Here is a 51070-nt window from a genome sequence, read left to right on the forward strand (position 1 = left end):
GGATTATCATGTATCTCATCAGGAGTATAAATTTGATGCTGGTAATGAGGTCTTATTGAATTATAATCCCGAACAAAAAACTCAATCACTTTGTGAAACTCATTGGAATGAATATCACCATAATTTCGGAGGAACTTCTTTAATATTTTGAAGTGCCCTTCGATGATGGAATTAGAAAATACGACGTCTTTGAGCGCAATCTTTTTGTGAATGGTTATCTGGCAGTGACGAATGAAATTCCGGATTCTGAAGTTGTTGTTTTCAGAACCTCCATCTACGATAAGATCCAGATCGGTAGGGGAGAGAACTTTTCCAAATTGAATTATTATAGCTTCTTTCAAACTGATTAATCTTGTTTTAGCCGTTTTATCACGGGAAACGGTGTAAGCAATAATTTTCCTTGAGAAATTATCCAAAACAGAGTGTACGTAAAATTTGACATTATCAGAGGTTACAAATTCAGTTACATCTGCATGCCAGATTTCATTGGGACGCGAAGCTTTTACCGAACCTTTTTTGCATTCTTTCTTTCTTTCTTTCTTTCTTTCTTTCTGGGCTTTCGCTTTTTTGTAACGCCCAATTGAATACAGTAACGATACCATGAAGTTCTGGACATTGAAATATGTTTTTTCTTAACAGCATATCCCCAAATTGAGGCAATACTCCACGACTGAAACCTTTTTCGTGACATTATGCTCTTCAAAATGTTTAGTTCTTTTTGAGAGATCTGATGAGGGAACCTTTTACTGCAATACCCGGGAGTATTTGTTCATGAATATCTAAAGCATAAGAAGTCTTAATGGTGGAGTGGTATCTTTTGTATTTTTTCATCAAAAGCAAAAATACTAAAAAACAACCTTCATTTTAAAAATCAAAACATCAAAAAAAGTCTAATAAACCTATAAAATACCTGTGACGAAAATTCGTCAGTCCATCACACAAAAGAAAATGGTTCGAGACCCATAAAGGGTTGTGTGTCAATGTAATCATTTGATAATCAAAGGCAAGCGGTTCGAGGTTTGACCTGCCATCCACCCGCGGTTCGAGGTGTGACCTGCCATCCACCCGTTCTGGACATAGAAAAATGGTTTTTCCTGACGGCATATCCCCAAATTGAAGCGATGCTCCAGGACTTCCTCCCATCAAGAAAATAAATAAAATTTATCAAAATATAAACATGAAAAAAGCATCTTTTTTCAGATGCTTGTGTTTTTAAGATATTGTTTTGGCTTAAACCTCGTCGTCAGAATCTATTGTGTAAGATTTGCTTTTGAAGTCTTTGTCATGCTTTTCTGATATTACATCCTCACCTTTTTCGTTAATGATGAAATCTGTGGATTCATTAAACATCTCCTGAAAACTTTTAAAATCCTCTTTGTAAAGATAAATTTTGTGTTTCTCGAATGTAGCCTCTCCATTCTCTCCGAAGTTCTTTTTACTTTCGGTAATCGTAAGATAATAATCTCCTGCTTTCGTCTCGCGCACATCAAAGAAATAAGTTCTTCTTCCTGCTTTTAACACCTTCGTGAAAATTTCATTTTCATGGCGTTCCTTGTATTCACTCATTGTTAGATATTTTTTAATCTTGTTAAGAACAAATATAAAAGTTTTCTTTTAATCACAAAATTTTTTTTATGATTTATTTAACAATTCCGAATGAAATGGCTAAGCGGTTAAAGAATTGGTAATTTCGGTAAGATTAATAATTTTATCCGCTCTCTGAGCGCTAGACTCTCTGTGTGTGATAATTATGGACGTAGCATTATGAATTTTTGATTCAATATTTTCTAAGATATTCTGCTCGGTTTCAGTATCCAAAGCAGACAGTGAATCATCAAAAATAATGATGTTTGGGTCTTTAATTAAGGCTCTTGCGATGCAAATTCTCTGTTTCTGACCTCCCGAAAGCATGACGCCACGCTCACCAACAAGTGTTTTATATTGATCTTTGAAGTCGATGATGTTTTTATCAACATCTGCTATCTTGGCATATTCAACCACTTTATCATGGGAAGGATTGTCAATTGCAAACCCAATATTAGTCTCGATAGAATCTGAAAACAGGTAACTTTCCTGTGGAATATATCCTATAAAATTTCTGTAATTATCGAGGTTGTGGTCTTTAAGATTTTTGCCGTCAATTAAAATTTCACCTTCTGTAGGATCAATCAATCGGCAAAGAAGTAAGGCAATGGTAGATTTTCCACTTCCTGTTTTACCCATGATCGCCAGAGATTGTCCGGCATCAATTTTAAAACTTAAATTATCTAACGCTTTGATTCCTGTATTTGGATAAACGTAAGAAACATTTCTGAACTCAATATCTCCTTTAATTGGATAGTTTTCGAAGTTTGTATTAACAACCTCAGATTTTTTATCTAAAAATTCATTGATTCTCTGCATAGATGCTTCCGCTCTTTGGTTCACGGAAGTTACCCAGCCGACCATTGAGAAAGGAAATATTAACGTGTTGATGTACATGAAGAAATCAGCAATTTTACCGATACTTAATTGTCCGTCAATATATTTCTGTCCGCCAATTAAAATAATGGCAACGTTTAACAAACCGATTACAAATAAAATAATAGTAAAGAAATATGCTTCAGTTTTGGCTAAATCCAAAGCTTTGTCTTGATAATCAGTAACTTTTACACTGTAATTTTTCTTGATGTAATTCTCTTTCGCAAAAAACTTCACCACACGAATTCCAGAGAAACTATCCTGAACAAAAGTTGAAATCGCAGACTGACTTTTCTGCATGATCTTAGACTTTTTATTAATAATCGAGCTTACCTTGAAAATAGCAAATGATAAAATCGGGAGAGGCAACAATGTCCATAAAGTCATTGATACATCTGTTTTCAGCATATAAATACTTGTGATAATTAATAGGATAATTAAATTCACAACATACATCACACCAGGCCCCAAATACATTCTTACAGCCACAACATCTTCACTTAAACGGTTCATTAAGTCTCCGATCGTCGTTTGTTTGTAATCTGTTAAGGATAATTCCTGATAATGTCTGTAGATTTTATTTTTCAGTTCATATTCGATTCTTCTTGAGGCAACAATGATAGTCTGTCTCATCATAAAGGTGAAAAATCCGGTAAGAAGTGAGCATCCGACGATAATGGCAACATAAATTAATATCTGCTTATTGAAGCCGAAATTTCCGTTTTTTGTAAGTTCATCCACCGATTTTCCTACAAACTGTACTTTGTATATGTTGAAAAAATTACTGGTGATGATAAACAGCGACCCCCAAAACAATAATATTTTATGTTTCCAAAAATAAGGGTTTAGAGTTTTTAAAGCTTTCATAAAGTTTTGCAAAATTACAAAAATAGAAGCAGACTACGAATTTCATAAATTTTAAATTTCGTATCTTTGCACCCATAAAAAGCTCTTTGAATGTTAGGACGACGACAAATCCGTGAAAAAGTAGTAGAAAGTGTGTATTCTTACTACCAAAATCCAATAAAATTTGATGTTTTAGAGAAAAACATGTTCTCTGGAATAGAAAAAATCTATTATCTGTATATCTATGAACTCAACTTTTTGGTGGCGTTGAAAGATCTTGCAGAACATCAGATCGAAATCGGTAAGAATAAATACATCAAAACCGATGCTAATACCAATCCTAATCAAAAATTCATCAGCAACCAGGTATTAATTAAGATTGAAGAAAATCCTGAGAGATTATTTTTTACTGGTCAGCATAAACAATTGAAGTGGGATCTTCATGATGATTTATTGGTAAGAACTTTCCAAAGAATTACTGCAGGAAAGCGTTATCAGGATTTCATGAAAGAAGATGGGTATTCTTTTGAGGAAGATCAAAAATTTATTGGAAAATTATTTTTAAGATATATCGCTGAAAATGAAGATTTTCATGAATATCTTGGGGATAAGGAATTAACTTGGTATGATGATATTCATATTGCTAATTCAATGGTTCAAAAAACGATTGGTTTTCTAAAGGAAGATGAAGACAGCAGAACTTTGATCAAAATGGTGAAAGATGATGAAGACAGAGATTTCGCAGGTAAATTGTTGAGAGACACACTGAACAACTGGGAAAGCAACGAGAAAAAGTTAGGTGAAAGATTGGATAACTGGGATTTGGATAGAGTTTCTTTAATGGACAAAGTTATTTTAACAACAGCCATTTCTGAGCTTGATAATTTTGCCTTCACCCCTTCAAGAGTAATTATTAATGAATATATAGAGATCGCTAAAGTATTTGCTACAGACAGATCAAATATCTTCATCAACGGAATTTTAGATAAATATTGTAAAGATCAAAATAGAATTTAATAAAATGAAAAAGACGTTATCAATTATCGCTTTGTCTATTATAGGCTTTGGTTTAGTTTCTTGTAAAAAAGAAAACAAAGAAATTCAGGGATCAGATGCTGTAGCAGTGGATTCTAGCGCTGCAAACAATTTGCCACCAACTGATTCTTCAGCAGCTCATGTACAGGAAGGTGCAGCAACGGCTACTCCGGCAGTAGCAGCAACTCCGGCTCCATCTAACCAGCCATTAACAACACTTGCTCTTTCTGAAAACAGCTTCGATTTCGGGAAAATCAAAAAAGGAGATAAAGTAGAGCATGTATATGAAGTTACAAATACAGGAACTAATCCTTTGGTAATTTCTGAAGTAAAGCCAGGATGTGGATGTACAGTTCCTGATTTCACAAAAGAACCAATTATGCCAGGTAAAAAAGGAAAAATCACGTTGCATTTTGACTCTTCAAACTTTGACGGAAACGTAAGTAAGTATGCAGATGTTTTTGCTAACGTAGATAAAGCTCCTATTAAATTAACATTTACAGCTAATATTCAACCATAATATAATGAATACGTTAACAATCTTTTTACAGGCGCCCGCACAAGGAGGAAATTCTTCTATGATGCTTATCATGATGGGGGTAATGTTTGTTGGGTTTTATTTCCTAATGATAAGACCGCAACAAGCGAAACAAAAGAAAGAAAAAACTTTTCAGGAAAACTTAAAAGTTGGGACTAGAGTAGTTCTTACTTCTGGTCTTCACGGAAGAATTGCTCAGGTTCAGGATGATGGTTTCGTTATTGAAACATTATCAGGAAAGTTGAAATTCGAAAAAGCAGCTATTTCAAGAGAATTTACTGAAACTCGTTTTGGAGATAAGGCAGCAAAAACAACTGATAAACCAGCTGAGAAAAAAGAAATTGAAACTACTGAAAATAAGTAATTTTTTAGTTTTAAAATATTACGTTTCGGCGCGGTGAGCTTTGCTCACCGCGCCGATTCTTTTATACGCGTTCTGTCATTCAGAACGAAGCAAAGCGCAGTGAAGAATCTAAACTTAATAATCTTAACGACTTAAATGAATCTTAATGGTTTAGTTTTAAATGTTAATAGATTTCTCCTCCATCGAAGTGACAAGCTTTGTGTTATTCGTGAAAACATTTGTAAAATTTATGTTTAAATTTTAAAATAAAATATCTTTGTCACATGGATCAAAACACAAACAAGACCGTTCTCATTCTGGGTGCCAATTCCGATGTTGCAAAACAATGTATCAAACAATATTTAGCAAAAGGATTTTCCATCATTGCTGCTTCAAGAAATACAAATTCTTTAGAAAATTTTATTAAAGAAAAACATTTAGACCAATCAAAAATCACGGTTTTATATTTTGATGCGGCAGATTTTGATTCACATCAAAAATTTTATAACGAACTTCCAATAAAACCTCATATTGCAGTGTATGCTGCAGGTTTTTTAATTGATAATGAAAAAGCATTGAGAGACTTTAAAGGAACTCAACAAATGATGATTACGAATTACATGGGAGCTGTTTCTATTCTAAATATTATCGCAATGGATGAAAGCAATAAAAATTTAGAAAGAATCATCGGACTGTCCTCACTTTCCGGAGTGAGAGGACGAAAAAGTAATTTCGTTTATGGAAGTACAAAAGCAGCTTTTACAACTTATTTAGCCGGTTTGAGACAAGAATTAGCTTCAAAAAATATTAAAGTCAATGCTTTAGTTATAGGTTATATCAGAACAAAAATTAATGAAGGATTACAATTGAATGAATCCCTAATTATGGAGCCAGATTACGTAGCAAAACATATTGTCAACGCCGGAAATTCTTTCACCATTGTTCCGAATTTTAAATGGAAGATTATTTATTTGATTCTGAAAATGTTGCCGGAGATTTTGGTGGCGGAATTACCTTAATTATTTTTGTTGTTTAGAATGGTTTTGAAGATAATTTAATAAAATATCATAATCAGAATTATTGAATTCAGGCTTAGTAAAAATAAAATTTAAACCGCCTTTCAACATTTGGACGATAAGATGATCATCAACAAATTTATAGCTAGTTTTTTCCCAAATTGAACCAAATGTATTAAAAGTACTTTTAATTTCTAAAGAAGTTTCATTTAAATCAATACGAACAGTTTGATCATTACTGTTGTTAAAATCTTTAATATTTTCTTCGATTATTTTGTCGGTTTTCTTTTTAGAAAGTACATATTGATAAGTCAACAGGAAAATATATCCAATATAAAGAAATCCAATATACTTAAAAATATAAGGTATTGCATTTTGATCAAATCCCTTTAAGGGTAGAAATCCGATAGTTAAAAAAATAACTGAATAAATTATTGCTTTTTTTAATTCGGTAAAATTCTTTCTCCAAACATATTTGAAGAAGAATTTTTGATTTTCCCTTTCTATATTTTCATTGAAAAGAAACTCAATTATTGTATTTTCGTTCATGGTTATTAAAGGCGACGTATTTTAGTTCAAAAATATTGAATTTCCTCAATATTCTGCAATACCTCTAATGTAAGAAATAAAAAAAGCGGAGAAAAATCTCCGCTCTAAATTTATGCTTTTAAATTCAATTGTAATTCCAATTCATCGAGCTGAGCTTCGGCAATTGCAGCAGGAGCGTCGATCATCACATCACGTCCTGAATTATTCTTAGGGAAAGCGATATAATCTCTGATCACTTCGTTTCCATCAAGGATTGCCACTAAACGGTCAAATCCGAAAGCCAAACCACCGTGAGGAGGTGCTCCGTATTTGAAGGCATTCATTAAGAATCCAAACTGAGCTTCTGCTTCTTCTTTTGAGAATCCTAAAAGATCAAACATTTTAGATTGAAGATCTTTATCGAAAATTCTGATAGAACCTCCACCGATTTCGTTGCCGTTCAACACCATATCGTAAGCGTTGGCTCTAGCTTTTCCCGGATCAGTTTCCAATAAATGAATATCTTCTGGCTTTGGAGAGGTGAAAGGGTGGTGCATTGCATGGTAACGTCCGCTTTCTTCGTCGAATTCTAATAATGGGAAGTCAACAACCCAAAGTGGTGCGAATACGTCTCCTTTTCTTAATCCTAAACGGTTTCCAAGCTCCATTCTCAAGGCCGAAAGCTGAGTTCTTACTTTGTGCTCGTTTCCTGAAAGAATTAACATTAAATCTCCTTCTTTTGCTCCGAATTTCTCGATGATTTTCGCTAGATCTTCCTCGTTGTAGAATTTATTTACTGAAGAAGTTTTCACACCATCATTCTGGAATTTAGCCCAAACCATTCCTGAAGCTCCGATTTGAGGTCTTTTAACCCAATCCACAAGCTCGTCAATTTGTTTTCTTGTATAATCTGCGCAACCTTCAACATTGATTCCGACAACCAATTCGGCATCATCAAATATTTTGAAATCTTTTCCTTTTACTAATTCATTTAATTCCACGAATTCCATTCCGAAACGGATGTCCGGTTTGTCGTTTCCGTATTTCTGCATCGCATCTGCGAAAGTCATTCTTGGGAACGCTCCGAATTCCTGACCGGTAATATCTTTGATCAACGTTTTTGTCATTCCTTCAAAAACATTCATCACGTCTTCCTGCTCTACGAAAGCCATTTCGCAGTCGATTTGTGTAAATTCCGGCTGTCTGTCGGCTCTTAAATCTTCATCACGGAAACATTTCACAATTTGGAAATATTTATCCATTCCGCCAACCATCAACAATTGTTTGAAAGTCTGCGGAGACTGTGGTAATGCATAAAATTGTCCCGGATTCATTCTGCTTGGTACAACGAAATCTCTCGCTCCTTCAGGAGTAGATTTGATTAAAACCGGAGTTTCAACCTCGATAAATCCTTCGTCTGAAAGATAATTTCTCACTTTCTGCGCCATTTTGTGACGGAAGATCAATTTATCTCTTACCGGAGCTCTTCTGATATCCAGATATCGGTATTTCATTCTTAATTCTTCGCCGCCGTCCGTTTCATCTTCAATCTTGAAAGGCGGAAGTTGAGATTCATTAAGTACGGTTAATTTTTCAACTAAAATTTCAATTTCCCCTGTTGGAATATTTTTATTTTTATCCTTTCTTTCAATTACTTTACCGGTAACCTGAATAACAAATTCACGATTTAATTTTTTTACATCTTCAAATAATTCATTAGAAGAAATTTCTTGACTAAAATATAATTGAGTAATTCCGTAACGATCTCGAAGATCTATCCAAATCATAAATCCTTTATCACGAATGGTTTGTACCCATCCAGAAAGTGTAACTTCTTCATTAAGATTTTTCAGAGATAATTCTCCGTTTGTGTGCGATCGAAACATAATTATTTGTTTAAAGTTCAATGTTTAAGACCCAAAGTTTTGAGCCTTTAATTTTCGTTTGCAAAGATAAGATTTTTGCAGGTTTTAAAAACAAAAAAACTCCCTTTCGGAAGTTTTTACATTGTATTTTTAATATTTCTATTTTAAAATTTCTGTAAGAGCAGGCTGTTTGTATTCTACAGAATAATCTTTAGCCGTTTGTCCTTTGTCATTTTTCAAAGTCTTTGTTGCTCCTTTTTTCAGCAATGCTTTTGCAAGATCTGCCCTGCCGTATTTTGCTGCGATCATCAGCGGTGTTTGATTATCACATGATTTATTAACATCTACATTGTTGGAAAGTAAATAATTAAAAACATTTTTCTTATCATGTTTTACACTAAAAGAAAGCAGATTGTATGATGTTTCTTTAGCTCCGAAACACTTGTTGTAATCTTCTTTTGCGAAGCTTTTTTTCAGTGTTTCTATATTGTCAGTCTGAAAAGCAACCTTTTGTTCCCTCAAAATCTGTTGTGCAAATAATAGGTTGGCAAATATTGAGATTCCGAATACGAATAAAGTAGAGATTATTTTTTTCATGAAATTTTTATTTTTTATGAATATACAAAGCTAATTCATTTTTTGGTAAAATTATTTATTATGATGTCTAAAAATATATGTTTTTTTCAAAATATTTCTTTTAATAATGTTGAGATTATATTTATATAGTTAGATTGCTAAAATTAATAAAGAAAAAGGCATCATTTTACGGTAAGAGATGAATGCTGAGCTTTTTCAAAGAATATAATCCATTTTCGATTTAAGTTTTCGAAAAACTTTCCATATGCTAATTATTTATCATTTCTGAATCTATACTTTTGACGTAGATTTTACAGCTATGACAAAATATATAGATTTCATCAAAAAAGCATTCAGCAGCGAGAGTGTAGATTATACCAAAATCGGGATTAGAAGCGCGGTTCTTCTTTTAGCGATTCCGATGATGCTGGAAATGGCAATGGAATCCGTTTTTGCCTTGGTCGATTTGTATTTTGTAGGCCATCTTAAAGAAAGCGGATTCGCAATACAAACGGTTGGGCTCACAGAATCTGTGCTTTCAATCATGTACTCTATTGCGATCGGAATGAGTATGGCTGCAACGGCTTTGGTTGCAAGAAGAATTGGCGAGAAAAACCCTGAAAAAGCTTCTCAAAGTGCTGCGCAGGTGATTTTGGTCTCATTTGCCATTACTTTTATTTTAAGTTTAATAGGCGTTATTTATGCGGAAGAAATTTTAATTCTAATGGGATCAAAGCCTGAAGCAGCAGCTTATGGTAAAGATTTTACCAGAATTATGATGGGAAGCAGTGTAATCATCATGCTTTTATTTTTAATCAACGGAATTTTCCGGGGAGCAGGAAATGCAGCCATTGCTATGAAAAGTCTTTGGATCGCCAATATTGCCAATATTATTCTCTGTCCGGTTTTAATTAAAGGTTTGGGGCCTATTCCGGCGATGGGATTAACGGGGGCTGCTCTTGCAACAACAATTGGAAGAAGTATTGGAGTTATTTACCAATTATATCACCTTTTGGTAGCTGATACGGAGATTAGGATAAAATTAAATTATTTTAAACCTGATTTTAAGCTCATCAAATCAACCGTAAAAATTGCAACTCCGGGAATTTTTCAATTTGTGATTGCATCTTGTAGCTGGATCTTTTTAGCAAAATTAGTGGCAACGACCGGAGAAGAAAATGCTTCGGCAGGTTACCAGACAGCACTTAGATTAATGATGTTTTTTATTCTTCCGGCTTGGGGATTGAGCAATGCCGCATCAACTTTGGTCGGTCAAAATATGGGAGCCAATGAAATGTTGAGAGCAGAACAATCTGTCATGAAAACTGTTAAGTATAATGTTATTTTCATGCTCATTGTGAGTTTGCTTTTCTTTCTCTTAGGAGATTTTCTCGTTGGATTTTTCACAAAAGAAATAGAAATTAAAAATTATGCTACAAACGCTTTACACATTATGAGTGTGGGATTTGTTTTCTACGGAATCGGTATGGTGATGATCAATGCTTTTAATGGAGCCGGAGATACATGGACGCCTACTTGGGTTAATTTTTTCGGGTTTTGGATGTTTCAGATTCCGTTGGCATATTTTCTTTCAAAACATTTGGGAATGGGGCCGAAAGGAGTTTTTATTTCTATTCCTACAGCAGAAACTTTAATTACAATCGTTGCTTTTATTTTGTTTAAAAAAGGAAAATGGAAAACGGTGAAAGTCTGATGGTTTAGGCTGGAAGTTAAAATTGAGATGTAAGTTTCATTTTTCAACTTTTAGCTCAAACATTATAAAATTTTTAACAAGTTAATTGATCGGTTTTTAGATACGAATGTTTAAATTCGTACTAATCAACAAAATAATTTACTTATGGGAAAAGGAGACAAAAAATCAAGAAGAGGAAAAATCAATAACGGAAGTTATGGTAAGAGAAGACCTAAAAAGGCTTCAAAACAGATTACACCTTCAGAAGAAAAATCTAAATAATAGTAATTTTTCTTTAAAATAAAAAAGACCAAAGATTTCTCTTCGGTCTTTTTTGTATTCAAATTAAATTATTTATTTTCCGAAAAGGCCGCCAAGGATATCTCCCAATCCGCCGCCACCTTGTTGTTTCTGTTGGTTTCCACCTCCAAGAACGCTGCCTAAAATATCATTTAAAGGGTTTCCTGAAGATTGAGATTGTCCGCCACCAAGAACACTTCCTAAGATATCATTCAATGGATTTGAACCTTCTGCTTGAGCCTGATTAGAGGCATTTCCTAAAATACCACCCAAAAGATCTCCTAAACCTCCTGCGCCAACATTGCTCTGTTGTTTTTCTTTCCCAATGTAGCCCATGATGACAGGAGCCAGCATTGCCAGAATAGGACCGATTTTATCAATCGAAATTCCTGTATTTTGTGATAATTGGTTCTCAACATTTTGCTTATCACCTCCGAAAATGTGACTTAAAATTGAACCGCCTTCTGCCTGTCTGGCTTCAAGCTGTGAAGAATCATTAAGAATACTTCCGTCGTGATCTTTATCTAAAGCATTATTCAATGCTTCCGCTTCTTTAGCATCTTGAGATTTATTTCTAAGATACGAAATAACCAACGGTGCTGCTACAGCCAATAAAGCGATAATTTGGTTCTTGCTGATGCCAAATTTATTCTCAGCCTGTTGTGCAACTTCGTTGCCCGTGTTACCTGTTAGTAGGTCGATTAAACTCATGTTTGTGTTTGTTTTGTTGTTTATGTGAATCAAATTTATTAAAAAATGTGATTGATAATTTTTTTTTAACTATAATTATTGTTAAAGTTTTTTTATTTCTTCAGAAGTGTATCCTTTACGTTTTAATTCTTTAATGTATCCTTCTGCACTTTCGGTCATCCAGGACATGGGTTCAGGGGCTGTTTTTTTATCAACTGTAAACTCTAGAATACCAACGTTATTGTTCATCCATGGTAGCATGTAATAGTTTAATCCACCCTTGTAGCTTTTGAAACTATGAAATTCTTTTCCTCTTGAAGTAGACATCACCATCTTAAAGGAAAGAAAGTAAAATACCGGGATTAAAAGACAAACCCAAGATAGTTTTTTGATCAAAGGATATTTGGTAAATGATAATGAGATACCATATCCTATAGACAGGGCAAAGATAAGATTAAACGGTATAAAGAACACATAGTTATCGGAAACTGCATAGAAAGTAGAAAAGCCATAAACACATAAAGATCCTACGAAAAATACGTAGAACATTTTTCTATTCGTTTTGTAAAGCGAAATAATCCCAATTATACCAAAAACAGTAAATAAGTTAAAATTATAAAGTAAGTATATTACTGATTTTAACAAATCTTGGATACATTGAGTTGGGTTTTTCTTAAATGTATCTTCAATCCAATGTCCTCTGTCTGTTGAGAATGGTGAATTTAGAGGCAATCCGCTTAAAGAATTTAGAATAAACATAGAAGCGAAAATAGCTACAAAGGTAAAAAGAGAAGAATACACCGACTTTTTTTCTGTTTTAAAATAAAAAAGGAAAAGTAGAAATGCAGGTATTAGTAATATATTTTGTATGTGGAGCCAAAGGCTGACTCCTAGAAAAACAGCACTTAAAACAATGTATTTGCTTTCTTTTGATTGAAAAGTTTTAATAATGCAGAAAAAGAACAGACTTATCCATAAGGTATTGTAAGTATAAACTTCTACAATTTCGGTATTCTTCCAGAAAGTAAAACTAAAACCAAAAATAAAAGCGGCCATAATAGAGACCCAATCAGATTTCACAAGAACTTTTACGGTAAGATATACAATGGCTACAGTAGCTGCGGCACAGCAGATTATTAATAGTCTGCTTGCTTCTATAGCATTAAGACCTGTGATATTTTTAATAAATATTACAGTATTAGTATATAAAAAGTGTGTAGTAGCAGTGGCAGTCTGCATATATTTCCCTTTTTCAGCCAGAAGTACAAAGTCTACGGAATCTGCAAAAGGAATTCTGCTAAAACTTCCTATATAATAAATCAAAAAGAAAAGTAAAAATAGAAGAATAGAATAGTAAACTTTCTTAGACATCTATTAATTCTTTAAAATAGGAACATTCGAACATGCTTCCCCAAACATCAAAGATTTTACAAGCGGTTGTAACTGTTCTACCAATTCTATATAAGCATTTTCAGGTATTTCTTTATCAGAACAGCCTTTTACCAAGACTCTTTTACCTCTCATTTCTTCAAAGTCATAAGTCTGAATGGCGTTGTGCATTAAAATAACTTCAAGATCCTCACGGTTTCCAAAAACAATCTTTTTTGCAACACTTGTAAGTTTAGCTGTTAAGACAAAATAAGCCCAAAGCGGAACAATCGCATCCGCCGAATTATAAATGTAAATATAAGAGTCCTTATATTCTTCTGTATTGATAGCTGCAACTTTCTCCCGGAAATCTTTTTCTTTCAGGATCATTTCCATAAAAAGAAAATCTTTCAGGTCAATGCCTTTTCTGGTGCCTTTCGGAACAAGAGTAGCAAGATCAAAATTTATAAGACCGCTCTCTGCAACTTTATTTCTGATTTCAAATTCTTCTGACATTTTTTATCATTATCTTTGAACAAATTTACAAATTAAGATCGTACAAAGCCTTAATTTGTTCTCTATTCTTATCATAGAAACCTCCCATGATGACAAATCATTTAATTAAAAGGAGGTTCTTGATGACCAAGAAAAATAAATAAAAAGGTTTCAGCAAAAATGAAATATTATATCATCGCAGGAGAGGCATCCGGAGATTTACACGGAAGTAATCTAATGAAGTCATTAAAAAAGAAAGATCCCAGTGCAGAATTCCGTTTCTGGGGTGGTGATCTCATGAAAGAGCAGGGCGGAACACTGGTAAAACATTACCGTGATCTCGCATTCATGGGCTTTTTGGAGGTTGCAATGAATCTGAGAACGATCCTGAATAATATTAAAATTTGTAAAGAAGATATTAAAGCTCATCGCCCTGATATTTTAATTTTGGTTGATTATCCGGGTTTTAATTTAAGAATCGCAAAATTTGCAAAAGAACTTGGAATTAAAGTTATCTATTATATTTCGCCACAACTTTGGGCCTGGAAAGAGGGTAGAGTAGAGATCATAAAAAAATATGTTGATGAAATGATGGTGATTCTTCCTTTTGAGGAAGATTTTTATAAAAAACATGGAGTTCATTCTCATTTTGTAGGCCATCCGCTGCTGGATGCAATCTCGAGTTTAAAAGAAATTAAGATTGATGATTTTAAAAAAGAGCATGGCTTAAATGAAAAAGAAATCATTGCACTTTTACCCGGTTCAAGAAAACAGGAAGTTGAGAAAATGCTGGAAATAATGCTTTCTGTGCGACCTCATTTTAAAAATTATCAGTTCGTCATTGCCGGTGCCCCAAGTCTTCCGAAAGAATTTTATCAGAAATATGTTGACGATAATGTTCATTTTGTTTCCAATAAAACGTATGATTTATTAAGATGTTCAAAAGCTGCTTTGGTGACGTCCGGAACGGCGACTTTAGAAACCGCTTTGTTAAATGTCCCTGAAGTGGTTTGTTATCGGGGAAGTAAAATTTCTTACGCGATTGCTAAAAGATTGGTTAAAAATATCAAGTATATTTCTTTGGTTAACCTGATTATGGATCGTGAAGCGGTAAAAGAGTTAATTCAAAATGATCTGAATACTAAAAGTCTTGTCGAGGAACTAAATAAAGTTCTGGCAGGAGAGAAGAGAACTCAACTTTTAAAAGATTACGAATTATTAAGAGAAAAACTTGGCGGAAGCGGAGCGAGTGATCACGCAGCAGACGTGATTTTAAAAGTTTAAAATATTGAATTATTCATATAAATCGTAGAAATTTTTTCTGCGATTTTTCTTTTATAAAACGAATATTGGCTCGTTTGGCAAATTCTCAAATATTGGCGTGTTATTTTTATTTCGAATAAATATTTTTGAGCAGCACAATTTTTTTGATTGAATAAACAGCCTCTTTTGATTCTGGTCATTTGTTTTGTTCTTGGGATTCTTCTTCAAGATCAATTTCCTTTGGATGAAACTTCCGTTTTTTTTATAATAGGTATTTGCTTACTTGCTTTAATTTCTACCTTTTTTAAATCTTATTTTTTATTTAAGCTAAAGCCTTACATATTGGGTTTCATGTTTTTTGGAGTGGGAATTTGTCTGCACTCTTTCAATGTATTTTCTTCGGAAAAGGTTGTTGATTCTCAAAATGAAACCATCATTTTTAAAATTTCTAAAAAACTAAATTCTACTGAAAAATATAAAAAATATGAAGTTGTTGCTCAATCGGGAAAAGAGCATTTTAATTCAATTTTATTTATTTCAAAAATTAATGAAGAGCTTGACTTTAAGCATTATTACAAGGCGAAAGTGTATATATCACAGCCGAAATCCCCACAATATGATTTTCAGTTTGATTATGCGAAATATTTACGACGAAAAAATATTGACCGTCAATGTTATTTATCAGAAGGATTTTCTTCTGCTTTGAGAAATGATTTGAGCTGGAATGAAATGATTCTGCAGAAAAGGCTTGGAGTTCTCCAAAATATTGATCAATCTAAAATGTCACCGCAAAGCCGGGAATTTTTAAAAGGAATTATTTTAGCGGACAGAACTGAAATAGATGCGGAAACGGTGCAGGATTTTAATAAATCCGGATTGGTGCATTTTCTTGCAATCTCAGGAACTCATATTGTCGTAATTTTCGGATTATTCTACTTTTTATGTATGTATTTTTTTCCTGTGAAATTGAAAAATTATATAATTATTTTAAGTTTAATATTTATTTGGTTATTTGCCGCTTTTATTGGATTTGGGAATTCTGTTTTACGCTCCTGTATTATGCTGACGGTATATTTTATCTATGTTTTGCTTCAAAGAAAACCGGATTTATTGCATTCTTTGGCGTTGTCGGCTTTCATTATTTTGATTTTAGATACCCAGCAGATCTTTGATGTAGGATTTCAATTGAGTTTCATTGCCGTTCTCGGGATTTTTTGGTTGAATCAGCCAATTTTAAAATATTTCCCAAAACAGGATAATTACTTAAAAAAAATACTTTTCAATACAATTTCAATTTCTGTTTCGGCGCAATTGGCAACACTTCCGTTGGTGCTGTATTATTTCCACCAGTTTTCGTTTATTTCCATCTTAGCGAATTTTATTATTGTTCCGTTTTCTGAGGTTATTATTGTCTTTTCATTTTTAATGACAGCTTTGATCGCTTTTAAAATTGATTTCAATCTGATCAATATTGTGTATGATTTTACGATTAACATATTGTTGAAAAGTATTCATTGGTTTGCTGATTTTGATTCATTATTTTTTGAAAATATCCCAATGAATTTACTTGAAGTAGTATCACTTTTCGTTATAGTTTATTTGCTGAGGTTGGCCATTTTAAAATTTAATGATAAAAATTCGGTGAGGTTGTTAATGGCGGTTTTTGCATTTTTAATGATACGATTAAGTTGTGATATGATTGAAAATCAAAAGGAAGAGATTTTGCTTCATGATTTTAATAAACATAAATTGTTTTCTGTAAAAAAGGGAAACAGAGTTTGTTTTTGGATTGAAAATAATTCTAATATTGATAAGATTACTAAATATATTATTAATCCATACAAATCTTCGAGGAGATTAGACACTATTGAAGTGAAATTTTTTCCAACTTTAACACAAAAGGTGGTGTACAAGGGTAAAGTTTATAATATAAATTAATTGTTGCCTTTTTTCGTTTTTCCTTTATTTATAATGCTTTATGGGCTTATTTAGAAAGATTACAAACTGACTAATAGTGAGATTTCTCACTTTTGAGTATAGTTAACATTTCTTAATTTTGTAGAAATTCAAATTTAAACTTATATGGCAGGTTTAACGAGTTCTACAATAGGTAGAAAATATGCTATGGCATTATCAGCTATGTTTTTGCTGATTTTTCTTATACTGCATTTAACGACAAACTTATTATCCGTTATCAATCGCGATGCTTTCAATACGGCATCTGATTTCATGGGGTATAATCCTTTTGTTCAGTTCCTCATGCAACCTGTTCTGGGTTTTGCAGTTCTTTTCCATTTTATTCTGGGATTTGTATTAGAGGTTAAGAATAACAAAGCGCGTCCTATAAAATACGCTGCAAACAACGCTTCTGTGAATTCTTCATGGATGTCTAGAAATATGATTATTTCTGGTGCTGTTGTTTTAGCATTTTTAGGGTTGCACTTATATGATTTCTGGTTACATGAAATTAATTACAAGTACGTTGAAGGATTAGCTCCTGATGCAGAACGTTTCTGGCCGGAATTGCACGAAAAGTTTGCTGATATCTGGAGAGTGGCAATCTATGTAATTGCTTTTGTTTTATTGGGATTACACTTGGCTCACGGGTTTCAGTCTTCTTTCCAGTCAATTGGTGCAAGACATCCGAAATACACTCCGGTAATTAAAGCTTTAGGAAAATGGTATTCAATCCTTATTCCTGCAGGATTTATTTTTATTGCGATTTTTCATTTTATAACTCAATAATATCAATATACTAATATGAGTAAATTAGATTCAAGAATTCCAGCTGGTCCTCTAAAGGATAAATGGAAAAATCATAAAGACCATATGAACCTTGTTGCACCAAACAACAGAGATAAGATTGATATTATTGTTGTAGGTACAGGTTTGGCAGGAGGTTCTGCAGCTGCTACTTTGGCAGAGCAGGGATACAATGTGAAAGCATTTTGTTATCAGGATTCTCCAAGAAGAGCGCACTCTATTGCTGCTCAAGGGGGAATTAATGCTGCTAAAAATTATCAGGGTGATGGTGACTCTACTTATAGACTATTCTACGATACAATCAAAGGAGGTGACTATAGAGCAAGAGAAGCAAACGTATACAGATTAGCTGAAGTTTCTGCTAATATTATTGACCAGTGTGTTTCACAAGGGGTGCCTTTTGGAAGAGATTACGGCGGTCAGTTAGATAACCGTTCATTTGGTGGAGTTCAGGTTAAAAGAACTTTCTACGCAAAAGGACAGACAGGTCAGCAGTTATTGTTAGGTGCTTATTCTTCTTTAAGCCGTCAGATCGGAAAAGGGAGAGTGAAAATGTACAACCGTCATGAAATGCTGGATTTAGTAATAGTAGACGGAAAAGCAAGAGGTATCATCGCAAGAAACCTTGTAACTGGTGAAGTTGAAAGACATTCTGCTCACGCAGTAGTTATTGCATCAGGAGGATACGGAAACGTATATTTCCTTTCTACGAATGCGATGGGTTCAAACGTTTCTGCAGCTTGGAAGATCCACAAAAAAGGGGCGTACTTCGCAAACCCTTGTTATGTGCAGATTCACCCGACTTGTATTCCTGTTCATGGAACACAACAGTCTAAACTTACTTTGATGTCTGAATCATTAAGAAACTCTGGAAGAATCTGGGTTCCTAAAAAGATTGAAGATTCAGTAGCGATTAGAGAAGGGAAATTAAGACCTGAAAATATTAAAGAAGAAGATAGAGATTATTATTTAGAAAGAAGATATCCTGCATTCGGAAACTTAGTTCCTCGTGACGTTGCGTCCAGAGCGGGTAAAGAAAGATGTGATGCCGGTTACGGAATCGAAAATAATGATACAAAAGAAGGTGTTTACTTAGATTTCTCTACAGAAATTATTAAAAAAGGTAAAGAAGCTGCTATTGAAAAGCATATTCACAATCCTACAGATCAACAAATATACGACCTAGGAAAAGCTTGGATTGAAGAAAAATACGGTAACCTATTTGTAATGTACGAAAAGATTACTGCTGATGATCCTTACAAAACTCCAATGAAGATCTATCCTGCCGTTCACTACACGATGGGTGGTGTTTGGGTTGATTATAACCTTCAGTCTACAATCCCCGGATGTTTCGTTATTGGTGAAGCCAACTTCTCGGATCACGGAGCAAACAGATTGGGAGCTTCTGCATTGATGCAAGGTCTTGCAGACGGATATTTCGTACTTCCTTACACCATTGCAGATTATCTTTCTGCAGATATCAGAACAGGAGCGATTCCTACGGATTCGGCTGATTTTGCTGAGGCTGAAAAAGGAATTAAAGATAAAATAGATTTCTTCTTAAATAACAAAGGAACTCATTCTGTAGACCACTTCCATAAGCAATTAGGAAACATTATGTGGAACAAAGTAGGAATGGGAAGAACTCCTGAAGGTTTAAGAGAAGCTATTAAAGAAATTGAAGAAGTGAAAAACGATTTCTGGAAGAACGTAAAAGTTCCTGGAGATGCAGAAGGTATGAACACTGAGCTTGAAAAAGCATTCAGAGTAGCAGACTTTATTGAACTTGGCCAATTAATGGCTATCGATGCATTACACAGAAATGAATCTTGTGGTGGGCATTTCAGAGAAGATCATGCTACTCCGGAAGGTGAAGCAGAAAGAGATGATGTCAACTTTAAATATGTAGGAGCTTGGGAATATCAGGGTGATGATATTAAACAGGAAGTTCTGCACAAAGAAGATCTTATCTATGAAAACATCGAAGTTAAAGCGAGAAGTTATAAATAATCTCCAACCTATAAATATAAAATTATGAGTGCAAAAAAAGGCCTTCATCTTACGCTGAAAATTTGGAGACAAAAAAATAGTAAAACTAAAGGTCAGTTTGAGACCTATAAAATATCGGATGTTTCTACAGATTCTTCATTCTTAGAAATGTTGGACATCCTTAATGAGAATATTATTAACGAGGGAAAAGAACCTATCGCTTTCGATCACGACTGTCGTGAAGGAATCTGCGGAATGTGTTCTCTTTACATCAATGGTAGAGCTCACGGTCCGGATACGGGGATCACAACGTGTCAGTTGCACATGAGAATGTTCAAAGACGGTGAAACCATTGTTATCGAACCTTGGAGAAGTGCTGCTTTTCCTGTTATTAAAGACTTAATGGTAGACAGAAGTGCGTTCGACAGAGTAATGGCTGCGGGTGGTTTCATTTCTGTGAATACCTCAGGAAATACATTAGATGCTAATGCTATTCCGGTTCCTAAAGAAGATGCAGACAAAGCAATGGATGCTGCGGCTTGTATCGGATGTGGAGCTTGTGTGGCTACTTGTAAAAACGGATCTGCAATGTTATTCGTTGGAGCTAAAGTTTCTCAGTTTGCTTTATTGCCGCAAGGTAGAGTAGAAGCTAAACGTAGAGTTCTTAGCATGGTTCAGGCAATGGATGAAGAAGGATTCGGGAACTGTTCAAACACAGGAGCGTGTGAAGTAGAGTGTCCTAAAGGAATTTCTCTTGAAAACATCGCTAGAATGAACAGAGAATACATGGCTGCTCTGGTAGACCAAGGATAGAATTGATTTAAATACATAAAAAAGATCGTCTCCTTAGTGGTAGACGATCTTTTTAGTTAAATCTTTCATAAAAAATGCTTTAAAATTGTATTAAGTATATTGAAAAACTTATTTTTGTTAAATTATAAAATTCAAAATGAAAAAATATCTTTTATTGTTTATCATCGCAGTGTTTGTGATGTCTTGCTCTAAAAAAGTTGAAGTAAAAGGGAAAATCACTGGAGGATCTCCATTAGAAAGAATAGAATTTATCGAAGCTTCAGGTGTTGCTACATTGCCGTTAGCAAACATCGGAGTGAAGAATGACGGTACTTTCGAAGGAAACTTTGAAGCTCCTAAGAGCGGAATGTATGTTATTTCTTATGGTGGTAAGCAGAATTTAGTTTACTTAAAAGCTGGTCAGGCTCTTAATATTTCTGGAAACGGACAAACTTTCCCTTCAGAATATGTGATCACTGGTGATGCTAAAAAGAACAATGACTTCTTTACTGCAGCTCAAAAATATCTTACTAATTACGCTCAGACTGTAAATATGAACGAGCTAATGACGAAAGATGAGCCAACTTTCATCAAAGGAATTCAAAAAGTAGAAGCAGATATTAACAAAAATATCGACGAAAACGTTAAAAAATTCAATCCGGATAACGAAGTTGTTAAATGGAAAAAGAATGATATCGCAAGTACTTTGCTTTCTATTATGTCTCAGTATGATCTAAGCCATAAGCAAATGGGTAATCCTTCTTTTAAAGTGTCTAAAGCTTTCACAGATTATGAAAACAAACTTCAGACTAATAAGGATGAAATGGTAAAAGATAATCCTGCTTACAGAAGCTACCTTTTATCTAAAATGAGCCCTGATTTTCAAAAGTATGCAGAAGCAAAAAGCAAAGGAAAAACGGATGTTACTACTTCAGAATTATTCAATCAATATTTGAAAGATAAAAAAGATGTTTCACAAATTACTAAAGATTATCTTTTAGCATTTGTAATGGCTCAGTCTGACATTCACCCGAATACTCCTGAGAAAACATCTGATAAAATCAAAAAAATCATTGATGAAGATATCAAAGATGCTACAATTAAAGCAGATCTGAAGAAAATTCAATTTGCGATCAATGGATTCAAAATTGGTGAAGTTGCTCCTGAAGGAGCTTTGGTAAAACAAGACGGTAAAGCTTACAAACTTTCTGAAAATAAAGGAAAACCATACATGTTAGCATTCTATGCTTCTTGGAATCCTTACATCGGTGAAGCTACTGTTCCTGTATTGAAAGAAGTTGCCAACTTCTACAAATCTAAGATGAATTTCGTATTCGTTAACGTAGATGATACGAAAGATCAGTTTGTAAAAACAAGCAATTCTTTATTAAAAGGAATTACAGGAGTAAATGTATATGCTGACGGAGGATTAAATTCTGATATCGCTAAAAAATATGGTGTATACGGATTCAAATTACCTTGCTTCATCATCATCGATAAAGATGGGAAAATCGCTAGTAAACCATTCTTCAATCTTGGAGATCCGGAATTGGTAACAGTTTTAGATAAGCAGACAGGGCTTTCAGCTCCGAAAGTAAATCCAAACATACAGTTGCAACAAGGTATGGGAGCAAATCCTTCTGCTCAACAGCAGGCCCCACAACCGGCAAATCCGCAACCGGTTCCTACAAAATAGTAAACTTTAACATAGATAGAAACCTTGTCCTTCGGATAAGGTTTTTTTTATTGTATTTTTGCAAATTGAAACCGCGAGGTTTCTTTTCATTATATTAGAAAAAATAGAAAATAGGGAATGAGAAAGAAGAAAGATATTATTCTTGAAAATATTAAACTGTTTGGTGCAGGAGCCAAAGGTATTGCAATAGGGAAAACGGAAGAAGGAAAGACTGTATTGGTTTCCGGTGGGGTACCGGGAGATACTGTTAATGCAAGAGTTAAGAAATCGAAATCAAAATATTATGAAGCCGAAACTGTTCAGGTGGTAGAGAAATCTCCATTTAGAGTAGATGCTAAGTGTATTCATTTCGGAACTTGCGGAGGCTGCAAGTGGCAGAATATGAGCTATGAAAAACAGCTTGATTTTAAACAAGAAGAAGTATACAATAATATAAAAAGAATTGGAGGAATTGATGATTTTGAAACCGTTCCGATTTTAGGTGCTGAAGAGCAATATTTCTACAGAAATAAAATGGAGTTCTCTTTCTCTAATGCGAAATGGCTTACTCAATATGAGATAAGTTCTGAAGAAAATTTCGGAAACAGAGATGCTCTTGGTTTTCATATTCCGGGAATGTGGAGTAAGATTTTAGATTTAAAAGAATGTTTCCTTCAGGAGGATCCTTCAAATGCGATCCGTTTGGCAGTGAAAAATTTCAGTGTTGAAAACGGTCTGGACTTCTTTGATGTCAGAAATCAGGAAGGGTTTTTAAGAACCTTAATGATGAGACAGAACTCTAAAGGTGAATGGATGGTTTTGTTCCAGCTTTATAGAGAAGAGAAGGCGAACAGAGAGAAGCTTTTCCAGTATTTATTAGAGAAATTCCCACAGATCAAGACGTTGGTTTATGCTATTAATCCAAAACAAAACGATTCTATTTATGATTTAAATGTAAATGTTTATTTCGGGGAAGGATTTTTAATGGAAGAAATGGATGGACTGAAATTCAAGATTGGCCCAAAATCATTCTTTCAAACAAACTACAAGCAAGCTTTAGAACTTTACAGAAAAACATTAGAGTTTGCCGATTTAAAAGGTCATGAAGTTGTTTATGACCTATATACAGGAACAGGAACAATTGCTCAGTATGTGGCCAGAAATGCAAAACATGTGATTGGAATTGAATCTGTTCAGGAAGCAATTGATGCAGCCATCGAACACGCTGAATTAAACGGTCTTACCAACACAACATTCTATTGTGGAGATATGAAAAATGTCTTCAACGACGAATTCTTGGAAAATCATCCAAAAGCAGATGTTTTAATTACTGATCCGCCAAGAGATGGGATGCATCAAAAAGTGGTTGAGCAGATATTAAAACTGGCTCCGGAAAAAATAGTCTATGTAAGCTGTAACTCTGCAACTCAGGCTAGAGATTTAGCCTTAATGAAAGATCATTACACTTTGGTTAAAATTTTACCGGTAGATATGTTCCCGCAAACACACCATGTGGAGAATATTGCATTACTGATTAAAAAATAATTTATTTACATTTGAAGATCAAAATATTAATATGAAATGTCAGTTCCATCTGGCAAAATAAAAAAATATAAACGTACAGATGAAATATTTTAAATTTCTCATACTTACCTGTTTTTTAGGTATCCTTTTCTCATGTGGAGGTGATGACGATATCTGCGAGAGTGGTGAAGGTACTCCAAGGATGAAAATTGCTTTTAAGAGTGCAGAATCCGGTAAAGAAGTGACAGTAGATTCATTATATGTAGCGGTGGATTATGGGTCTGGTACTAAGGTTCAATTGGGAAAAACTGCAAATGTGGCATCCAGATTGATCCCGTTGCGTGTTGATGATGCTCCCTACACAGATATTTATGTCAAAACAAGACTGAATGGTACCGAATCCAAAGTTAGGATAAACTACACAACGAAAGCTGTATATGTTTCTCCTGGGTGTGGTATTAAAAAAACGTACGAAAATTTAACGACAGAATTAATTACTTCTACAGTTGTAAAGAAAGTGGAAGTAGACTTAAATCAAATAGAGAATGAAGACAAAACTAATATTTTCCTTCTTTTTTAGTGTACTAAGTTTGTTGAGCTTTGCTCAGGAAAATAAAGAGGTAAAAAAAGAAAAATGGATGTATAAACCCAATTTTATGGTTGGTTTTGATCTTCTAAATGCAGGAAGTTCTTTCTTTTCGGATAGAAAAATGTATCAGGGATTTATATCATCTAAAATTAAAGACGATCTTCACGCTGTTATTGATGCCGGTTTTGATTCTAATGTATATCAGAAAAACGGATATGATGTAAAAGCAAATGGCCCGTTTGTAAAACTTGGGGTTTTCTATATGTTGGCAAAAGATGCAGAGAACGAATTCAACGGATTTTATGCAGGTGGAAAGGCTGCCGGATCATTTTATACACAGGAATATATGGCAATTCCGGTTCGTGGATTTGGTGGCAGCACAGCTTCTGTTGCTTTCCCATCTTCTACACAATCTTCTTATTGGATTGAAGGTATGATTGGCGGAAGAGTTCAGCTATTTGAATCTAATTTTTATATAGATGTAAATCTTCAGCCAAAATACATGGTATTTACAACAAAACAGGACGAAATTCAGCCAATGATTGTTCCCGGTTTTGGAAAAAGCTCATCTAAATTTGCAGTGGGATTTGCCTGGAATATTGCGTATAAATTTTAACGGATATTATTTCTAGGAGGTTTTCTTTGTCCTTTAGAATTAATCATAAGAATACTATATAAATTTTCCAGTTCTTTTGGAGGAACACCTGCATCAAAATCTGATGACAGGTAAGTTTTTCCGTTTGATATTATTGATATTTTTGATGATAAAGCTTTGTCTGAATATCTATTTGTTGTAGGCGATTCTAATAAAGATATTTTTGATAAATCTATCGTTGTGGCTTGTTTCAGAATATTTTGCCATTCAATAGAGGGTAATTCTGTCGTGGTAATATTTCCATTTACAGAAACTATTTTAGAAGTTGGAGTAAATGATATAATTCTATTTGTTCCTCTTGTTTTCTCAATAATTTCTATCTTTTCAATTTTCTCATTTTTTTGTATTATTATTGACTTATTTTCGGAAATAGTTGATTTTTGTTGAGAAGTACAATTAATATTAATTAAACTACAAGAAATTATTAATAATATATATGATTTCATATTGTTATTTTTTTATTATTATAAGGTGTTTTGTGTAAATTATTTTAAAATTATACCAAAAACTAATATATTTGTAAAACTAATTAAAGATTTTGTTATATGAAACGTAAATTTACTTTTAAATTGCCTTTTCTGTTTTTTGTAATGATATTTTGTTCAGTTTTCGCTCAGAAAAATGCTCAGGATAACATTGTTTTTGGCAAAAAATATACATTAGAGGAATTAAGAAAAACAAGTGGGTTCATCAGATGCGCATCATCAGAGTATGAAAAAATGTTGCAGAAAAATGATCCTAAAAGAATGACAGATGCTCAGTTTGAAGCATGGATCGCTCCTTTAATTGCTAATTCTAAAAACAATAAATCTCAAAGTGGTGGTATCATTACAATTCCGGTTGTAGTTCACGTTATTCACAGCGGGCAGGCATTGGGTACTGCTCCAAACATTACAGATAATCAGGTTAAATCACAGATTACGGTGATGAATAATGATTACAGAAAATTAGCAGGATCTCCGGGATATAACACGAACCCTGTTGGTGCAGATGTTTTAATACAATTCGCTTTAGCAAAAGTTGATCCTAAAGGTAATCCTACTGATGGAATTGACCGTGTGAATCTTTGTCAGACTTCTTGGGCTACTTCTGCTATTGACAGTTATGTGAAGCCTTTAACTATTTGGGATCCTACGAAATATATGAATATGTGGAGTGTGAACTTTTCTAACACAGATTTGTTGGGATATGCGCAGTTTCCGTCAAATTCTAACCTGCCAGGCTTAAATCCAAATATGGGCTATGCAGAAACAGATGGAGTTGTAGCAAATTACTCAACTTTTGGAAGCAGTACTTATGATGACGGAACATTCTTTTTGAATGCTCCTTATGATAAAGGGAGAACAATGACTCATGAAGTAGGACATTTCTTAGGATTGAGACATATCTGGGGTGACGATTATTGTGGTGATGACTATTGTGCTGACACGCCAACAGCTCATGATTCTAACGGTGGTTGCCCTACAACAATAGCAAGTTGTGACAATCCTTCTATTTACGAGATGGTACAAAACTATATGGATTATACTAATGATACTTGTATGAATATCTTTACCATTAATCAGAAAGATAGAATTACAGCTGTTATGAATAATTCTCCAAGAAGAATGGAATTAAAAACTTCAACTGCAGATATGGCTATCCCATTATTTGCAAATGATGCGGAATTGAAAGGTGAAAAAAGCTGTAGCCAATCATCTTGTGGTACTGTGTCTCCTGTTACTGTACAATTCTTATTGTATAATAGAGGAACAAGCGCACTTACTTCTGCTGTTATTACTTATACCGTTGATAATGGTGCAGTACAGACTATCAACTGGTCAGGGAATTTAGCACAGAATAAATATGCTATGGTTAGTATTCCTACAGGAGCTTCTTCTGGTACTGTTGCTGCACAAATTGCATCGGTAAACGGAACATCAGATCAGAGACCTGGTAACAATGCTTCTTATGTGTTCATTGGAAATTCAGTTCCTGTGGCAAGCACAAACTTTACACTTGAGCTTCAAGGAGATCCTTATGGATCTGAAATAACATGGACATTAACCAATAGTGCAGGTGCTACATTATATAGTGGAGGGCCATATGCAGATGCAGATCCTAATATGCCTGCTTTATTAACATTTAACTGGGTATTACCTCAAAATGATTGTTATACGTTTACAATAAACGATGTTTATGGAGATGGTATTTATGATTTGGACGGAAGTTATAGAATTAAAAACTCCGCTGGTGTTGTAGTCGTTGCTGGTAATGATTTTACATATCAACAGCAAAGAACATTTAAAGTAGTAAATGCAACATTAGCTACTAATGAAATAACTAAAGAAAAGAATACATTCGGGATATATCCAAACCCTGTAAATGATATTCTTAACGTTACGAATATCTCAGGTGATACCAAATTTGAAATTCATAATACAGTTGGTCAGCTTGTTAAGAGTGGTTTGGTTTCTAATAATCAAATCAGAGTTTCTGAATTGTTAAAAGGAGTTTATATCATTACAATAAAAAATAAAAGTATTTCTGAAAATATTAAGTTCATAAAGAAATAATTTTTTAGACTTTAAATAACACTTAAGCCTCAGAATTTTCTGAGGCTTAAGTGTTGTTAATCATTTTAATTAAAGTGGCAGCTATAATTCATAAGTATTAATGTCTACAGCCTTCCTGTTATGGATAATACTATAGCAGATGAGTGTCAATAAGGATTGTACGTAGGAGTAGAACCCTTATGACAGTGTTGCAAATGCAAATGCCTCATCACCGCCAAGTACTTGGGATACCTCTCTTAGAGATGTATTAGCTGCTAATGTTAGACAAGCTGATTGTATGGATATCGGACACTTCATTCTCTCATACGATACAGGGAAGTTCTGTTCAAATGGAGCAGGGTTCCGGATCTGCAATTATGGGATCTGCTAGTAATAATTATACTCATGGAGAAATTGAAGATTATAATGTTGTTGTAGCTTCTACATTAGGGACAAGTGATATTGCTAATCCTAAAAATGATATTCAAATATATCCGAATCCTGTAAGTGATGTTTTAAATATTACTAATATTTCAGATAAAGCTACTTTCAAAATTTACAGTGCTGCTGGACGGCTTGTACAAAGCAGAAATATTCATAACAAACAGATTAATATGAGTTCTTCAATAAAAGTGCTTATGTTGTTATAATAGAAGATGAAAATATTTCTAAAAATAACAAGTTCATAAAGAAGTAGTAAAAAATATAAAAATATAATTTTTCGTGTGTATAGCAGACTTCAAGGGTGCTTGGAGTTTGTTTTTTTTAACTGTCTCATGAGTTTGTGTGTATTTCTATTGTATAATTCTTTTATTTTTAAGGATAATAAACGGAAAATAGTTATATTTGGCGGAAAATATAATTAAAAATTTATGAAAAAACTACTTACTATTTTATTTTGTAGTTTGGTTGGCGGCTCTGCTTTTGCACAGTGGACGCCGACTACATACAAGAGAGGTACAGAAATTAAGTATGCTCTTGTTAACTACTATAAGCTAGATATTAATGCAATTAAAGAAAAGCTTAAAAATGCTCAGGAATCGGGACCTAATGCAAAGCCTGTAGAAATTTCTTTACCTACTTTGAATGGTAAAATTGAAAAATTTGCAGTATATAGTTCTCCGGTTGTTGTAAAGTCTCTTGCAGACAAATATCAACTAGGATCTTATGTTGGGGTTGGGGTTGACGATCCGTCTAAATACCTAAGATTCTCTTTATCAGGGAATGATTTCCAATCTATGGTAATGAATGATGGAAATTATGAATTCATTGAGCCGCAAAATGCAGATAAAACGGTATATGCTGTTCATCCTAAAACTAGTAAAACAGGAGGAACAGGAAAAGGCTTCTTTTGTAGTACCACAGAAAACCCTGCTGAGGTAGCTCAGATTAATCAGATGCTGGAGCAAGGTAAATCATTTGCAAACCAACCAACTGATTTCTCAAAAATGTCTGATAAAAAATTCAGAACGATGAGATTGGTAATGTCTGTTACTGGTGAGTATACTCAGAAGTTTGGAGGTACTGTTGCTGGTGCTTTGACGCAGATTAATGCGACAATGACAAGAGTAAACGGTGTTTTCGAAAAAGACTTTGCTTTACGTCTTATTCTACAGGATTTTCCAAATGTAATTTATACGAATGGTTCAACAGATCCATATTCGATTCCTTCAGTTGGTACAGCTTCAGCTAATGCAAGTAATGCTAACGGTTGGAATGTTCAGCTTCAACAAACATTGAGTGTGAATGTTGGAAGTGCTAACTATGACATCGGACACCTTTTAGGCGATTCTGGTGGTGGTGGAAATGCGGGATGTATCGGTTGTGTTTGTATTGACCCTACAGGAACTCCTGCTACTTCTCTTTCTAAGCAAAAAGGTTCTGGATTTACGTCTCCTGGAGATGGAGTTCCTCAAGGTGATAACTTTGATATTGACTATGTAGCTCACGAAATGGGTCACCAGTTAGGAGGTAACCACACATTCTCTCACGGTCTTGAATCAGCTGGCGTAAACGTAGAGCCCGGTTCTGGATCTACAATTATGGGATATGCTGGTATTACAGGTTCTACTACTGATGTTCAGCCACATTCTGATGCATATTTTCATAAAGCAAGTATTTCTCAGATTCAGGCTAACTTAATCAGCAAAACTTGTGATATAGAAACTTCTATCTCAAACAATGCACCGGTAATTACTCCTTTAACTGCTTACAGCATTCCAAAAGGAACGGCATTTGTATTAACGGCGGCTGCTACTGATGCAGAAAATAACCCAATGACTTATACATGGGAGGAGGTAGATAATGCAAGTGTTACAATTAATAAAACTAATTTAGGAACTACTACTACTGGAGCTTCATTTAGATCTTTTACGCCTACTGCAAGCCCAACAAGATATTTCCCTAAACTATCTTCTGTATTAGCAGGAGTTTTAGATAACTCAAACAACGGATGGGAGTCTGTTTCTATGGTTCCCAGAACAACTAATTTTACTGTAACCGTAAGAGATAATAACCCTGATCCGGCTCAACAGCAGAGTCAATTTGCGCAGCAGACAATTACTGTAGGTAATGATGGTCCATTTAAGGTTAATACTCAATATGCTAACGTAAACGTTGCAACTCCAATTGAGTGGGATGTGGCAAATACTACAGCTGCACCTTACAATGTTGCGAATGTTAAAATTGATTATACAACAGATAACGGAACAACTTGGACTGTACTTTCTGCTTCAACAGCTAATGACGGATCAGAATCATTTACTTTCCCGTCTTCAATGAGCGGACAAGTAATTAAGCTTAGAGTTTCATCAATCGGAAACGTATTCTATGCTGTGAAATCAGTAACAGTAGTAGCTTTCGCTCCATGTGACGGTACTGCTCCAGTGGGGATCACTACAAGTAACATTACTGCTTACGGAGCTACTGTGAGCTGGACGCCAATTTCAAATGCTACTTATATGATTCGTTATAGAAAAGTAGGTCAGACTGCTTGGGTAGAGACAACGTCTACTTCGCCTACTGTAACGTTAGCTGGTCTTACAGATGCTACATCTTATGAAATTCAGATAGCGGCTGTTTGTTCAGGAACTCCTGGTGCTTATTCAGCTTCAGTGAATTTCACAACTTCATCAATATCTTATTGTGCTGCTTCATCAGTTACTGCTGCGAATCTATTTATCTCAAACGTAACGGTTGCGAATCTTAACAATACTTCAGGTGGAGCTACTTATACAAACTTTACAACAAACCCTGCTCTTCAGGTTAATCTTGTAAAAGGTGTTAGCAATACTATGACTATTACGGCAAATATTCCTGCTTATAACTTAGCAATGGTATTTATCGATTATAACAGAGATGGTACTTTCGATGCTTCTGAAAGAGTAATGAACTTCCCGGTAACTAACGTAGCTTCATTCACAGGATCATTTACTGTTCCTTCTACTGCTATTGAAGGACAGACATTAAGAATGAGAGTTCTTTTTGGTTATGCTGGATCTGGTAATGCCGGATTAAATGGTCCTGCATCATGGGTTTGTGGAGCTGGAACTAATTTCAATGACGGTGAAGTTGAAGATTACAACGTTGTTGTAGCTTCTACATTAGGTACAAGCGATGTTGCTAATCCTAAAGACGGAATCCAAATTTACCCTAACCCGGTAAGTGATGTTTTAAACGTAACTAAAGTTTCTGACAAAGCTACTTTCAAAATTTACAGTGTTGCTGGTCAATTAGTAAATAGCGGAAATATCAACTCAGGAAAAATCAACGTTTCTGAATTGGTAAAAGGTGGATATGTAATTACAATTGAAGAAAAAGGAAAAGATCTATTCAAATCTAAATTCATCAAAAAATAATAAAAATTCCATAACAATAATAAATCCTCAGGTTTTGCCTGGGGATTTTTTTATTATTAAAACATAAGTAATGGTATTATGAAGTTTCCTTAAAAAAAACATTTCAATTGGCAAATTAATAACAAAAAATCATTAGATTTGTTTAATTAATATAATATAAAGAACATATGAAGAAAACCTCTACTTTTTTATTTCCTTTTCTGACTCTGGTAAATATAGGTTTTGCAATGCAATCCTATATGCAGGCAATGACATTGCCTTACAGCCAGTTGAACAGCAGTAATATCACTACAAATAATCCTCCCTGTTGAAAGCGGATATTGAATTCTTAATTATTAAGAATATAAAAGTTATAAATGAATGTATTATGAATTTATTTTTTTAAAACAATTTGACTTATGAGAAAATTTTATCTTTTATTTTTATTTTTTCTGTCATTTTTGGGATTGAAGGCTCAGTATTGTACTCCAACGGGAGGTTCATCAAGTACGACCTATTATTTAAAAACAATTTCCCTATCTGATCAGAATAGTATTAATTATACAGCTACAGCATACCAAGCTTATGTTAATAATTCAGCCCAGACAGTAAATTCTTCTCCGGGCGGAACTATACAGCTAAATTTGGCTACCAGTTCAAGTACTGCAAAATATTATGTATACATAGACTGGAATAATGATTTTGATTTTAATGATGCAGGTGAAAATCCTATTGCTACTACATCGTATGCAGCCACGTATACCGGAAATATAACTGTTCCGGCTGCACAGGCTTATGGCTCTTACAGGATAAGAATAGAGAATGGCTTTATAACACCTGCCAGTCCTATTACTGCATGCGGACCTAGTGCCTATGGCAATTTTGTAGATTTTACAATTCAGGTAGGAGCTCCTCCGACTTGTATTGTTCCTACAGCATTAACATCATCAAATATTTTAGCTAATTCTGCAACCTTGTCTTGGACTGCTTCGGTAACGACTCCGGCAAATGGTTACGAATATTATATGAATACGACAGGTGTTCCTCCTACTGGTGCAACTGCGGGAACAGCAGTTCCTACAGGAACTTCGGTTACAGTGGGTAGCCTTGCAGCTAATACTACTTATTATTGGTGGGTTCGAGCAATTTGTTCTTCTACAGATAAGAGTTTCTGGGCTGCGGGATCCCCTTTTAAGACACTTTGTACCGCAATTACCACTCTTCCTTGGACTGAGAATTTTGATTCTCTGACTCCGATAGGGTCAGGTATTGTACCAAGTTGTTGGAAACAAGTAACAGGTACTTATGCATGGACTTCTGCAAATGCGGCATCTACAACATTTAATGCACCTAAGTCTACACCGAATTATATGAGAATTCAATACGGTAATACCACTGCCAGTCAACTTTGGACTCCGGGCTTTGCCTTGACAGCAGGTACAACGTATGAATATTCTTTCTATTATAATACAGGAGGTACAACAAGCTCTTATATAGGATTTACAGGTAATGCATTAGTGAATACTTCACAATCTGCTACAGGAGCAACAACTTTAGGGGCATTCATTACAGCAACACAAGGAACAAATGGATATGTATTGTATAAAGTATATTATACACCTACAGTTTCAGGAACATATAATTTTGGAGTAAGCGTTAGTGCTACAAGTGCTCCTTGGTATTTAGGTGTGGATGATTTCAAAGTGAGAGTTGCACCTACATGTACAGACCCACAAGGTTTAACGGTCTTGAATACTACAACTTCAAGTACTACGATACAATGGACGGTACCGGCTCCGGCACCTGCAGGTGGTTATGATGTTTATTATACTACAAGTCCTGCAATTCCGGCTCCAACTGTTACTCCTCAATATACCGGAGTTACAGGGCCAACTCAATTAATAACAGGATTAGCAGCAAGTACAACTTACTACATTTGGGTAAGAGCAAGATGTAGCTCTACTGATATTGGTGATTGGACAGGTCCTCTATCTGTTTATACCAATTATTGTGTTCCTACAGGAGGTTCGTCTTCAACAACATATTATTTGAAGAATATTACAACTACAGGAGGATTTACCAATCTTGCCTATACTGCCTCTACATATAGTGCATATGTAAACAATTCTGCAACAAGTTTCTCTGCATTACCGGGAACTACTGTGAATGTTAGCATGAATTCTGGTACAAGTTCGTACTATTATTATTTATGGATAGACTGGAATAACGATATGGTGTTTGATCCTTTAACGGAAGCTGTTTATGCTACTACTGCCTATACTACTACAGGAACAACAACAATTAACACGGCAGGTCATCCGGCAGGTTCTTACAGAGCAAGATTTGCGACATCATTTAGTGGTGCTATCACTCCTTGCGGATCGGCTCCTTACGGTAATTATGTAGACTATACTTTTATTATTAAACCTTGTTCTACTACGGCTCCTACAAATGTTTATGTAGATGCAATCAGCCATATTTCTGCAACGGTACATTGGACTCAGTCTACTAATAACCTTAACTATAAAGTATATTGGAGAGAAGTAGGAACTACCGGATGGCCAAATTCATCTGCATTATTAGCACCGCCTACAAACAGCTTTGTTATCCCAACAGGTTTGCAGCCTGCTAAAAACTACGAAGTAATGGTAGTTGCTGTTTGTAATACTACTGAAGGAACTGCGACTCCTGTACAATTTGCCACAAAATGTGATCCTACTCCTCCGAATGTTACGGTAAGTAATATCACAACAACATCTGCATTAATAACATGGGCGCCTCTAGCTGCAAGCTCTACTTATGTGTTGAGATACAGAATAGTAGGAAGCGGTGCTACAGGATGGAGTGCTAATATTCCTTTACCGGCAGCTCCTGCAAATACTTATACGCTTGGTAATTTAAATGTATATACTTCGTATGAAGTTCAGATAGCAAATATTTGTAATGGTACTACAGTTGTCAATCCGTGGTCTAATCCTAAAGTATTTACTACTGAAAGAACTTGCGTATTGCCTCCTCCGGGATTAACGATTACTAATCTTACTCCTACTTCAGCAGTTGTGGTTTGGGATCCGTTCCCGGGAGCAACTTATATCTTGAGATATAGAAAAGTAGGTATTCCGAGCTGGACAAATGTACCGGTTTCAATAAATACTCTTACATTAACAGGGTTATTGGAATTAACTAAATATGAAATGCAGGTTGTAAATGTATGTTCAGGTACGCCGGGTACTTACACTCAGCCTTACTTCTTTACAACGCCTACGGTAACTTACTGTCCAATGTCTTCTACAAGTGCAGCTAATGAATTTATTTCAAAAGTAACTGTGAAGCCGAATGGTAAACCGATAATGGAAAACACTTCAGTAGGATCTACTTATACAGATTATACAGGTGTTCCTGCTAAATTCATAGAATTGATTCAAGGATCTACAGGAAACCAAATTACGATTGAAAAATCTTGGTTAGGTACTAATAATAATGAAGGTGTTGCTGTTTGGATTGATTTCGACAGAAACGGATACTTCGATATTAATGAAAGAATCCTTGCTTCACCTCCTAGTACAACAACTCCTGTTACAGGAACGTTCAATGTACCTGCAGATGCATTCATCAGCTTAACAGATTACAAATATGTAGTGATGAGAGTAGCATTGCAGAGAGACGGTATCCCTGTGAACTGTACAAGTTTTGCAAACGGAGAAGTTGAAGATTACACAGTGAGAATTTCTAAAACTCCTGTTCCTAATGCAACCAACCAGACGGATATCATGATTTATCCTAACCCGGTAAAAACTACATTGAATGTAAAAAACACAAGCCCAAGATCTAATTATAAGATCTACAATGCAGCAGGACAAATAGTATCAGCGGGAATTATCTTAAACAACAAGATCAATGTAAGTAATTTGATCAACGGAGTTTATGTGATAGATATCGATGATGTTAAGGGTACTGCCCAAAAGAAATTCATCAAAGAATAATAGTAAATTATCTTTAAAATAGAATAAGCTCTCAGAAATGGGAGCTTATTTTTTTAACTAAAATCAGGTCAACAAAAAACTCGCTAGATTTTTCTAACGAGTTTTTGTTTTATTCTATATCGAAAATAATCCGTTCGGTTTGTTCCTTTAGATCTTCGAGATTGGTATTGTTATAAATAATGTAGTCTGCGAGCTTTATCTTGTCTTTTTCAGACATTTGCTTCTCCATAATGGCTTCTATTTCGCGGTAGGTTTTTCCGTCCCTATCCATTACTCTTTTGGTTCTTATGTTGTCTTCCGCAGTTACCAACAGAGACTTATAGCATTGTTTATTAAGTTTTAACTCAAATAATAATGCAGTCTCCTTAAAAACTAAATATTTGGTTTGTTTTGCCAGCCACTCTTCAAAATCAATGCGAACAGCAGGATGAATGATTTCATTTAATTGATGAAGAAGATCTTTATCGTTAAAAACTTTTTCTGCAACAAATTTCCTGTCGTAAAGTCCTTTTTCATCGTAAGATTCTTCGCCTAGAAGTTCTTTAATTTTAACCTTCAATTCATCATTGTCATTAACAATCGTTTTTGCCCTGTCATCCGAGTAATAAACGGGAAACCCGCACTCTTCAATAAAATGGGCAACAGTGGTCTTTCCAGAACCTATTCCGCCAGTTAATCCAATGACTTTGGATGATGGTGGTTCTGCTTTCTTTGTTTCTGAATGTAAGTCTTCCATAATTAAAAATTAATATCCAAAAACATCATTAAAACTAAAGGTTTCATCAAGTCTTACTCCTTTTTCGGTCATTTTAAGACTTGCTAATTCGTTGTGAGCATCGTGTTCGAAGAACAGTAGATATTCGTTATCCACACACTGCTTCAGGAATTTTGATTTTTCCTCCATTGTTAAAAGAGGTCTTGTATCGTAACCCATTACGTAAACAGGGTTAACGTGTCCCGCAGTTGGAATAAGATCCGCGGCAAAAACAATCGTTTTTTCCTGATACTGGATCACCGGAAGCATTTGCTTTTCTGTATGTCCGTCAACAAAGATAACGTCCATTTTCAAGTCCGGAGCAAAACCATAATTTCCGTTTGCCGGAAGTGGCAAAAAGTTCAGTTGCCCGCTTTCCTGCATCGGAAGAATGTTTTCCTTTAAGAAGCTTGCTTTTTCTCTTGGATTAGGCTCAGTTGCCCACTGCCAATGGTTTTCATTAGTCCAGAACTGTGCATTTTTGAATGCAGGTCTGTAGCCGCTTTTGTCGTCATTCCATTCGATCGCTCCACCGCAGTGGTCGAAGTGAAGGTGAGTTAAGAAAACATCGGTGATATCTTCCTTTACAAAACCATATTTTTTTAAGTTTTTATCTAAATTATCGTCCCCCCAAAGAGAGTAGTGACCGAAGAATTTATCATCCTGCTTGTTTCCAAGACCACAGTCTACCAGGATTAATTTTTTTCCGTCTTCAATTAATAAAGAACGGGTTCCCAATTCAATTAAGTTTTTTTCGTCTGCCGGGTTAGTTTTCTCCCACAGACTCTTTGGGACGACTCCGAACATTGCGCCGCCGTCCAGCTTAAATTTTCCACATTGTATAGGATATAACTTCATATATATTTTGATTAGTTTATTTTAATTGATAAAATTATTTAATATTTTTCATTCTTTCAGCGATTTTTTTTCCATTCTCGTCTGTATTTTCAAGATTGGAAATAATGTTCTGAAAGTCTGCTTCTTTTCTGTTTTGAGACAATTTTTGTTTAATAAATATTTCAGTAGGAATTATTTTTATCCCAAAAGCGCCTTTCATTTCTTTTTCTACAAATTCCCGTCCCATTTTCTCTACAAACATCGGGCATTTCTGAAAATTTTCATATTTGGAAGTTAATTTTTCAAGATGATTGTAAAGTTCTTCCTGATTCATTAATTCTACTTTTCCGTAGATCTGTACCGCTTCATAATTCCAAGTTGAAACATTCACATGATCATACCAACTGCTGGAAATATAAGCATGAGCTCCCAGAAAGTCACATAAAACTTCATCACCGTTTTTTAATGTTTTCGCCTGAGGATTTGCTCTGGAAATATGGGATTCAATATAAATATTTTCAGGATCATCTTCATTAAGCACCATCATCGAATGAGTTGCTCTGATCTTTTCGACCGAAGAAATAAGTAAAGCAAAAGCATTTTCTTTGATGATCTGTTTCATCAATTGATAATCTTCGCTTCTGTATATTTTAGGTATGAACATAGATTGTTAAAATAATTCTCCTGGGTTTCTAGGAATAGCAATATTTAAATGTTTGTAGGCTTTGTCAGTAACTTCTCTACCTCTTGGCGTACGAATAATAAACCCTTCCTGAATCAAAAACGGTTCATAAACTTCTTCCAATGTTTCAGGATTTTCCGCAATAGATGTTGCTAAAGCTGAAATTCCGACAGGTTTTCCCTTGAAGTTTTCGATCATGACGCGCATGATCTTGTTATCCATTTCGTCTAGTCCGAATTCGTCTACATTTAAAGAATTCAAGGCATATTTTGTGATATTAATTTCAATTTCGCCATTTCCTTTTATTTCAGCAAAATCTCGAACTCTCCTTAAAAGAGCATTCGCAATTCTCGGAGTTCCACGACTTCTTCTCGCAATTTCAAGGGCAGCATCTTCATAAATTTTTATTCCTAAAACTCTTGCACTTCTGATAATAATCATAGATAAAAGTTCAATAGAATAATATTCCAGTCTGCTTTGAATCCCAAATCTTGCCAACATTGGTTTGGTCAGCATACCACTTCTGGTTGTTGCTCCCACCAATGTAAAAGGATTTAGTCCGATCTGTACACTTCTTGCGTTTGGACCCGTTTCAAGCATGATATCAATCTTAAAATCCTCCATCGCAGAATACAAATATTCTTCTACAATAGGAGAAAGACGGTGGATTTCATCAATAAAAAGTACGTCGTTTTCTTCAAGATTAGTCAATAATCCAGCTAAACTTCCCGGTTTATCCAAAACAGGGCCGGAAGTTATTTTACAGTTTACCCCAAGTTCATTGGCGATAATATTGGATAGAGTAGTTTTACCAAGACCGGGTGGGCCATGCAAAAGAACATGGTCTAGAGCCCCGCCACGTTTTTTTGCAGCAGTAACGAAAACTTCAAGATTTTCTAATGTTTTTCTTTGCCCTGCAAAATCTTTAAAGCTCTGCGGACGAATTTGTTCTTCCTGTATGAGCTCTTCATGGGAGTAATTTTCTTTATCTGGATGTAAAAAATCTGGCATTAATTCATTTCATTTACCTCAAAGATAGGAAAAATTGAGGTTAAGATTAGGGTTGAGGTTGAGATTATTTAAGGTTGAGATTTAGGGCAGGGCTATCATTGGGAAAGGGAATGTTTATGTTTTAAAAGATTGAGATATTTTAAGTATTTTTGAGATGAAAAATTTTAATTAAAACAGACTTTTAGTCTTAATAATAAATAATGAAACTGATAGGACCTTTCAAGCAGGTTGTAACACTTGCCAATCTTCCGTTAAGAGGAAAATTATCTGACGAACAATTAGAAATTATTACCGATGGAGGAATTTTAGTAAATGACAACAAAATTCAGAGTGTTGGAAATTTTGAAGAATTAAAATCTGAAAATCAAAATATAGAGGTCGAGAGCATTGAGGGCGAACAAATTGTTCTTCCCGCTTTTGTTGATTCTCACACGCATATTTGCTTTGGTGGAAATCGTGCGAATGATTTCGCTATGAGAAATGCTGGAAAAACTTATCTGGAAATTGCAGAAAGTGGAGGAGGAATCTGGAGTTCTGTTCAACATACAAGAAAGGCTTCTGAAGAAGAATTATTAAAAACTTTATTAGAAAGAATCGATTTTCTACTCTCATTAGGAATTACCACAATTGAAGTAAAAAGCGGTTATGGTCTTGATGTAGAAAACGAACTGAAAATGCTTCGAATGATCAAAAAAGCACAGGAACAAACTAAAGCAACTTTGGTTCCGACTTGTCTTTCTGCTCATTTGAAACCTAGAGATTTTGAAGGCAGTAATCAGGAATATTTAAATTATATCATCACTGAAATTTTACCAAAAGTAAAAGAAGAAAACTTAGCAAAGCGAGTTGATATTTTCATTGAAAAATCAGCATTTCAACCGGAAGAAAGTAAAGATTTCTTGCTTAAAACTAAAGACTTAGGTTTTGAAATTACAGTTCATGCAGATCAATTTACACCCGGAAGTTCAAGAATTGCGGTTGAAGTTGGTGCGAAATCTGCAGATCATTTGGAAGCTACAATTGATGAAGATATTGAATTTTTAGCTCAATCGAATACGGTGGCAACAGCTCTTCCAGGCGCGAGTTTAGGATTAGGCGAAAAATTTACTCCGGCCAGAAAATTGTTGGATGCAGGAGCAATTTTAGCCATTGCAAGTGACTGGAATCCCGGTTCTGCACCGATGGGGAATTTAATTACTCAAGCTTCAATTTTAGCAACTTTTGAAAAATTAACAACAGCAGAAGTTTTGGCGGGAATGACTTTCCGTTCTGCTTTTGCTCTTGGTTTGGAAGACAGAGGAAGATTAGAAAACGGTTTGAAAGCAGATTTTGTAATTTTTAAAACAAACAACTTCCAAAATGTTTTATATAATCAAGGGAGTTTAAATGCTGAAAATATCTATATTGACGGAAATAAAATTTAAAATAACCAACCACACATATTGTCATTTTGTAAGAAGCTAAATTAACCAAATCGAGTTTTTTATCAACATGACAACAACACACAAATTATTAAAAAAATGAGCAATATTTGGCAAGGTAGATTTGACGGAGAAGAAGCTCTTTTCCACAGAATATTTCAGAGAGTAAGAGAAGAAAGTAATTACGACAGTATTTCAACTAATGATTTCGTTTTACACGGTTTTGCAGTTGACGAGGGCGTTCGAAGAAATAAAGGAAGATTGGGAGCAAAAGAAGCTCCAGATGTTATCAGAAAAAATATGTCTAATTTTCCTGTGATTCTTCCTGACTTTTCATTACTTGATTTTGGAAATATTACCTGTGAGGACGGAAATTTAGAAAACACTCAAAATAACCTTGCGAAAAATGTCTCAAAAGTTCTTTTAAAAGGTGGAAAATCACTTGTTTTGGGTGGTGGACATGAAGTGACTTATGCCCATTATCTAGCTGTAAAAACGGCCTTTCCTGAGCAAAAAATAGGTATTATTAATATTGATGCTCATTTTGACAACAGGCAGCCTGAAAATGGAGTAGGACCGAGTTCAGGAACCGGATTTTGGCAAATCGCTCAGGAAGGTGAAATCAACTCTTTACACATCGGAATTCAGAGAAATTCAAATACACTTAAATTATTTGATACCGCTCATCAATATGGAATGAAATATATTCTGGCAGATGAATTGTTTTTTGAAAATCTTCCGTCAATTTATCAAAGAATTGATGATTTATTAAATGAAGTAGATTTTGCTTATCTCACCATTTGTATGGATGTTTTTAACGCTTCGATTGCGCCCGGAGTTTCGGCCGCTGCATACAATGGAATCTTTGCTGATGCAACTTTTATGCATTTTTACAGACATATTTTAAAGAATCCAAAACTGATTGCGTTAGATGTTGCGGAAGTTAATCCAAGCCATGATATTCAGGACAGGACAGCAAGATTAGCATCTTGTCTGGTGAACGAATGGTTTATGGTATGACATAACTAATATATTCAATAGAAAAAATCATTATTTTATTTAATCTAAAGGAACTAAATTTGTTGCTTTGATCATGCTTTTAAGAGAAAAGCATTTATAAATTCATTATTTGAATTTAAATTGAGAATTACGTTATGGAACAATTAATTGAAAACAAGCTTATTAAAGCTGACTTGGCTTTTTCGGGTTGGAAAAAGGTGTCGTTTGAGGAAAGACAAGGATTAATCAGAAAAGCTGCTGAAATTTTAAAGAATAATTCTGAAAAATTTGGTACAATCATTACCACAGAAATGAATAAACCGATTTCACAATCGATTGCTGAGGTGGAGAAATGTGCTTTAATGATGAATTATTATGCTGATGCAGAAAATATTTTAAAACCAGAAAAAATTGATTCTGAATTTACGTATTCTGAAGTTCATTATGCTCCAAAAGGGGTGATTTTAGGAGTAATGCCTTGGAATTTTCCTTTCTGGCAGGTATTGAGATTTGCTGTTCCTGCAATTTTGGCGGGAAATACGGTTGTTCTGAAACATGCTTCAATTTGTTTCGGAAGCGGAAATGCTATTGAACAAGTTTTATTGGAAGCAGGTTTTCCGGAAGGTGTTTTCCAAAATCTGGAAGTAGGACATAAAGAAGTAAAAGGAATTCTTGAACATGATGTAGTAAAAGGAGTAAGTCTTACGGGTAGCGGGAAAGCTGGAGGAGAAGTGGCTTCAATAGCAGGTTTAAATATCAAAAAATCCTTGCTTGAACTAGGCGGAAGTGATGCTTTTATTATTTTTGAGGATGCTGATCTTGATAAAGCTTCAAAAGAAGGAGTGAAATCAAGACTTCAAAATTGTGGACAAACTTGTACTGCTGCAAAAAGATTTATTATTGATGAGAAAATAGAAGATGAGTTTCTTCCAAAATTCATTGAAGAATATAAAAAATACATTCCTACAGATCCGATGAATAAAGAAACCTTGATTGGCGGGATGGCAAGACCTGATTTAGCCGATGATCTTGAAAATCAATTTAAAAAAGCTTTAGAAAACGGAGCAGAAATTATTATTCCATTAGAGAGAATTTCTGATACTGAATTTAATCCTGGATTGATAAGAGTACAGGAAGGAAATCCAATTTTACAGGAAGAATTATTTGGACCGCTTGGAATGATTATGACTTTTAAAAATGACGATGAAGCTTTGCAAATGGCAAATGATATTCCGTTTGGACTTTCTAATTCGGTTTGGACGAATAATAAAGACCGTCAATTATTTTTCATTGAAAACTTAGAATCAGGAACGGTAAATATCAACAGAATGACAAGTTCTGACCCGCGTTTTCCTTTTGGCGGAACAAAGGCTTCAGGATATGGAACAGAGCTTTCATTGCACGCTTTAAAAGAGTTTGTGACTGCTAAAACGATTGTAGGAAACTAATCTTTTAAATGATTATATTTTTCAGCTATAAAACAAAAAACTCTCGAAAATATCGAGAGTTTTTTGTTTTTGTATGATTGAGATTAAACCGTAGTCAATCTTAATGTATTCGTTTTACCACCTTCGTAAGATGGAGTAGCGTTGATGTTGATTACGAAATCTCCTGTTTCAATATAACCGTGATTATGCGTCAACATGTTTACTTGGATAATTGTTTCATCCGTAGGTTTTTTCATATCATAGTAATAAGCACGAACTCCCCAAAGTAGGTTCAACATCGTGATTACTCTTTTATTTCCACTGTAAACAATGATATGAGAATTTGGTCTGTGTGCCGAAAGTTGGAAGGCCGTATATCCAGAATGCGTTAAAGTAACAATTGCTGAAACGTTTGTAGTTTTTGCAATTCTTACTGCTGCAAGACATACTCTGTTTGTGATAAATCTCTCATCAATACAGTTGTAGTCTTTTTCCATTGGCTCGTTTTTGTGTTGATAGAAGCTTGTCTTCTCAATATTCAATACAATCTTAGCCATATTTTCAACCACCTGAATTGGGTATCTGCCCACAGAAGTTTCTCCTGAAAGCATTACCGCGTCAGCACCGTCCAATACAGAGTTGGCAACATCGTTTACCTCCGCTCTTGTTGGTGTTAAGCTGTTGATCATCGTTTCCATCATCTGAGTTGCGATAATAACCGGCTTAGAATAGAATCTTGCTTTTTCAACCAAGTTTTTCTGAATTGCAGGAACTTCTTCCATTGGAACTTCTACACCTAGATCCCCACGGGCAACCATTAAACCGTCGCATTCTAATAGAATTTCGTCGATGTTTTTAACACCTTCAGGTTTTTCAATTTTAGCAATGATCGGCGTTTTGAATTTTCCGTTCGGGTGAGCTTTGATAAGCTCTTTTAAGTCGATAATATCCTGGGCATGACGAACGAAAGATAAAGCGATCCAGTCAACCTCCATGTCAAGCATGAAATTAGCATCCTGAATATCCTTTTCTGTCAAAGCTGGAAGAGAAACGTTTGTATTAGGAAGGTTAACTCCCTTTTTAGAACTCAACGGTCCCCCTTGAATTGTTTTTGCCTTTACTGTATCTATTTTGTTGGTTTCAATAACCTCCAACATTAGTTTTCCGTCATCAATAAGGATTTTCTCTCCAACATTTACATCCTGAGGAAACTGTTGGTAAGTCATATAAACCTTTGTAGAATCTCCTTCCATCTTTTCGTTGGTGAAAGTAAGAATATCTCCAGGGTTAAGATAAGAACCCTCTTTTACAACCCCAACTCTTAATTTAGGCCCTTGTAGATCTCCTAAAATACTTACAGAATATCCGTGTTCTTTATTAAGCTCTCTAATAGTATCAATATTAGTACGAACCAAGTCGTAATCTGCGTGTGAAAAATTTATTCTAAAAACGTCAACACCTGCTCTCATAAGTCCTAACATAACTTCTTTCGATGATGAAGCCGGCCCAAGTGTTGCGATAATTTTTGTCTTCTTTAAATGCTTATTCATAATACTGGATAATTTGATAAAGTTCCTCTTCAGAACTTAGTGTATAATCTTGAATTGGAAAAACAAGATTTTCAGGGAGCAAAATTACGGAAAAATCAGGAAACTGTTCCGAACTATGCAGAATATATTCTACATCTACCTGATTATTTAATAAAAATTTAATATTTTCTTCTTCTGTGAAGAGCTCAGTTTGTAGTTTTTTTTGTTTACTTTCTGATGATCTGTTGGAGATAAAAGTAAAGCAAGTCTTTGTAAACTTGTGGTATGCCTCAAATCTTGGAAAATAATAATCAAAATAAGCTCCATGAAGGATCACATCTTTCTTTCTTGAAAAAGTAAGATCATTATCTCGATTTATTTTAAAGAAAAACTCATGATCGGGTATATTTTTCGCTAATCTTACCAATCCTATGGCAATATCTTCAAATTCTATATCGTCTAGATCATAAAGTTTTTGGATTTCCAAGTATATTTTCTTTTTTGTTTAAAATATAAAATGCCCTCTGTGCTGCCTTCTCTTCTGCTTTCTTTTTGGAGGTTTCCGTGGCATTGGCTATTTTTTCTTCTCCAAGCCAAACATGACATCGGAAGATGATCGCTTTATTTACCTGGACTTCCTCACAAGTTTCGTACTTTATATTCAATTTCTTCTTCTGGCTCCATTCGAGCAGAAGACCTTTGTAGCTTACAATCTTATTTTCAAGCTTATTTATTTCGGATGGTGTTAAAAGTCTTTCCAAGATGATCTTCTTGCAGGTATCATAATGAAAGTCCAGATAAACAGCACCGATTAACGCTTCAAATAAATTTCCGGAGATGTTCTCACCTAAAGCCACAGAATTTTGTTTAAGCAAAAGGTCTGTAAGTTTTAAGTCTTCACCTAATTTATTAAGATTCTTCCTATTAACAATCTTAGATTTCATTTGTGTTAAATATCCTTCATTAGCCTGAGGATAAGCTTGAAACAAATGACAAGAAATAATTGTACCCAAAACAGAATCTCCCAAAAATTCAAGTCTTTCGTAATTGCTGTCTTGATTTTTAGAAGAGCTTTTCAAAGAAAAAGCCTCACGGTAAAGAGCAACATTTTGTACCTCAGCACCCAGCATCTTATTCAGATGAGTACTAAGGAAAGAATCTCTTTCCGATAATTTTTTTCTTTTTTTGAGAAGGAATTTAGAAATGTATTTCTTTAACTCCATTCAGTAAATTTAGATTTTCGTAAATAGAACGCAGGCATTGTGCCCACCAAATCCAAAAGTATTACTCATGGCTACTTTTACATCTTTCTTCGCCGCTTCGTTAAATGTAAAATTAAGTCTGCTGTCGATATTTTCATCATCAGTAAAATGGTTGATGGTTGGAGGAACGATACCATGAATAATAGTTCCTAACACAGCAATAGCCTCAATAACTCCGGCTGCACCCAAAAGGTGACCTGTCATTGATTTTGTAGAATTGATCTGAATGTCATAAGCATGCTCACCCAATAATTTTGAAATTGCGTTAGATTCTGCAACGTCTCCTAATGGAGTAGATGTACCATGCATATTGATATGATCTACTTCATCAGCAGTTAGCCCTGCATCTTCCAAACAGTTTTTCATTACTAAATAAGCTCCTAAACCTTCAGGATGTGGTGCTGTCATGTGATATGCATCAGCACTCATACCGCCACCTTTCAATTCTGCATAGATTGTTGCTCCACGTTTTACCGCATGCTCATATTCTTCAAGAATAATCGTTCCTGCACCTTCACCTAAAACAAATCCATCTCTGTCTTTATCAAAAGGTCTTGAAGCTGTTTTTGGATCATCGTTTCTTGTTGAAAGAGCCATCATAGCATTAAATCCGCCAACACCACTTGCTGTAACGGCAGCTTCAGAGCCTCCGCATACAATCACGTCTGCTTTTCCTAGTTGGATCAGCATTTTTGAATCAATAATGGCATTCGCAGATGAAGCACAAGCAGAAACAGTAGTATAATTCGGTCCGTGGAAACCATACTCGATAGAGATGTGTCCAGGAGTAATGTCAGCAATCATTTTAGGAATAAAGAATGGGTTAAATCTCGGAATTTCCGTATTTGCCCAACCTAAAACTTCTGTTTCAAAAGTTTCTAAACCTCCGATTCCGGAACCCCAAATTACGCCGACTCTGTTTTTGTCTACATTGTCTTCTATTATTCTAGAATGTGCAACTGCCTCTCTGGCAGCTACCATTCCAAGTTGTGTATTTCGGTCCATTTTCTTTGCTTCTTTCTTATCGAAATGTTGCAATGGATCGAAGCCTTTCACTTCGCAAGCGAACTTTGTTTTGAAGTTTGTGGCATCAAAAAGAGTAATCGGAGCAGCACCGCTCTCACCTTTAAGAAGATTTTCCCAGTATTCTTTTGCATTATTTCCAATCGGTGTTATTGCGCCAAAACCGGTTACAACTACTCTTTTTAATTCCATAAACTTTTTAAATTTTCTTTTTGTTGAAGAGAATATTATTTATTTACTACTTCTTCGATATAAGCGATAGCGTGCCCTACAGTAGTAATTTTTTCAGCTTGATCATCAGGGATTTGAATGTTAAATTCTTTTTCAAATTCCATAATTAGTTCAACTGTATCCAATGAGTCAGCTCCTAAATCGTTAGTGAAGCTAGCTTCAGGAGTTACTTCTGTTTCTTCAACGTCAAGCTTATCAGCGATGATAGCTTTTACTCTTGATGCAATGTCTGACATAGTAAATTATTTTTTTAATTGTTAGATTCTGCAAATATATAAAATTCTTTACGATAAAACATTTTTTTAGTCTTTTTTGTGGGTAGACTATCCTTATTTTATAGTTCAGAGATTTAGTCTTTTCGTTTTCAGCGGGTTATATTTCAATATTTTTAAAGGGTTGTATAATTAATTAAATATCATGTCTCATCTATCTGTAACATTGATTTGGTTTTTGGACTTAAAACAGGTTGGTATGGATTTCAAATGTTCGGTGAAGTGAAATTTTAGGCCATGTTAATATTTATTAAAGCTGATTATTTTTTCTTGGATGCCTCTTTATAATAAAGCAAAATTGAGTTTTATAACAAAATAAGGAGTATATTGATTTGGCGGAAATTTGTATCAATATGGACTTTCTCCAAGTGAAATTATGTCTTAAATATCATCGTCATTAAATAAATGGCGAAAATATAATTCAGGAGCATCAAGAAAGTTTTTTGTGATCTGATAATGCTCGGTGTCTTTATAATTAATTGGTTCAAGATTATTGTCTAAAGAATAGACAGTTGCACCGGGATAACTTAATAAGATAGGAGAGTGGGTTGCAATGATAAACTGTGCTTTTCCTGTTTTTTCCAACTTATGTATCACGGATAATAATGCAAGCTGACGTTGTGGTGAAAGAGCAGATTCTGGCTCATCCAGGATATAAATACCTTTATCAAAATGATTGTGAAACAATGCTAAAAATGCCTCTCCATGAGACTGTTTGTGCAAAGATTTCCCGCCATAGGCATCCAAAACGCGGAGGTCACTTTCGGCGACTTCATCGATATAGGTTGCAAAATTGAAAAAACTTTCAGCTCTCATAAAAAATCCCTGATTTATTTTTATTCTCCATGATAGAGTGAGAAAATCGGATAATGTATTTTCTGTTTTATGAAAGTCGTAGTTATGATTCCGGTTGCCTCCAGAAAGGTTAAAATCACATTTATCAGCGATACTTTCCATTAACGTTGATTTTCCGGTGCCGTTCTCGCCAACAAAGAAAGTTACGTTGGTTTTTAATTTTAAATCTAATCCATTTTTAAAAATAGGAAGATCGAAAGGAAATTCCTTTGGATGATTATCTTTTAAGTAAATTCGTGATAAATAAGCCATTTTATTTTGAAGTCAATATTTTTTACTGAATACATTTATAGCAAAAATGTGCCGAAATATAAGTCAAATATTTATTTCTATAGTAATAATTGCTGGTTGTCAATTAAATATTGATAATAGAAAGATGGTTTAATTGTCGTATATTGATAAAAATGTCTATTAATACTTTATAAAATAAGTTGTAAACATTCATAATTTTAAAAATAATATAAAATGAAAAATGTTTGCATAGGTGGAAACAATGAACAAATTGATTTTTCTAAAAAACCTATTAGCATTGCATATTTGATCTTGGTGCATCGATTGCCCGATCAATTTAAAAGACTTTTTACAGCAATTTACGAGCTGTCCAATTTTTACCTTATTCATATTGATAAAAAAGCAAGTCTGGAAATCGGTGAAGAAGTGACAGTTTTCCTCGAAAAATACCCGAATGTGCATATTCTTAAAAGTGAAACCGTGATTTGGGGAGGATATAGTATGGTTCAGGCCGAATTAGATGGAATAAATTATCTTCTGAACATGAATGCAAAATGGGATTATTTTATTAACCTCAGCGGACAGGATTATCCATTAAAATCACAGAAAATCATTAAAGATTTTTTATCTAAAAACAATGGTAAAAATTATATAAAATTTGCCGATCAGGAAAAAGTAAGACCTGAAACGATGAACAGAATTGAAAATTATTTTGAAGAATTAGAAGATAATATTTCGGATAAAACTCATAAAAGAGAGTTTATGAAAGATGTAATTCCTTATATCGGAGGGCAATGGATGATTTTAACAAGGAATTGTTGCGAGTTTATTTGTAACAGTACTGAAGTGAAAAAGTATGAAGATTATTATCTCAATACCCTTATTGCTGACGAATCTTTCTTTCAAACTGTCTTGATGAATACTTCGTTTAATGGAATTTTAGTTGATGATGATAAAAGGGCAATTATCTGGATTCCTGATGGTGATATTAAATTGCGTCCCAAAACTTTCACCGGAACTGATCTGGATTTTCTGCAAAAAGGGAATCATCTGTTTGCCAGAAAGTTTGATGATAATGTTGATGATAAAATAATTAACAGTATTGAGATTCAATACAATGACCCTATTAAAATATTGGCGAAAGTGATTGACGTGAAAAGTATCAGGAAAAGTGTTAATCACATGAATTAGCATTGAATTTTTGAAAAATCTAAAAGAATTGAAGTAAATCTAAAAGCTTAGTTTCGTACTTTATATTAGCTTTGATCAAATTTGGTCAAGGCTTTTTTTTATTGTGAAATGTTGGGTGAATAAAAAAACGTTGTAAAATATTTTACAACGTTTTTTGTGGAGTTGGAGGGAGTACTAATTGTTCAACTTTATACATCTTGTAAAATGTCTATTTTGTGTGTTTTCTTTTGGTTACAATGATTTTAGGTGATTTTAAAACTGATTTATTTTGATGTAAGTTGATGCGAATTTAAATAAATTGAAATTTACCGTACAAAAACCGTACAGTATTTTATATATTTGTACGGTAAAACAAACAGCTTGGCTACAATAAATTTTCTTTACCGTTCTACCAAAGAGCAAGCACCCCTCAACATAAGGTTATTATTTAGGTGTGAGGGAGTAGATTATGTATACGGGGCAAAAACCTTGCTAAAAGTAGATAAAGAGTATTGGGAAAAGTATCACGACCAAAAGCGCCCTAAAACTATTGAAATAGCAAACAGGCAAAGAGAGGTAAACGCAGAGATAAACGATATTCAGAACTTCGTTTTAAATGCGTTTGAAAAAGCCTTGCCGTCTGAGATTGATAAAGTTTGGCTACAAACAAAAATAGATAGCTATTATAACAGAGAACCCGATAAGGTTCGAATCCCGCAAGGACTAATACAGTTTGTAGATTATTATATACAAGAGAAAGGTAATGATATTACTCCCTCTACAGTTAAAAAGCTAAATGTAGTCAAGCATAAATTAGAACGTTACGAAAAAGAAAAAAAAGTAACCTTACTTATTTCGGAGATTAATGAACAATTCAAAAATAATTTTATAGCATACTGCACAAAGGAAAATTACGCTATTGGTACTGTGCAAAGAGATTTGGTATTTATTAAAACTTTTTGCAACTATGCCTACGAAAAAGGATTAGAGGTAGATAGAAACCTCAGCAAATTGCGAATAAAAGTAAAAAAAGAAATTAAGCATCCTTATTTATCACTTTTAGAACTTGAACAAATAGAGAAAGCGGAGCTAAGTGATAGTCTTTCAAATGTTAGGGACTGGCTAATTATTTCGTGCTATACAGGGCAGAGAATATCTGATTTTATGAATTTTAATACAAGTATGATACGTGTAGAAAATGGTAAATCCCTGCTTGAATTTAGACAAAAGAAAACCAATAAATTAATGACTATCCCAGTACTTCCTAAAGTAATGGAAGTATTAGAAAAAAGAGGTGGAGAGTTTCCTAACAAAATATCTGACCAGAAATATAATGATTATTTAAAAGAGGTCTGTAAAAAAGCGAAAATAAATCAAGAAATAGAGGGTAGTAAAAAAACAGAGATTGGAGCGAACAGCGGAAAATATCGAAAAGATGAGGGGGTGTATGAAAAATGGGAACTTGTATCTTCGCATATAGGACGGCGTTCTTTTGCTACCAATTTCTACGGTAAAATACCTACAAGCCATTTAATTTTTATGACTGGGCATACTACCGAAAGAATGTTTTTAGAATATATAGGGAAAAGTACAAAAGATACTGCTCTTGAACTTTTTAATTATTTTTAGGCTTTATGATTACGCACATTATAGATGAAAATGGTAACTCAGTACTGGAGTTGCTAACTTTGTTAGGACACAATTCTTATACTCTTTATCTTTAAGAGTATGAAAAAGATCAGAAAAAATTACAGTCTAGAGTTTAAGATCCAAGCAGTATCTTTAAGTGAGCAGCGAGGCAATGTATCCTCGGTAGCTGAAGAATTGGGGATCTGTAAAGAAAGTCTCGTTAATTGGCGAAAACTTCACAAAGAAGGTAAACTTAGCAAGGAAAAACAAATATCCTCTGATCCAATAAGGGAAGAGTTATTGAGACTTCGCAAAGAACTAGAAGAAACAAAGCTTGAACGTGATATCTTAAAAAAGGCGGTAGGCATCTTCTCCAAGAGA

General features: G+C 34.4%; 46 protein-coding genes. 26 read left to right on the forward strand and 20 right to left on the reverse strand.

All coding sequences use genetic code 11. The features are described from left to right. From BT156_RS19515 to BT156_RS19530, 3 genes are all read right to left on the reverse strand, one after another. A partial coding sequence (locus BT156_RS19515) for a DDE-type integrase/transposase/recombinase (protein ID WP_139255530.1) occupies window positions 1-602 on the reverse strand: 602 nt, incomplete at its 3' end. Between the two features lie 628 nt (window positions 603-1230). Beyond that, the gene (locus BT156_RS19525) at window positions 1231-1566 is read right to left on the reverse strand and encodes a DUF3276 family protein (protein ID WP_034679055.1); all 336 of its coding nucleotides are present in this window, start codon (window positions 1564-1566) and stop codon (window positions 1231-1233) included. A 99-nt stretch (window positions 1567-1665) separates the two neighbouring features. Beyond that, window positions 1666-3327 (reverse strand): ABC transporter ATP-binding protein, encoded by a 1662-nt coding sequence (locus tag BT156_RS19530; RefSeq protein WP_072412613.1) that lies wholly within the window; start codon window positions 3325-3327, stop codon window positions 1666-1668. Window positions 3328-3417: 90 nt separating this feature from the next. On the opposite strand from BT156_RS19530, the gene BT156_RS19535 reads away from it, so the two are divergent. The 4 genes from BT156_RS19535 to BT156_RS19550 all read left to right on the forward strand — a co-directional run bounded on the left by BT156_RS19535 (window position 3418) and on the right by BT156_RS19550 (window position 6241). Then, the gene (locus tag BT156_RS19535; protein WP_072412614.1) at window positions 3418-4323 is read left to right on the forward strand and encodes a transcription antitermination protein NusB; all 906 of its coding nucleotides are present in this window, start codon (window positions 3418-3420) and stop codon (window positions 4321-4323) included. A 4-nt stretch (window positions 4324-4327) separates the two neighbouring features. Then, on the forward strand, window positions 4328-4861 hold the full coding sequence (locus BT156_RS19540) for a DUF1573 domain-containing protein (RefSeq protein ID WP_072412615.1): 534 nt from the start codon (window positions 4328-4330) through the stop codon (window positions 4859-4861). A gap of 4 nt (window positions 4862-4865) precedes the next feature. Further along, on the forward strand, window positions 4866-5243 hold the full coding sequence (gene yajC, locus BT156_RS19545) for a preprotein translocase subunit YajC (RefSeq protein WP_072412616.1): 378 nt from the start codon (window positions 4866-4868) through the stop codon (window positions 5241-5243). A 263-nt stretch (window positions 5244-5506) separates the two neighbouring features. Next, window positions 5507-6241: an SDR family NAD(P)-dependent oxidoreductase gene (locus tag BT156_RS19550; RefSeq protein WP_072412617.1), complete on the forward strand. Its 735-nt coding sequence runs from the start codon at window positions 5507-5509 to the stop codon at window positions 6239-6241. Here BT156_RS19550 and BT156_RS19555 read toward each other — a convergent pair whose 3' ends face one another. The 3 genes from BT156_RS19555 to BT156_RS19565 all read right to left on the reverse strand — a co-directional run bounded on the left by BT156_RS19555 (window position 6242) and on the right by BT156_RS19565 (window position 9228). Continuing rightward, a complete protein-coding gene (locus BT156_RS19555; RefSeq protein WP_072412618.1) occupies window positions 6242-6787 on the reverse strand; it encodes a hypothetical protein in 546 nt (181 codons plus the stop codon). It abuts the gene before it with no gap. A gap of 110 nt (window positions 6788-6897) precedes the next feature. After that, window positions 6898-8652: an aspartate--tRNA ligase gene (aspS, locus tag BT156_RS19560; protein WP_072412619.1), complete on the reverse strand. Its 1755-nt coding sequence runs from the start codon at window positions 8650-8652 to the stop codon at window positions 6898-6900. Window positions 8653-8790: 138 nt separating this feature from the next. Beyond that, the gene (locus BT156_RS19565; protein ID WP_072412620.1) at window positions 8791-9228 is read right to left on the reverse strand and encodes an ankyrin repeat domain-containing protein; all 438 of its coding nucleotides are present in this window, start codon (window positions 9226-9228) and stop codon (window positions 8791-8793) included. A 298-nt stretch (window positions 9229-9526) separates the two neighbouring features. Here BT156_RS19565 and BT156_RS19570 point away from each other — a divergent pair, with 298 nt between their 5' ends. Then, complete coding sequence (locus BT156_RS19570) at window positions 9527-10921, forward strand: MATE family efflux transporter (RefSeq protein WP_072412621.1); 1395 nt, start codon at window positions 9527-9529, stop codon at window positions 10919-10921. 144 nt (window positions 10922-11065) lie between these two features. Further along, a complete protein-coding gene (locus tag BT156_RS19575) occupies window positions 11066-11182 on the forward strand; it encodes a 30S ribosomal protein THX (protein ID WP_072412622.1) in 117 nt (38 codons plus the stop codon). Window positions 11183-11254: 72 nt separating this feature from the next. Here BT156_RS19575 and BT156_RS19580 read toward each other — a convergent pair whose 3' ends face one another. The 3 genes from BT156_RS19580 to BT156_RS19590 form a co-directional block, all read right to left on the reverse strand. Next, window positions 11255-11911, reverse strand: a complete 657-nt coding sequence (locus BT156_RS19580; RefSeq protein WP_072412623.1) for a DUF937 domain-containing protein — start codon at window positions 11909-11911, stop codon at window positions 11255-11257. Between the two features lie 81 nt (window positions 11912-11992). Then, window positions 11993-13261 (reverse strand): protein O-mannosyl-transferase family, encoded by a 1269-nt coding sequence (locus BT156_RS19585; RefSeq protein ID WP_072412624.1) that lies wholly within the window; start codon window positions 13259-13261, stop codon window positions 11993-11995. A 3-nt stretch (window positions 13262-13264) separates the two neighbouring features. Continuing rightward, window positions 13265-13774 (reverse strand): DUF2480 family protein, encoded by a 510-nt coding sequence (locus BT156_RS19590; RefSeq protein WP_072412625.1) that lies wholly within the window; start codon window positions 13772-13774, stop codon window positions 13265-13267. Between the two features lie 159 nt (window positions 13775-13933). Between BT156_RS19590 and lpxB the strand changes: the two genes are divergently transcribed. The 9 genes from lpxB (at window position 13934) to BT156_RS19635 (ending at window position 24964) form a co-directional block, all read left to right on the forward strand. Next, window positions 13934-15037 (forward strand): lipid-A-disaccharide synthase, encoded by a 1104-nt coding sequence (gene lpxB / locus BT156_RS19595; RefSeq protein WP_072412626.1) that lies wholly within the window; start codon window positions 13934-13936, stop codon window positions 15035-15037. 165 nt (window positions 15038-15202) lie between these two features. Beyond that, window positions 15203-16954, forward strand: coding sequence for a ComEC/Rec2 family competence protein (locus BT156_RS19600; protein ID WP_228430206.1), 1752 nt, complete (start codon window positions 15203-15205; stop codon window positions 16952-16954). Between the two features lie 144 nt (window positions 16955-17098). After that, window positions 17099-17761 carry a succinate dehydrogenase cytochrome b subunit gene (locus BT156_RS19605; RefSeq protein WP_066754841.1) on the forward strand — a complete coding sequence of 221 codons (663 nt, stop codon included), beginning with the start codon at window positions 17099-17101 and terminating at the stop codon, window positions 17759-17761. A 15-nt stretch (window positions 17762-17776) separates the two neighbouring features. Next, the gene (locus BT156_RS19610; RefSeq protein WP_072412628.1) at window positions 17777-19789 is read left to right on the forward strand and encodes a fumarate reductase/succinate dehydrogenase flavoprotein subunit; all 2013 of its coding nucleotides are present in this window, start codon (window positions 17777-17779) and stop codon (window positions 19787-19789) included. Window positions 19790-19813: 24 nt separating this feature from the next. After that, window positions 19814-20581 carry a succinate dehydrogenase/fumarate reductase iron-sulfur subunit gene (locus BT156_RS19615; RefSeq protein WP_072412629.1) on the forward strand — a complete coding sequence of 256 codons (768 nt, stop codon included), beginning with the start codon at window positions 19814-19816 and terminating at the stop codon, window positions 20579-20581. 136 nt (window positions 20582-20717) lie between these two features. After that, the gene (locus BT156_RS19620) at window positions 20718-22256 is read left to right on the forward strand and encodes a TlpA family protein disulfide reductase (protein WP_072412630.1); all 1539 of its coding nucleotides are present in this window, start codon (window positions 20718-20720) and stop codon (window positions 22254-22256) included. Window positions 22257-22373: 117 nt separating this feature from the next. Further along, window positions 22374-23780 carry a 23S rRNA (uracil(1939)-C(5))-methyltransferase RlmD gene (rlmD, locus tag BT156_RS19625; RefSeq protein ID WP_072412631.1) on the forward strand — a complete coding sequence of 469 codons (1407 nt, stop codon included), beginning with the start codon at window positions 22374-22376 and terminating at the stop codon, window positions 23778-23780. 79 nt (window positions 23781-23859) lie between these two features. Then, entirely contained in the window at window positions 23860-24339 is a 480-nt protein-coding gene (locus tag BT156_RS19630) for a DUF6452 family protein (protein ID WP_072412632.1), read from the forward strand. After that, complete coding sequence (locus tag BT156_RS19635) at window positions 24305-24964, forward strand: DUF6048 family protein (protein WP_072412633.1); 660 nt, start codon at window positions 24305-24307, stop codon at window positions 24962-24964. The genes BT156_RS19630 and BT156_RS19635 overlap by 35 nt, the downstream gene beginning before the upstream one ends. Here BT156_RS19635 and BT156_RS19640 read toward each other — a convergent pair. Next, window positions 24961-25449 carry a hypothetical protein gene (locus BT156_RS19640; protein ID WP_072412634.1) on the reverse strand — a complete coding sequence of 163 codons (489 nt, stop codon included), beginning with the start codon at window positions 25447-25449 and terminating at the stop codon, window positions 24961-24963. The genes BT156_RS19635 and BT156_RS19640 overlap by 4 nt on opposite strands. Before the next feature lie 99 nt (window positions 25450-25548). Here BT156_RS19640 and BT156_RS19645 point away from each other — a divergent pair, with 99 nt between their 5' ends. The 5 genes from BT156_RS19645 to BT156_RS19660 all read left to right on the forward strand — a co-directional run bounded on the left by BT156_RS19645 (window position 25549) and on the right by BT156_RS19660 (window position 35356). Beyond that, window positions 25549-27558 (forward strand): M43 family zinc metalloprotease, encoded by a 2010-nt coding sequence (locus BT156_RS19645; RefSeq protein WP_072412635.1) that lies wholly within the window; start codon window positions 25549-25551, stop codon window positions 27556-27558. A gap of 257 nt (window positions 27559-27815) precedes the next feature. Then, on the forward strand, window positions 27816-28187 hold the full coding sequence (locus tag BT156_RS19650) for a T9SS type A sorting domain-containing protein (protein ID WP_072412636.1): 372 nt from the start codon (window positions 27816-27818) through the stop codon (window positions 28185-28187). Window positions 28188-28409: 222 nt separating this feature from the next. Beyond that, window positions 28410-31394, forward strand: a complete 2985-nt coding sequence (locus BT156_RS19655; protein ID WP_072412637.1) for a reprolysin-like metallopeptidase — start codon at window positions 28410-28412, stop codon at window positions 31392-31394. 167 nt (window positions 31395-31561) lie between these two features. Further along, entirely contained in the window at window positions 31562-31705 is a 144-nt protein-coding gene (locus tag BT156_RS22220; protein WP_170857347.1) for a hypothetical protein, read from the forward strand. 87 nt (window positions 31706-31792) lie between these two features. Continuing rightward, entirely contained in the window at window positions 31793-35356 is a 3564-nt protein-coding gene (locus tag BT156_RS19660; protein WP_072412638.1) for a GEVED domain-containing protein, read from the forward strand. Window positions 35357-35465: 109 nt separating this feature from the next. Here BT156_RS19660 and coaE read toward each other — a convergent pair whose 3' ends face one another. Genes coaE through ruvB form a run of 4 tightly spaced genes read right to left on the reverse strand, consistent with a single transcriptional unit; the run spans window position 35466 to window position 38640 of the window. After that, the gene (gene coaE, locus BT156_RS19665) at window positions 35466-36092 is read right to left on the reverse strand and encodes a dephospho-CoA kinase (protein ID WP_072412639.1); all 627 of its coding nucleotides are present in this window, start codon (window positions 36090-36092) and stop codon (window positions 35466-35468) included. A 9-nt stretch (window positions 36093-36101) separates the two neighbouring features. Continuing rightward, window positions 36102-36968, reverse strand: coding sequence for an MBL fold metallo-hydrolase (locus BT156_RS19670; RefSeq protein ID WP_072412640.1), 867 nt, complete (start codon window positions 36966-36968; stop codon window positions 36102-36104). Between the two features lie 34 nt (window positions 36969-37002). Next, the gene (locus BT156_RS19675) at window positions 37003-37611 is read right to left on the reverse strand and encodes an FMN-binding negative transcriptional regulator (protein WP_072412641.1); all 609 of its coding nucleotides are present in this window, start codon (window positions 37609-37611) and stop codon (window positions 37003-37005) included. Window positions 37612-37617: 6 nt separating this feature from the next. Then, the gene (gene ruvB, locus BT156_RS19680) at window positions 37618-38640 is read right to left on the reverse strand and encodes a Holliday junction branch migration DNA helicase RuvB (RefSeq protein ID WP_072412642.1); all 1023 of its coding nucleotides are present in this window, start codon (window positions 38638-38640) and stop codon (window positions 37618-37620) included. Between the two features lie 200 nt (window positions 38641-38840). Here ruvB and hutI point away from each other — a divergent pair, with 200 nt between their 5' ends. From hutI to BT156_RS19695, 3 genes are all read left to right on the forward strand, one after another. Then, window positions 38841-40064, forward strand: a complete 1224-nt coding sequence (hutI, locus tag BT156_RS19685) for an imidazolonepropionase (RefSeq protein WP_072412643.1) — start codon at window positions 38841-38843, stop codon at window positions 40062-40064. A 96-nt stretch (window positions 40065-40160) separates the two neighbouring features. Next, complete coding sequence (gene hutG / locus BT156_RS19690) at window positions 40161-41081, forward strand: formimidoylglutamase (protein ID WP_072412644.1); 921 nt, start codon at window positions 40161-40163, stop codon at window positions 41079-41081. Window positions 41082-41215: 134 nt separating this feature from the next. Then, on the forward strand, window positions 41216-42508 hold the full coding sequence (locus BT156_RS19695) for an aldehyde dehydrogenase family protein (RefSeq protein ID WP_072412645.1): 1293 nt from the start codon (window positions 41216-41218) through the stop codon (window positions 42506-42508). 83 nt (window positions 42509-42591) lie between these two features. Here the strand turns inward: BT156_RS19695 and pyk are convergent, their stop codons facing one another. The 6 genes from pyk to BT156_RS19725 form a co-directional block, all read right to left on the reverse strand. Continuing rightward, window positions 42592-44037 carry a pyruvate kinase gene (pyk, locus tag BT156_RS19700; RefSeq protein ID WP_072412646.1) on the reverse strand — a complete coding sequence of 482 codons (1446 nt, stop codon included), beginning with the start codon at window positions 44035-44037 and terminating at the stop codon, window positions 42592-42594. Further along, a complete protein-coding gene (locus BT156_RS19705; protein WP_072412647.1) occupies window positions 44030-44503 on the reverse strand; it encodes an IPExxxVDY family protein in 474 nt (157 codons plus the stop codon). The genes pyk and BT156_RS19705 overlap by 8 nt, the downstream gene beginning before the upstream one ends. Then, window positions 44481-45239 (reverse strand): ribonuclease III, encoded by a 759-nt coding sequence (gene rnc / locus BT156_RS19710; RefSeq protein ID WP_072412648.1) that lies wholly within the window; start codon window positions 45237-45239, stop codon window positions 44481-44483. The genes BT156_RS19705 and rnc overlap by 23 nt, the downstream gene beginning before the upstream one ends. 9 nt (window positions 45240-45248) lie before the next feature. Next, window positions 45249-46493, reverse strand: a complete 1245-nt coding sequence (fabF, locus tag BT156_RS19715) for a beta-ketoacyl-ACP synthase II (protein ID WP_072412649.1) — start codon at window positions 46491-46493, stop codon at window positions 45249-45251. Window positions 46494-46528: 35 nt separating this feature from the next. Beyond that, window positions 46529-46768: an acyl carrier protein gene (locus BT156_RS19720; protein ID WP_002976354.1), complete on the reverse strand. Its 240-nt coding sequence runs from the start codon at window positions 46766-46768 to the stop codon at window positions 46529-46531. A gap of 417 nt (window positions 46769-47185) precedes the next feature. Next, window positions 47186-47911, reverse strand: coding sequence for an AAA family ATPase (locus tag BT156_RS19725; RefSeq protein WP_072412650.1), 726 nt, complete (start codon window positions 47909-47911; stop codon window positions 47186-47188). A gap of 213 nt (window positions 47912-48124) precedes the next feature. On the opposite strand from BT156_RS19725, the gene BT156_RS19730 reads away from it, so the two are divergent. The 3 genes from BT156_RS19730 to BT156_RS19740 form a co-directional block, all read left to right on the forward strand. Beyond that, window positions 48125-49081 (forward strand): beta-1,6-N-acetylglucosaminyltransferase, encoded by a 957-nt coding sequence (locus tag BT156_RS19730; protein ID WP_072412651.1) that lies wholly within the window; start codon window positions 48125-48127, stop codon window positions 49079-49081. 360 nt (window positions 49082-49441) lie between these two features. Beyond that, window positions 49442-50689: a site-specific integrase gene (locus BT156_RS19735; RefSeq protein ID WP_072412652.1), complete on the forward strand. Its 1248-nt coding sequence runs from the start codon at window positions 49442-49444 to the stop codon at window positions 50687-50689. Between the two features lie 99 nt (window positions 50690-50788). Further along, the coding region (locus BT156_RS19740; RefSeq protein WP_072410988.1) for a transposase at window positions 50789-51070 on the forward strand (282 nt) is incomplete at its 3' end.

This window comes from Chryseobacterium limigenitum, assembly GCF_900114875.1.
GTDB classification, from domain to species: Bacteria; Bacteroidota; Bacteroidia; order Flavobacteriales; family Weeksellaceae; genus Chryseobacterium; species Chryseobacterium limigenitum.

Coding starts and splice junctions, on each gene's coding strand:
- hutI (WP_072412643.1), top strand. CDS start 38,841: ATGAAACTGATAGGACCTTTCAAGCAGGTTGTAACACTTGCCAATCTT.
- BT156_RS19605 (WP_066754841.1), top strand. CDS start 17,099: ATGGCAGGTTTAACGAGTTCTACAATAGGTAGAAAATATGCTATGGCA.
- BT156_RS19645 (WP_072412635.1), top strand. CDS start 25,549: ATGAAACGTAAATTTACTTTTAAATTGCCTTTTCTGTTTTTTGTAATG.
- BT156_RS19555 (WP_072412618.1), bottom strand. CDS start 6,787: ATGAACGAAAATACAATAATTGAGTTTCTTTTCAATGAAAATATAGAA.
- BT156_RS19640 (WP_072412634.1), bottom strand. CDS start 25,449: ATGAAATCATATATATTATTAATAATTTCTTGTAGTTTAATTAATATT.
- BT156_RS19720 (WP_002976354.1), bottom strand. CDS start 46,768: ATGTCAGACATTGCATCAAGAGTAAAAGCTATCATCGCTGATAAGCTT.
- BT156_RS19650 (WP_072412636.1), top strand. CDS start 27,816: ATGTTAGACAAGCTGATTGTATGGATATCGGACACTTCATTCTCTCAT.
- pyk (WP_072412646.1), bottom strand. CDS start 44,037: ATGAATAAGCATTTAAAGAAGACAAAAATTATCGCAACACTTGGGCCG.
- aspS (WP_072412619.1), bottom strand. CDS start 8,652: ATGTTTCGATCGCACACAAACGGAGAATTATCTCTGAAAAATCTTAAT.
- BT156_RS19610 (WP_072412628.1), top strand. CDS start 17,777: ATGAGTAAATTAGATTCAAGAATTCCAGCTGGTCCTCTAAAGGATAAA.
- yajC (WP_072412616.1), top strand. CDS start 4,866: ATGAATACGTTAACAATCTTTTTACAGGCGCCCGCACAAGGAGGAAAT.
- BT156_RS19695 (WP_072412645.1), top strand. CDS start 41,216: ATGGAACAATTAATTGAAAACAAGCTTATTAAAGCTGACTTGGCTTTT.
- hutG (WP_072412644.1), top strand. CDS start 40,161: ATGAGCAATATTTGGCAAGGTAGATTTGACGGAGAAGAAGCTCTTTTC.
- BT156_RS19535 (WP_072412614.1), top strand. CDS start 3,418: ATGTTAGGACGACGACAAATCCGTGAAAAAGTAGTAGAAAGTGTGTAT.
- BT156_RS19585 (WP_072412624.1), bottom strand. CDS start 13,261: ATGTCTAAGAAAGTTTACTATTCTATTCTTCTATTTTTACTTTTCTTT.
- BT156_RS19655 (WP_072412637.1), top strand. CDS start 28,410: ATGAAAAAACTACTTACTATTTTATTTTGTAGTTTGGTTGGCGGCTCT.
- BT156_RS19675 (WP_072412641.1), bottom strand. CDS start 37,611: ATGTTCATACCTAAAATATACAGAAGCGAAGATTATCAATTGATGAAA.
- BT156_RS19530 (WP_072412613.1), bottom strand. CDS start 3,327: ATGAAAGCTTTAAAAACTCTAAACCCTTATTTTTGGAAACATAAAATA.
- rlmD (WP_072412631.1), top strand. CDS start 22,374: ATGAGAAAGAAGAAAGATATTATTCTTGAAAATATTAAACTGTTTGGT.
- BT156_RS19615 (WP_072412629.1), top strand. CDS start 19,814: ATGAGTGCAAAAAAAGGCCTTCATCTTACGCTGAAAATTTGGAGACAA.
- BT156_RS19575 (WP_072412622.1), top strand. CDS start 11,066: ATGGGAAAAGGAGACAAAAAATCAAGAAGAGGAAAAATCAATAACGGA.
- BT156_RS19540 (WP_072412615.1), top strand. CDS start 4,328: ATGAAAAAGACGTTATCAATTATCGCTTTGTCTATTATAGGCTTTGGT.
- BT156_RS19725 (WP_072412650.1), bottom strand. CDS start 47,911: ATGGCTTATTTATCACGAATTTACTTAAAAGATAATCATCCAAAGGAA.
- BT156_RS19630 (WP_072412632.1), top strand. CDS start 23,860: ATGAAATATTTTAAATTTCTCATACTTACCTGTTTTTTAGGTATCCTT.
- BT156_RS19620 (WP_072412630.1), top strand. CDS start 20,718: ATGAAAAAATATCTTTTATTGTTTATCATCGCAGTGTTTGTGATGTCT.
- ruvB (WP_072412642.1), bottom strand. CDS start 38,640: ATGCCAGATTTTTTACATCCAGATAAAGAAAATTACTCCCATGAAGAG.
- BT156_RS19635 (WP_072412633.1), top strand. CDS start 24,305: ATGAAGACAAAACTAATATTTTCCTTCTTTTTTAGTGTACTAAGTTTG.
- BT156_RS19670 (WP_072412640.1), bottom strand. CDS start 36,968: ATGAAGTTATATCCTATACAATGTGGAAAATTTAAGCTGGACGGCGGC.
- BT156_RS22220 (WP_170857347.1), top strand. CDS start 31,562: ATGAAGAAAACCTCTACTTTTTTATTTCCTTTTCTGACTCTGGTAAAT.
- BT156_RS19525 (WP_034679055.1), bottom strand. CDS start 1,566: ATGAGTGAATACAAGGAACGCCATGAAAATGAAATTTTCACGAAGGTG.
- BT156_RS19730 (WP_072412651.1), top strand. CDS start 48,125: ATGAAAAATGTTTGCATAGGTGGAAACAATGAACAAATTGATTTTTCT.
- BT156_RS19565 (WP_072412620.1), bottom strand. CDS start 9,228: ATGAAAAAAATAATCTCTACTTTATTCGTATTCGGAATCTCAATATTT.
- BT156_RS19550 (WP_072412617.1), top strand. CDS start 5,507: ATGGATCAAAACACAAACAAGACCGTTCTCATTCTGGGTGCCAATTCC.
- rnc (WP_072412648.1), bottom strand. CDS start 45,239: ATGGAGTTAAAGAAATACATTTCTAAATTCCTTCTCAAAAAAAGAAAA.
- BT156_RS19580 (WP_072412623.1), bottom strand. CDS start 11,911: ATGAGTTTAATCGACCTACTAACAGGTAACACGGGCAACGAAGTTGCA.
- lpxB (WP_072412626.1), top strand. CDS start 13,934: ATGAAATATTATATCATCGCAGGAGAGGCATCCGGAGATTTACACGGA.
- fabF (WP_072412649.1), bottom strand. CDS start 46,493: ATGGAATTAAAAAGAGTAGTTGTAACCGGTTTTGGCGCAATAACACCG.
- BT156_RS19660 (WP_072412638.1), top strand. CDS start 31,793: ATGAGAAAATTTTATCTTTTATTTTTATTTTTTCTGTCATTTTTGGGA.
- BT156_RS19570 (WP_072412621.1), top strand. CDS start 9,527: ATGACAAAATATATAGATTTCATCAAAAAAGCATTCAGCAGCGAGAGT.
- coaE (WP_072412639.1), bottom strand. CDS start 36,092: ATGGAAGACTTACATTCAGAAACAAAGAAAGCAGAACCACCATCATCC.
- BT156_RS19590 (WP_072412625.1), bottom strand. CDS start 13,774: ATGTCAGAAGAATTTGAAATCAGAAATAAAGTTGCAGAGAGCGGTCTT.